This is a genomic window from Microcoleus sp. Pol1C5, from assembly GCF_036701115.1.
In the GTDB taxonomy this organism is placed as follows: domain Bacteria; phylum Cyanobacteriota; class Cyanobacteriia; order Cyanobacteriales; family Microcoleaceae; genus Microcoleus.
In genome coordinates this window covers 1-57,671 of sequence record NZ_JAUBQE010000037.1, presented here as the reverse complement: position 1 = coordinate 57,671, position 57,671 = coordinate 1, and the positions used below count along the sequence as shown (strand labels likewise).

The 57,671-nt window shown below is 46.7% G+C and carries 49 protein-coding genes, 1 tRNA gene and 1 pseudogene (1 of these 51 running past the window's edge); 28 read left to right on the top strand and 23 right to left on the bottom strand.

Translation table 11 applies throughout. The annotated features are described in order from the left end of the window. A protein-coding gene (locus QUA23_RS20240) for a metal ABC transporter substrate-binding protein (RefSeq protein ID WP_445243510.1) crosses the window boundary here: on the bottom strand, positions 1 to 1,017 show its 5' portion. 219 nt of this gene lie to the left of the window's left edge; the window shows 1,017 of its 1,236 coding nt (coding positions 1-1,017); the start codon lies at positions 1,015 to 1,017; its stop codon lies off the left edge, out of view. A gap of 102 nt (positions 1,018 to 1,119) precedes the next feature. On the opposite strand from QUA23_RS20240, the gene QUA23_RS20235 reads away from it, so the two are divergent. The 3 genes from QUA23_RS20235 (at position 1,120) to QUA23_RS20225 (ending at position 3,715) form a co-directional block, all read left to right on the top strand. Beyond that, positions 1,120 to 1,929: a metal ABC transporter ATP-binding protein gene (locus tag QUA23_RS20235; protein WP_333036284.1), complete on the top strand. Its 810-nt coding sequence runs from the start codon at positions 1,120 to 1,122 to the stop codon at positions 1,927 to 1,929. 140 nt (positions 1,930 to 2,069) lie between these two features. Continuing rightward, positions 2,070 to 2,966, top strand: coding sequence for a metal ABC transporter permease (locus tag QUA23_RS20230; RefSeq protein ID WP_333077966.1), 897 nt, complete (start codon positions 2,070 to 2,072; stop codon positions 2,964 to 2,966). A 290-nt stretch (positions 2,967 to 3,256) separates the two neighbouring features. After that, on the top strand, positions 3,257 to 3,715 hold the full coding sequence (locus QUA23_RS20225) for a peroxiredoxin (RefSeq protein WP_333077965.1): 459 nt from the start codon (positions 3,257 to 3,259) through the stop codon (positions 3,713 to 3,715). Positions 3,716 to 3,843: 128 nt separating this feature from the next. Here the strand turns inward: QUA23_RS20225 and QUA23_RS20220 are convergent, their stop codons facing one another. Together QUA23_RS20220 and hpf are read right to left on the bottom strand one after the other, a co-directional pair. Continuing rightward, entirely contained in the window at positions 3,844 to 4,482 is a 639-nt protein-coding gene (locus tag QUA23_RS20220) for a Uma2 family endonuclease (RefSeq protein ID WP_333077964.1), read from the bottom strand. Positions 4,483 to 4,656: 174 nt separating this feature from the next. After that, positions 4,657 to 5,310 carry a ribosome hibernation-promoting factor, HPF/YfiA family gene (gene hpf / locus QUA23_RS20215; RefSeq protein WP_333077963.1) on the bottom strand — a complete coding sequence of 218 codons (654 nt, stop codon included), beginning with the start codon at positions 5,308 to 5,310 and terminating at the stop codon, positions 4,657 to 4,659. A 151-nt stretch (positions 5,311 to 5,461) separates the two neighbouring features. Between hpf and lipB the strand changes: the two genes are divergently transcribed. After that, on the top strand, positions 5,462 to 6,139 hold the full coding sequence (gene lipB, locus QUA23_RS20210; protein ID WP_333077962.1) for a lipoyl(octanoyl) transferase LipB: 678 nt from the start codon (positions 5,462 to 5,464) through the stop codon (positions 6,137 to 6,139). Positions 6,140 to 6,184: 45 nt separating this feature from the next. On the opposite strand, the gene QUA23_RS20205 is transcribed toward lipB, so the two are convergent. Beyond that, entirely contained in the window at positions 6,185 to 6,406 is a 222-nt protein-coding gene (locus QUA23_RS20205) for a helix-turn-helix transcriptional regulator (protein WP_333077961.1), read from the bottom strand. Positions 6,407 to 6,628: 222 nt separating this feature from the next. Here QUA23_RS20205 and QUA23_RS20200 point away from each other — a divergent pair, with 222 nt between their 5' ends. Then, positions 6,629 to 6,862: a hypothetical protein gene (locus QUA23_RS20200; RefSeq protein WP_333077960.1), complete on the top strand. Its 234-nt coding sequence runs from the start codon at positions 6,629 to 6,631 to the stop codon at positions 6,860 to 6,862. Positions 6,863 to 7,225: 363 nt separating this feature from the next. After that, the gene (locus QUA23_RS20195; protein ID WP_333036295.1) at positions 7,226 to 7,573 is read left to right on the top strand and encodes a hypothetical protein; all 348 of its coding nucleotides are present in this window, start codon (positions 7,226 to 7,228) and stop codon (positions 7,571 to 7,573) included. 187 nt (positions 7,574 to 7,760) lie between these two features. Here the strand turns inward: QUA23_RS20195 and QUA23_RS20190 are convergent, their stop codons facing one another. Next, complete coding sequence (locus QUA23_RS20190) at positions 7,761 to 8,318, bottom strand: single-stranded DNA-binding protein (RefSeq protein WP_333077959.1); 558 nt, start codon at positions 8,316 to 8,318, stop codon at positions 7,761 to 7,763. A gap of 28 nt (positions 8,319 to 8,346) precedes the next feature. Between QUA23_RS20190 and QUA23_RS20185 the strand changes: the two genes are divergently transcribed. Then, the gene (locus QUA23_RS20185; protein ID WP_333077958.1) at positions 8,347 to 8,469 is read left to right on the top strand and encodes a hypothetical protein; all 123 of its coding nucleotides are present in this window, start codon (positions 8,347 to 8,349) and stop codon (positions 8,467 to 8,469) included. A gap of 41 nt (positions 8,470 to 8,510) precedes the next feature. On the opposite strand, the gene QUA23_RS20180 is transcribed toward QUA23_RS20185, so the two are convergent. Next, the gene (locus QUA23_RS20180) at positions 8,511 to 11,054 is read right to left on the bottom strand and encodes a mannose-1-phosphate guanyltransferase (RefSeq protein ID WP_333077956.1); all 2,544 of its coding nucleotides are present in this window, start codon (positions 11,052 to 11,054) and stop codon (positions 8,511 to 8,513) included. 577 nt (positions 11,055 to 11,631) lie between these two features. On the opposite strand from QUA23_RS20180, the gene QUA23_RS20175 reads away from it, so the two are divergent. Both QUA23_RS20175 and QUA23_RS20170 read left to right on the top strand, forming a co-directional pair. Next, on the top strand, positions 11,632 to 11,829 hold the full coding sequence (locus tag QUA23_RS20175; RefSeq protein ID WP_333030091.1) for a hypothetical protein: 198 nt from the start codon (positions 11,632 to 11,634) through the stop codon (positions 11,827 to 11,829). A 7-nt stretch (positions 11,830 to 11,836) separates the two neighbouring features. Beyond that, positions 11,837 to 12,574 (top strand): methyltransferase domain-containing protein, encoded by a 738-nt coding sequence (locus tag QUA23_RS20170; RefSeq protein ID WP_333077955.1) that lies wholly within the window; start codon positions 11,837 to 11,839, stop codon positions 12,572 to 12,574. Between the two features lie 240 nt (positions 12,575 to 12,814). Here the strand turns inward: QUA23_RS20170 and QUA23_RS20165 are convergent, their stop codons facing one another. Both QUA23_RS20165 and QUA23_RS20160 read right to left on the bottom strand, forming a co-directional pair. After that, positions 12,815 to 14,551: a hypothetical protein gene (locus QUA23_RS20165; protein ID WP_333077954.1), complete on the bottom strand. Its 1,737-nt coding sequence runs from the start codon at positions 14,549 to 14,551 to the stop codon at positions 12,815 to 12,817. Between the two features lie 565 nt (positions 14,552 to 15,116). Further along, positions 15,117 to 15,596, bottom strand: a complete 480-nt coding sequence (locus QUA23_RS20160; protein ID WP_333077953.1) for an NUDIX domain-containing protein — start codon at positions 15,594 to 15,596, stop codon at positions 15,117 to 15,119. A gap of 152 nt (positions 15,597 to 15,748) precedes the next feature. Here QUA23_RS20160 and QUA23_RS20155 point away from each other — a divergent pair, with 152 nt between their 5' ends. Together QUA23_RS20155 and QUA23_RS20150 are read left to right on the top strand one after the other, a co-directional pair. Then, positions 15,749 to 16,450 (top strand): alpha/beta fold hydrolase, encoded by a 702-nt coding sequence (locus tag QUA23_RS20155; RefSeq protein WP_333077952.1) that lies wholly within the window; start codon positions 15,749 to 15,751, stop codon positions 16,448 to 16,450. Between the two features lie 237 nt (positions 16,451 to 16,687). After that, the gene (locus QUA23_RS20150) at positions 16,688 to 16,963 is read left to right on the top strand and encodes a hypothetical protein (RefSeq protein ID WP_333077951.1); all 276 of its coding nucleotides are present in this window, start codon (positions 16,688 to 16,690) and stop codon (positions 16,961 to 16,963) included. Here the strand turns inward: QUA23_RS20150 and QUA23_RS20145 are convergent. Both QUA23_RS20145 and QUA23_RS20140 read right to left on the bottom strand, forming a co-directional pair. After that, positions 16,955 to 17,299 carry a hypothetical protein gene (locus QUA23_RS20145; RefSeq protein WP_333077950.1) on the bottom strand — a complete coding sequence of 115 codons (345 nt, stop codon included), beginning with the start codon at positions 17,297 to 17,299 and terminating at the stop codon, positions 16,955 to 16,957. The two genes, QUA23_RS20150 and QUA23_RS20145, sit on opposite strands and share 9 nt — an antisense overlap. A 57-nt stretch (positions 17,300 to 17,356) precedes the next feature. Further along, positions 17,357 to 17,947, bottom strand: coding sequence for an RNA polymerase subunit sigma-24 (locus QUA23_RS20140; RefSeq protein WP_333077949.1), 591 nt, complete (start codon positions 17,945 to 17,947; stop codon positions 17,357 to 17,359). A gap of 205 nt (positions 17,948 to 18,152) precedes the next feature. On the opposite strand from QUA23_RS20140, the pseudogene QUA23_RS20135 reads away from it, so the two are divergent. Beyond that, positions 18,153 to 19,547, top strand: a pseudogene (locus QUA23_RS20135) (NB-ARC domain-containing protein). On the opposite strand, the gene QUA23_RS20130 reads toward QUA23_RS20135, so the two are convergent. The 6 genes from QUA23_RS20130 to QUA23_RS20105 all read right to left on the bottom strand — a co-directional run bounded on the left by QUA23_RS20130 (position 19,521) and on the right by QUA23_RS20105 (position 25,028). Further along, on the bottom strand, positions 19,521 to 20,159 hold the full coding sequence (locus tag QUA23_RS20130) for a type I restriction endonuclease (RefSeq protein ID WP_333077948.1): 639 nt from the start codon (positions 20,157 to 20,159) through the stop codon (positions 19,521 to 19,523). The pseudogene QUA23_RS20135 and the gene QUA23_RS20130 sit on opposite strands and share 27 nt — an antisense overlap. A gap of 206 nt (positions 20,160 to 20,365) precedes the next feature. Next, positions 20,366 to 21,445 (bottom strand): class II fructose-bisphosphate aldolase, encoded by a 1,080-nt coding sequence (gene fba / locus QUA23_RS20125; RefSeq protein WP_006633469.1) that lies wholly within the window; start codon positions 21,443 to 21,445, stop codon positions 20,366 to 20,368. 193 nt (positions 21,446 to 21,638) lie between these two features. After that, positions 21,639 to 21,710: transfer RNA gene (locus tag QUA23_RS20120), tRNA-Lys, on the bottom strand. Positions 21,711 to 21,777: 67 nt separating this feature from the next. Beyond that, a complete protein-coding gene (locus QUA23_RS20115; protein WP_445243511.1) occupies positions 21,778 to 22,647 on the bottom strand; it encodes an aldose epimerase family protein in 870 nt (289 codons plus the stop codon). Positions 22,648 to 22,784: 137 nt separating this feature from the next. Continuing rightward, positions 22,785 to 24,860, bottom strand: coding sequence for a CapA family protein (locus tag QUA23_RS20110; RefSeq protein ID WP_333077947.1), 2,076 nt, complete (start codon positions 24,858 to 24,860; stop codon positions 22,785 to 22,787). Between the two features lie 12 nt (positions 24,861 to 24,872). Then, positions 24,873 to 25,028, bottom strand: a complete 156-nt coding sequence (locus QUA23_RS20105) for a hypothetical protein (RefSeq protein ID WP_333077946.1) — start codon at positions 25,026 to 25,028, stop codon at positions 24,873 to 24,875. A 601-nt stretch (positions 25,029 to 25,629) separates the two neighbouring features. On the opposite strand from QUA23_RS20105, the gene QUA23_RS20100 reads away from it, so the two are divergent. Then, a complete protein-coding gene (locus tag QUA23_RS20100) occupies positions 25,630 to 25,941 on the top strand; it encodes a DUF6679 family protein (protein ID WP_006633466.1) in 312 nt (103 codons plus the stop codon). Positions 25,942 to 26,265: 324 nt separating this feature from the next. On the opposite strand, the gene QUA23_RS20095 is transcribed toward QUA23_RS20100, so the two are convergent. Beyond that, complete coding sequence (locus tag QUA23_RS20095; RefSeq protein WP_333077979.1) at positions 26,266 to 27,900, bottom strand: MBL fold metallo-hydrolase; 1,635 nt, start codon at positions 27,898 to 27,900, stop codon at positions 26,266 to 26,268. Positions 27,901 to 27,986: 86 nt separating this feature from the next. Next, positions 27,987 to 28,226, bottom strand: coding sequence for a hypothetical protein (locus tag QUA23_RS20090; RefSeq protein ID WP_333077945.1), 240 nt, complete (start codon positions 28,224 to 28,226; stop codon positions 27,987 to 27,989). Between the two features lie 2,122 nt (positions 28,227 to 30,348). Here QUA23_RS20090 and QUA23_RS20085 point away from each other — a divergent pair. The 9 genes from QUA23_RS20085 (at position 30,349) to QUA23_RS20045 (ending at position 42,874) form a co-directional block, all read left to right on the top strand. Further along, entirely contained in the window at positions 30,349 to 31,551 is a 1,203-nt protein-coding gene (locus QUA23_RS20085; protein ID WP_333110487.1) for a glycosyltransferase, read from the top strand. Positions 31,552 to 31,793: 242 nt separating this feature from the next. Further along, a complete protein-coding gene (locus QUA23_RS20080; protein ID WP_333077943.1) occupies positions 31,794 to 32,036 on the top strand; it encodes a transposase in 243 nt (80 codons plus the stop codon). A gap of 139 nt (positions 32,037 to 32,175) precedes the next feature. Then, the gene (locus QUA23_RS20075; RefSeq protein ID WP_333077942.1) at positions 32,176 to 32,457 is read left to right on the top strand and encodes a hypothetical protein; all 282 of its coding nucleotides are present in this window, start codon (positions 32,176 to 32,178) and stop codon (positions 32,455 to 32,457) included. 768 nt (positions 32,458 to 33,225) lie between these two features. Continuing rightward, entirely contained in the window at positions 33,226 to 34,422 is a 1,197-nt protein-coding gene (locus tag QUA23_RS20070; RefSeq protein WP_333077941.1) for a glycosyltransferase, read from the top strand. Between the two features lie 274 nt (positions 34,423 to 34,696). Next, positions 34,697 to 36,013 (top strand): glycosyltransferase family A protein, encoded by a 1,317-nt coding sequence (locus QUA23_RS20065; protein WP_333077940.1) that lies wholly within the window; start codon positions 34,697 to 34,699, stop codon positions 36,011 to 36,013. Positions 36,014 to 36,269: 256 nt separating this feature from the next. Continuing rightward, positions 36,270 to 37,520, top strand: coding sequence for a glycosyltransferase (locus tag QUA23_RS20060; RefSeq protein WP_333077939.1), 1,251 nt, complete (start codon positions 36,270 to 36,272; stop codon positions 37,518 to 37,520). Next, positions 37,517 to 38,308, top strand: a complete 792-nt coding sequence (locus QUA23_RS20055; protein WP_333071893.1) for an ABC transporter permease — start codon at positions 37,517 to 37,519, stop codon at positions 38,306 to 38,308. Before QUA23_RS20060 ends, QUA23_RS20055 begins: the two co-directional genes overlap by 4 nt. After that, positions 38,309 to 40,381: an ATP-binding cassette domain-containing protein gene (locus tag QUA23_RS20050; RefSeq protein ID WP_333077938.1), complete on the top strand. Its 2,073-nt coding sequence runs from the start codon at positions 38,309 to 38,311 to the stop codon at positions 40,379 to 40,381. 75 nt (positions 40,382 to 40,456) lie between these two features. Beyond that, entirely contained in the window at positions 40,457 to 42,874 is a 2,418-nt protein-coding gene (locus tag QUA23_RS20045) for a sulfotransferase (RefSeq protein WP_333077937.1), read from the top strand. Between the two features lie 60 nt (positions 42,875 to 42,934). Here the strand turns inward: QUA23_RS20045 and QUA23_RS20040 are convergent, their stop codons facing one another. From QUA23_RS20040 to QUA23_RS20030, 3 genes are all read right to left on the bottom strand, one after another. Next, positions 42,935 to 44,155: an NAD(P)/FAD-dependent oxidoreductase gene (locus tag QUA23_RS20040; RefSeq protein WP_333077936.1), complete on the bottom strand. Its 1,221-nt coding sequence runs from the start codon at positions 44,153 to 44,155 to the stop codon at positions 42,935 to 42,937. 217 nt (positions 44,156 to 44,372) lie between these two features. Beyond that, entirely contained in the window at positions 44,373 to 46,280 is a 1,908-nt protein-coding gene (gene dxs / locus QUA23_RS20035; RefSeq protein ID WP_333077935.1) for a 1-deoxy-D-xylulose-5-phosphate synthase, read from the bottom strand. Positions 46,281 to 47,331: 1,051 nt separating this feature from the next. After that, positions 47,332 to 49,527 (bottom strand): protein phosphatase 2C domain-containing protein, encoded by a 2,196-nt coding sequence (locus QUA23_RS20030; protein WP_333077934.1) that lies wholly within the window; start codon positions 49,525 to 49,527, stop codon positions 47,332 to 47,334. Positions 49,528 to 49,861: 334 nt separating this feature from the next. Here QUA23_RS20030 and QUA23_RS20025 point away from each other — a divergent pair, with 334 nt between their 5' ends. Together QUA23_RS20025 and QUA23_RS20020 are read left to right on the top strand one after the other, a co-directional pair. Then, positions 49,862 to 50,293: an NfeD family protein gene (locus QUA23_RS20025; RefSeq protein WP_333077933.1), complete on the top strand. Its 432-nt coding sequence runs from the start codon at positions 49,862 to 49,864 to the stop codon at positions 50,291 to 50,293. 116 nt (positions 50,294 to 50,409) lie between these two features. Next, a complete protein-coding gene (locus tag QUA23_RS20020; RefSeq protein ID WP_333036338.1) occupies positions 50,410 to 51,378 on the top strand; it encodes an SPFH domain-containing protein in 969 nt (322 codons plus the stop codon). A 334-nt stretch (positions 51,379 to 51,712) separates the two neighbouring features. Here the strand turns inward: QUA23_RS20020 and cimA are convergent, their stop codons facing one another. Beyond that, the gene (cimA, locus tag QUA23_RS20015; RefSeq protein WP_333077932.1) at positions 51,713 to 53,329 is read right to left on the bottom strand and encodes a citramalate synthase; all 1,617 of its coding nucleotides are present in this window, start codon (positions 53,327 to 53,329) and stop codon (positions 51,713 to 51,715) included. 117 nt (positions 53,330 to 53,446) lie between these two features. On the opposite strand from cimA, the gene QUA23_RS20010 reads away from it, so the two are divergent. Next, a complete protein-coding gene (locus tag QUA23_RS20010; protein WP_333077931.1) occupies positions 53,447 to 53,785 on the top strand; it encodes a 2Fe-2S iron-sulfur cluster-binding protein in 339 nt (112 codons plus the stop codon). A gap of 151 nt (positions 53,786 to 53,936) precedes the next feature. After that, positions 53,937 to 55,034: a glycine oxidase ThiO gene (thiO, locus tag QUA23_RS20005; RefSeq protein WP_333077929.1), complete on the top strand. Its 1,098-nt coding sequence runs from the start codon at positions 53,937 to 53,939 to the stop codon at positions 55,032 to 55,034. Between the two features lie 73 nt (positions 55,035 to 55,107). Here thiO and QUA23_RS20000 read toward each other — a convergent pair whose 3' ends face one another. After that, a complete protein-coding gene (locus QUA23_RS20000; RefSeq protein ID WP_333036348.1) occupies positions 55,108 to 55,575 on the bottom strand; it encodes a hypothetical protein in 468 nt (155 codons plus the stop codon). Positions 55,576 to 56,197: 622 nt separating this feature from the next. Here QUA23_RS20000 and QUA23_RS19995 point away from each other — a divergent pair. Together QUA23_RS19995 and QUA23_RS19990 are read left to right on the top strand one after the other, a co-directional pair. Further along, positions 56,198 to 56,332: a hypothetical protein gene (locus QUA23_RS19995; RefSeq protein WP_333077928.1), complete on the top strand. Its 135-nt coding sequence runs from the start codon at positions 56,198 to 56,200 to the stop codon at positions 56,330 to 56,332. A 193-nt stretch (positions 56,333 to 56,525) separates the two neighbouring features. Next, positions 56,526 to 57,671: fatty acid desaturase (locus QUA23_RS19990; RefSeq protein WP_333110485.1), on the top strand; the 1,146-nt coding region annotated here is incomplete at its 3' end.

Genomic DNA, 57,671 nt, shown 5'->3' with positions numbered 1-57,671 from the left:
TCCGGCAGCTTTCACCGATTCTACTAACTTTTGCACCGTTTGAGCGCTCGGCTGTTCCTCCGTACTAATCCCGATCAAACTTCCAGCACTTCCCAATCCGTAGGCGCGGCTGTAATATTGAAAAGCATCGTGAGTTGTTACTAATTCGCGCTTATTTTCGGGGATAGTTTTAATCTCTTGTTCGATCCAACTATCTAAACGTTTTAACTCTTCAGTAAGTTTCACAGCATTCTGGGTAAACTTCTCCCGATCTTCGGGCGAGAGTTCGATTAGTGCCTCCCGAATCGCTTCCACCATTTGAACTACATTTTCCACATTTCCCCAAACGTGCGGATCGGGTACGGTATTGCCTTCTTTATTCAATAGCAAAGGCTTGACAACTTCCCCCACTGCTAATTTCCGCGCCTTAATTCCGGCGGCATTCATCATCCTAATTAATCCCGGTTCCAAATTGTAACCGTTATATAAAATTAAGTTAGCTTGTTCTAAAGCTTGAGAATCTTTTGGCACAGGTTCGTAAACGTGAGGATCGGTTCCCGGCTGCAAAATTCCTGTTAGCTGAACTTCGCCTCCCGCTACTCGATCGGTCAAATCCTCAATAATTGTGCTGGTAGCAACTACCTTGGGTTTAGCATCTGCCTCTGGAGATAGGCGATCGCCCTGGGTTGAAGCACAACTAAATAAACCCACAGTCAAAATGCCGCAAGCAATAGTTCTAATCCAAAATGCCTTGGACTTGTCCCATCCAGGGGCGGCGGTTTCAATCCCCGACTCACCGCTAAACTCTCCTTTATCGGATTGCTTCACAATTGCCGTCGGTTTTAACTCACATCTTGCACCATTCTCAATAACCCTTGTCTGGGCGGGCATCTTGCCCACCCCACAGGAAGACTCACTCTTTGTGGAACAGGCATCTTGCCTGTTATTGAGAAGGGTAGAAGATATCAGTTTTAAGCGATTTGAGATTTTCGCCGCCAAACCTATGGTTTGAGGGGTTTCGAGCTGGCACTGTCGCATTATCTACCTCTCCTGCCTTCCAGATTATTCCTATTTACCGATGATTTCATATTCTTTTCATTTTTACAGTAAACTTAATAAAAAGGAGATAGACTCACCCCCATGAATACCGCCGCATTGCCCAACGAGAATCCTTGGTCTAAAATGGTTTGCGACCTCAAAGACAGCGCTACCGACACTGAAATTATCGCTGTTAAGCACTTAGCAGTAAACTACCGCACGGTAGAGGCACTCCGAGATATCAATCTTTCCGTCAAACCGGGAAGGCTGACGGGTATTATTGGCCCCAATGGTGCCGGCAAAAGCACGCTGATCAAAGCAATGTTGGGCTTAATTCCGGCAGCTCGCGGCACTGTTACCTGGGGCCAAGAAGCGATCGCCGATCGACTCGAAACAGTAGCCTACGTGCCCCAGCGATCGCAAATTGACTGGAACTATCCCGCCACGGTTTGGGATGTCGTGATGATGGGAAGAGTCAGAAAAGCCGGATGGTTTCGCCGCTTTTCGGCAGCTAGTCGCCGCACCGCTGCCGATGCCTTAGAAAGAGTAGGCATGAGTGCTTACAAAGACAGACCGATCGGACAACTTTCCGGCGGACAGCAACAGCGAGTATTTCTAGCTAGAGCATTAGCCCAAGAAGCCGCTATTTTCTGCTTTGACGAGCCGTTTGTCGGCGTTGACCAAAAAACTCAAAATATCATTTTTGACATCTTCCACCAGCTAGCAAATGCCGGGAAAATCGTCTTAGTAGTCAACCACGACTTAGGCGAATCAATCACTAATTTTGACGATTTAATTTTGCTAAATACAGAATTGATTGCCGCTGGTTCCCGCCAAGAAGTGCTAACCCAAGAAAATCTTTACCGCGCCTACGGCGGACAAGTAATGTTTTTTGCCGGACAAGCCGCTTAATTAGCTAACAGTCATTAATCTACGAGTTACGGTTTTGAAGCCAGTTTCTTGGGTAATATTGGGTTTGGCAACGATCAATCTCCCATTAAACCCGGTTGCTTTGGTTGTTAGTCATTAGTTAACTGTGATGTTATAATTTTATGCTACAAACCTTAATTGAGCCGTTGCAGTATGGATTCATGCAGCGATCGCTCGTAATTGCCATTCTCGTCGGCATCGTCTGCGCGATCGTCGGCAGCTACCTAATGGTACAGCGGCTGGCCTTGCTCGGAGACGCCATCAGCCACTCGGTTTTGCCCGGATTGGCGATCGCATTTATCCTCGGAGCAAATATCTTTATCGGCGCGTTCATTGCCGGAGTCTTGAGTACAGTAATCATAGCTTGGATCAAAGCTCGATCGACCATCAAAGAAGACGCCGCAATGGGCATCGTATTTTCCGCATTCTTCGCCCTCGGGATCACCCTAATTACGATCGTCCAAAAAGACAACAAAATCGACCTCAACCACTTTCTTTTCGGCAACATCCTGGGCGTGACTGTCGAAGATGCGATCGACACAGCCGTCATTGTCGCCGTAGTCTTATTAGTTGTAGTAGTCTTTTATAAAGAACTGCTATTTTACACCTTCGACCCATTAGGAGCGCAAGCAACAGGTTTGCCAGTAAACCTGCTCAACTTCGGACTGATGGTACTAATCGCCCTCACAATAGTTGCCAGCCTCAAAGCCGTTGGTGTAGTGCTAGTCTTGTCCCTATTAATTACACCCGCAAGTACCGCCTATCTCCTAGTAACTCGCCTGCATCAAGTAATGATTTTAGGCGCAATAATCGGAGTTATTTCCAGCATTAGCGGAATGTATCTCAGCTACTTTTATAACTTGCCATCCGGGCCCGCAATAGTTTTAGTTGCATCGGGATTCTTTGTGTTATCATTGCTGTTCAGTCCCACTCAAGGAATCCTCACCCAGCCCCGCACACACTCCGGCAAAATTCCTCCAATCTGGCGGGAATTAAAAAATTTAACTAAAGGCCGATAACAACTAACTTTGTGGTAACGCTTCAGCGCCGCCCCTGCCATTGTTAATCAGAATCTTCGTTAATTCCCGTGGATGTGCGGTTCAAAAAAGCCTCTCGAATTAATCCGCGTAACTGCGAATCGTCGGAAGCATCTCGATTTGGTAACAACGGTTTTTTCTAGGAGTGCGAGAAAGCAAAAATCGGAGGCTGTCGAATTGGGCGATCGCACCTACGAACTATTCGTCACAAAAGACAGTACAATAACAAAAGTTAAATTTTCACCCAAACAGAGTTACTCAGTTAAAAAAACATGACAGTCAAAGTAGGAGACACCGCACCCGATTTTACTTTACTATCTCAAACTGGCACATCAGTCAGCCTCAAAGATTTTAAAGGTAAAAAAAACGTCATAGTCTACTTTTACCCCAAAGACGACACACCCGGATGCACCACCCAAGCTTGCGCTTTTCGAGATAGCTACGAAGTCTTCAAAGACGCAGGTGCAGAAGTCATAGGAATTAGCGAAGATTCGCAGCAGTCTCACCAGCAATTTTCGGCCAAGTATCAGTTACCTTTTACTTTGTTGAGTGATACTGGCAACAAAGTTCGGCAATTGTACGGGGTTCCAGCTACCCTGTGGATTATGCCCGGTAGAGTAACTTATGTCATTGACAAAGAAGGCGTTGTCAAGCATATTTTTGACTCCATGTTAGACTTCAAAGCACACGTTGCAGAAGCACTCAAAACTTTAGAAACCATCAAAAGTTAGATGATTTGCTTAAATATATTGTTGGTAGTGAGGACGAAAGTCCTCATCCCTCATTGTCTAAAAAACAAGAAAAAACTAAATTCCTGACTGCGAACTAAGGGTTTTTAGTGAAAACGGAAATTCTCAGACTAGAGGTTCTCCCGTACCCAATTTTTAAAAGCTTGAATAGCGGGGGTTCTGCCAGCAACTTGACTCTGCTGAGTGTACTGGTTCACCAGTTGAACAATCGGTATATTGGGGAAAATGGGGCTAACATCAGACTCAATATATTGTTCGGCTTGCAAGACGTTGATTTGTAGCCCTCGCCTTGCGTATCGCCAAAGTTCCGGCACTCCTAGAATTTGATAATTATCCAACTGCGTGCGAGAGGTAAGATCAATTTCTATAGCTAAATCTGGGGGCGGATCAACACTCATATCGAGGCGATTTTTACCGATAACGGCTGCTTGATTTTGAATGTAAAAACAGGTATCCGGTTCGACAGCCTGACTCATGCGTTCATTTTTCAACGTTGTCGAACCTAACGACTCAAATGCTATTTGTCGTGTTTCCAACAAAATTTTTACCATGTCGCCAATAATTTCTTTGGCTTTTTCATGTTCGGGTAGAGGAACCATAATTTCTAACCGTCCGTTACTATAGGAAAGTCGGGAAGCACGACGTTCTCCCAATTCCGCCAAAATACTTTCAAATTGTTGCCAGTTCACATCCTCAACCAGTAATTGCTGACCCGGTTGAATCTTTAATTGTCTTAACTCCAATAGCATAATGGTTTATCCATTTTCTCTAGGAAACATCGCTCAAGTCCTGACTAAGAGTCACTATCTTAAAAAACAAGAAAGGACTAAAGTCCTTACTAAAAACTCGTGGTTCGTAGTAAGGACTTTAATCCTTTTTTGTTAACGGCTTGCAGCCATTAACAATTAGCACTCAGCAATTATCTAGCTTTTCGCAACACTCGATTTTTCAGATGTAGCGCTTTCGGCAGTTTTGCCATTTTTGCTATTACCGTTACCGTTGCTGTGGCGCGGTTGGATAACTCCATAGCCGCCGTGAGTCTTTCGTTCGTAGAGTACGTTAATTTCGCCTGTTTCCGCATTACGGAACATATAGAAATCGTGATCGATAATCTGCAATTGTTCCAAAGCTTGTTGCACAGTCATTGGAGGCATGGCAAAATACTTAGTCCGCACAACCTCAGCAGGAAGTTCGGGAGTTCGATCGCCAATCAGATCTGCTACTACAGGATGTTCCTCAACTACCGTAACCGTTTTGGCACTACTCTGGGTCTTGTTGTCGTGGCGTTTTTCCTTAAATTTCCGCAGTTGACGAGCTATCTTGTCGGCAACCAAATCGATGCTAGCATAAAGGCTTTCCGTGCTTTCTTCAGCCCGAATCACGCTACCGTTAGCATAAATTGTCACCTCAGCAGTCTGCTTAGGATTGATCCTGGGGTTACGAGCCACCGATAGATGTATGTCCACTTCAGTAGTCAAAGTTTGAAAATGGCTAACTGCCTTTTCAACCTTTTGATTGACGTACTCGCGAATCGCATCGGTGATTTCTATATTTTTACCCTGGATAACAAGCTTCATAGAGCTCCCTCCCTTCTGTAACTTGGGTATATTTTATACAGTAGCACTATGTATTCTGGAAAACACTTATCTTCCAAATCTTTTATTATATGTTGACAATTCTTGATTTAAGCTGCGCCAATATTCCGTAAATACACTCTTGATTTTTTTCATGATTTCTCCTCTCATCCGTCAACAACTAAATGCACAACCCTGCTTACTCCTCGATTGGGGACAAGTTCCCTACTCCCAAGCTTGGGAAACCCAGCAAAAACTCGTGCAAGAACGCCGGGAAAACCCAGATTTGCCAGATGTGCTGATTTTGGTGGAACATCCGCCGGTGTACACTTTGGGACAGGGTGCGAAGTTGGAATTTCTGAAATTTGACAGCGAAACTCAGCCGGAATTGCACCGAGTTGAACGGGGTGGTGAGGTGACTTACCATTGTCCGGGCCAATTGGTGGGGTATCCGATTTTAAATTTGCGGCGCCACCAGCCTGATTTGCACTGGTATTTGCGACAGTTGGAGGAAGTGCTGCTGGGGGTGCTGGAAGTTTTGGGGTTGAAGGGTTCGCGGGTTCCCGGTATGACTGGGGTTTGGGTGGATGGGTGCAAGGTAGGTGCGATCGGCATTAAAGTCAGCCGCTGGATTACGATGCACGGTTTTGCCTTAAATGTTTGTCCGGATCTCGCAGGTTTTGGGCAAATTGTACCTTGCGGGATTCCCGATCGACCCGTTGGCAGTTTAGAGCAGTTTATCCCCGGAATTGAGGTCGATCAAGTGCGATCGCTCCTTGTCGCTGAGTTTGCTCGCGTTTTTGCAGTGGAAATTGTGCGATCGAATCTGTAGGGTGCGTCGCTGTCAACCTTACTGCTAACGATCGCAGTCGGTTTTTTAAGTGCGATCGGGATTGTCTTCCTCATACACCATTAAATCTCCCGGTTGGCAGTTTAGTGCTTTGCACAAAGCATCAAGAGTTGTTTCATCAATTCTTGTCAGCCGGCGGCGGGTTTTGATTTTAGAAACAGATGTTGGGTGCATCCCAACTCTAGCCGCCAATTCTTTATTGCTGATATTGCGATCGGCCATCACAACTGCCAATTTCCAACGGATCACTGCGGATACTCAACTACTAGCCAGGACATTGCAAGGTGATGTTAGCATCCTGCAACCTTCACTAACACTTGTTTTGCCGTATCGGCAATATTTTTTGTCGTATCGCTTGACTTGCAGCAGCCAATGAACTATGCTGAGGATGTACAAACGGAAAAGCGATCGCCCCTTTGCCTCGAAAACTCAAGGGCGATCGCTATCCGACTATTTGTGTAGTTAAAACTTATGATATCACAGCCAAAGTCAGTTCCCGAACTCCTGCGCGAAGAAATTCCCGACGCACCCATCGGAAAGCAACCGATCCGATTGTTGATTTGCGGGATTCCCAAAGGAGTGGAAAGCATCATTAATCTGCTGCACGTTTTGGGTTTTGCAGAAGTTGGTGAATGGAGTCCGCCTTTACCGTCCCCTCTAGCAGGTGAAGTAATGCGGATTTTAACCCGTTACTGGAAAGAATAATGTTTAAGGGCGATCGCCTTTTATTGAGCAAAGTGCGATCGCTCTTAAATTATCAGAAATATCAGGCTTGATTCTCCACCCAATCAATTAAAAACTCCAGACTAAGGATGCTCAATATCCAATCGAATTAACGTGGCGGTGTTTGCGAGACTTGGGGGTATTATAGAATAGAAAATTTTAACGGTCTGTACTTAGTGACTCAAGAATTGAGAGTAATTGGTGTATAATGCGCGCTCGCTGGCTTCTATAACCTCAGACAGAAGCAAGACCGATGCAGAAATACGTCCTAAGAGTTTTGCGATCGCCCCTAGCGTCAGGTAAGATTCTTGTTAATTATTGCGCTCAGTTCAGGAGAAAAAATTTATGCCAGATATGTCCGGTCAAGACCCCTCGGAAATTAAAATGGCGACGGTTGATGAAGAAGAAAAAGGCGCAACGTTTAGTGGTACGGTCATCCTTGCTATCGATGCCGAGGAGGGTGGGGAAGTCGTTTTCTTTAGAGACTTTTTGATTGAACATTATAAAGGCGAACTTACCGCTTATCTGGCAACAGATGGCAATATAACGAAAAGTATTGATTTAGGCGAACTTAAGCATAAAAGCGGCAGCTTTAAGCTGCCAATTCCGCTGGGGACGGATACATCACCCTACAATACAGTTGTGCTGCGCGACGAAAAAAGCAAGAAAAAAGTTGTGACGATCGAGCTGTAAAATTTGCAATTTAGCTCGTAGTTCAGCCAAATTCGTTAGCGGAGCCCTCGAAGAGGATCGCCCTTTTTTTCCTGAAGTGCGCGCGTGCGAAGCTATCCCGTAGGGAATCGCCCTTAAATTAAGGTGCGTCACTTTCGATCGAACGGCGAAGTTCTGCAATCGCTCGTAAAGTGACGCACTCTACTTTTTAAAACGGAATCGGATCGTAATCTGGATTTTCCGGTTCGTTAGACGAACCCGACGGGCGATCGGACTCAGAATTTGAAGACTGATGCGAGTTCCAATCCGAACTAGACGTGCGGTTAGCGCCACCTGGAGCGCTGTTAGAACTGCGGTTCCGCGAGCCTAAAGGTACTACATTGCTCGGCACATTAGCCGGGGCGCTGTCGCGAATTTGAGCAGGTTCCGGGGCGGTTCTAGTTGGGGGATCCGAACTCATTGCATCGGCGCCGACACTGTAAATCCTTTGAGCTGTCAGTTCAGCGCGCTTTTCTTTAATACCATCTCTTTCGATCGTATTCATGCTCAGCCGCCCCTCAATAATCACGCGATCGCCCTCGTGATATTTCTCGTGAATTTCTTGAGCAAAATTTCCCCATCCTATCACTTTCAAATGTTCGGGCGGATCTTCGGGTTTTGGACCGGGAAACTGTACCAACATCTCAGCGATTTGAAGTTGACTGTCAGGAGTATAACGGAGTTGCGGTTGTTGAATTATTTCCGCCATCAAAATGCAGCTATTCATCTGTTATCTGTGCGTAATTGGGAATTGGATGTTGAAGGAAGAAGGAAGAAAGAAGAAGGAAGAAGGAAAAAATAGCTATCCGTGTACCGATGACTTGTGCGTCTTGCTTTTGGGAATTGCCAATTGCAAATTGGTAATTGGTGATTACTGATTTTTCGGCGCTATTCGCTATTAGTTGTCACCGATTACGGATTACACGTTACCAAATTTATCTTGGAGAACTGCAGCCTCGGCTTGACTGACAAAATCGTGAACGAGGGCGCGGTACTCCTTCAACGTTTCAGATACCCAATCTCGATCCTCACTGTTGGCGAAGATATGAACCGTCGGTTCACTAGCATCGGGTAAAACTAATACCCAATTGTCGTCGCTGTAGTTAAAAATCTTCACTCCATCTAATAATTCTAAACGATCGGGCGAATGAGTTTCTACTAAATGTCGCATTAGCGAACCCTTGATAGTCCAAGGACAGCGGACGCTGTAACTGCGGTGGGTGATGCGGGGAAGTTCCGCCTTGATCTGTCCGAGCGATCGCTCCTGAATCGTCATCATTTCTATCACTTTAGCAATGCAGAACATTCCGTCAAATCCGGGATGCAACTGCGGGAAAATAAAACCCATAAGGCCGCTGCCACCCAAAACCACATTCGGGTTCCTGTTAGCGGCTTCCATCAAAGCAGTTGGGTTCGCCTTCGTGCGGATTACCTTGCTTTGATAGCGTCGGGCGATCGCCTCCACCGCAGAAGACGCATGCACCGGCACTACTACTGTACCTTTGGGATGAGAAGTCAGCATCAAATTTACCATCAACGCCGTCAGCATTTCCCCACGAATCGCTATCCCAGACTCATCTACCAAAATGAGCTGTTCGCCGTTAGCCGATACCTGCACTCCGAAATTAGCGCTGAGTGCTTTCACCACCCGGCCGAGTTGGTCGAGTAAATATTCCCGTTCCCCGTTGCTTAGAGAAGTCTGCTTGAGACTAGCATTGAGCACCACCGCATCGCAGCCGAACTTAGCAAGCATTTGGGGCAAAATTGCTCCAGAAACCGCGTAAACGTAATCGATTACCACCTTAGAATTGCTGTAGCGTATTGCCTCAACATTCATCTGCCGCTCAAAAATGCGGTTGTAAACTTCGAGAGCTTGGTTAAAGTACGTCATCTCTCCAATTTCGGGAATTAGAGCTCGCCGCAAATCTTCCTTAAAATAAGCCCCCTCGATTTTTTTCTCAGCTCCTTTAGTAATATTGATGCCTTTGATATCGAAGAATTCAATTAAAATGTGGTCGGAGCGATCGGGCGAAATGCGAACGTGAATGCCGCCAGCAATCGACAGCGTAGACGAAACCGTGCGCGCGATCGGAATTGCCGTCGATTCCAAATTGATCACATTAATTCCCACCGACATCAAACCAGCAATCAAAGACCTCGAAACCATCCGCGAAATGCTCCGCTGGTCACGAGAAACCGATACCGCAGTCCCCGGTTTCAAAGTCGAGCCATAAGCCGCGCCCAATTTCACCGCAAATTCCGGGGTAACATCCACATTTGCCAGTCCTTGAACCCCACGCTGACCGAACAAATTCCGCTTAGCTTGTTCTCCCCAAATTAAATTTTGATTTAACAGAGCGCCGGATTCAATATTTTTGCTCGGCCATACGCGCACGCTTGGCCCCACTTGTGCTTCTTCTCCCACGATGGACATTGAACCGACGACAGCACCTTCGAGGACGTGAGCGCGCCTGTCTACGCGGGTGCTCCGGCAAATCACGCAGGCCCTAAGATGAGCGTCTTCGCCGACAATTGCTCCGTTCCACACGATGGGACGTTTGAGATTAGCGTCCGCCCCGACAGTCACGTTATCTCCGAGCACCGTACCGGCATCGATTTTAACTCGGGCTCCAATCCGACAATTGTTGCCGATCATGACCGGTACTTCGATGATCGCGCTATCGTCAATAAAAGTATTCTGACCTACCCAAAGTCCCGATCGAACTTCGTTGTAGTAGCTCAAATCCAGTTTGACCTTTCCCCGCAGCGCGTCGTACTGAGATTCCCGGTAAACATCTAGCTGGCCGACATCGCACCAGTAACCCTCGGCGATGTAGCCGTACATCGGCTCGTTTTTTTCCAGTAGCAGGGGAAACAAGTCTTTTGAGAAGTCGCACTCCTGATTTACCGGCAGGTAATCCAAGACCTCTGGTTCTAAAATGTAGGTGCCGGTATTGACAGTATCGGAGAAAATTTCGCTGCTAGAAGGCTTTTCCAGAAAGCGACTGATGCGGTAATTTTCCTCCGTAATCACGACCCCGAATTCCATCGGGTTGGGAACGCGAGTTAAAATTAACGTGGCTTTGGATTGCTTGCTGCGGTGAAATTCGATCGCTGCCGTTAAGTCGAAGTCTGTAATGCTGTCGCCGCTTATGACCAGAAAAGTGCGATCGAGCAGTTCAGCAATATTTTTCACGCAACCAGCCGTACCCAGCGGTTGGTCTTCCTCCACAGCGTAAGTCATTTGAACGCCAAACTCTGCCCCGTCAGTAAAATATTCGCGCATGACATCGGGAAGGTAGTGCAGCGTTGCAATAATTTCCGTGATCTGATGCCTTTTTAGCAAATTAATAATGTGTTCTGCGATCGGGCGATTGAGAATCGGCACCATCGGTTTGGGCAAATCGCACGTCAGGGGTCTGAGCCTCGTTCCCGACCCCCCAGCCATCAGCACTGCACGCATAAAATCCTCCTTGCTTAGAAAGCTCTCTACCGCTATTGTCCGCTAGAAAAAGTTTGCCTGCTGTAATTCGTTGGCCACCAGGAATCAGTTCTTAGTAAAATATTTTCGAGTAGTTACACATCTGGGCAATCCCGTTTTGCCACGCTGTCCCCCAGCAGCAACCGATTTCAACCGAATTAGAACTTCCGGCATCACACCAATCCCCCGGTCGAACTCGGATTTGTAGGGGATGTTGGGTGATACCAGTTAAAAAACAGAATGCAACTGTATGCCCGTACTCGAAACCCTTCTGTCATCAGTCATTACCAATGCTTTAATTCTTCAATTCTTCCATCTAAAATGGTATAAGTCCTCAGAATCCTCGACTTTTGACAGAAGTCCCTTCTTGCTTACTCGGTGAAAGCTATTTCGGGGGTGTTATTTTTAAGTTTGTGGCCAACGGGGATTTTTAAGTCTCTTTCTGAAGGTGGAATTGTTACGGCTATCGGTGCGCTTTGGCATCTGATAAATGATAGATTAAGGGTAAGGCTTTGACTAGCTGACCCAAAATCCTATCCATTGCTTAGGGGTTTTTTAAATGAGTACATTAATTAGCTTGGCATTGCTGATCGCTTACGGCGGCGGTATTTGGAAATTTTGGAATGGTTTCGATCGCACTAACTTCGACAGAAGTTTTGCAAATCGCCTGAAGCTGTCGCTGCTCTGGCCAGCGTTAATTTTTAATAAGCCTTACCGCCAAAACTTTACAAAAGCTCTCAAAGCTTCTAAAAGGTAATTCAAGAATGTCTAAAAAGTCCGAGCGCCCAGTAGCGGGTCAGGAGCAGACTTGGTTTGCTAAAGGAAAATCAGATAGCTGGCAAGTTTTACTGTCGCAAGTCGCTTCTCGATTCGATCGCGAATACCGGGGAGAAGCTTTCGCTTTACCCGAAGAAGTCGAAGCAATGCCGATTTTCCTAGAATCAGTTGCAGGAACTCTCCAAGCAAAAACAGTTTCTCCCTTCTGGAAAATTGCCAAACCTCAAAAAAATCAGCGTTGTTTAGACATTGGCTGCGGAGTCAGCTTTCTGATCTACCCTTGGCGGGATTGGGAGGCATATTTTTACGGTCAAGAAATCAGCAGCGCCGCGCGAGACGCCTTAAACGCTCGCGGCCCTCAGCTCAATTCTAAGCTGTTCAAAGGGGTAGAATGGGCTCCCGCTCACCAGTTAAATTACGAGGAGGCTCAGTTCGATTTATGCCTTGCTACAGGCTTTAGCTGTTACTATCCCATAGACTATTGGAGTATTGTCATGGGAGAAGTAAAGCGGGTACTAAAACCGGGCGGTCATTTTGTTTTTGATGTCCTCAACCCCGATGCTCCTTTAGCAGAAGATTGGGCAATTTTGGAAACTTACCGAGCCGGCGAAGTATTTTTAGAGACAATAGAAGATTGGGAAAAAATGATTAAAGCTGCGGGCGCTAAGGTAATAAAAAAGCAAAGCGGCGACTTATTTCAAATGTATAAAGTTCAATACAATTGAGTGGTTAAGGGGAATAGGTAATTAGCTTGCTCGTCATAAATTCAATCGTCCAAAGTCTGGTATGGCCGACGAAAAACAACTTAATTCTTAGTGGATAAAGTAGGGTGCGTCAGCAAGTAGAACTTAGTTTGAGAAGCAACAAATATTCAAGCTGATTCACCCTACTAACTACTAACTCACAATAGTGAAGCAAGCAGATTGGATATTACCCATTCCCGATTGCCTCTTACTGATGCCCAATTAATTTTCGGTAGCTGCAGGAGATGGCGCAGCTTCGGGCGACGGCGACACTTCCGGGGTCGGAGATGGCGACACTTCAGAGGCAGGAGATGGCGCTGCTTCAGGTAACGGCGACACTTCAGCGGCAGGAGATGGCGCTGCTTCAGGTGAGGGCGACACTTCTGGGGCCGGAGATGGCGACACTTGCGGCTGCGGGGACTCTTCGGCGGCCGGAGATGGCGACACTTGCGGCTGCGGGGACTCTTCGGGGGGTTGGGGTTGAGGAGAAGGTGACTGTTCCGCGGCTGGTTTTGGTTCAGGCGAGGGCGACGGTTGAGCTGCAGGCTTGGGTGCCGACGGCGACGGTTGGGCCCCGGGCTGCGGTTTGGTGGATGGGGCCGGCGGCTTCTCAAACTGCGGCTTCACTTCTGTAGGCGCTGGGGAGGGCGACTGGCCTGTTGGTCTGCTGGGCGCTATCGGGGCGGGCGCTGGCTGCTGCTGGCCTGGTGGGTTGGGCCTGGTTGGGGTGAGAGGAATGCCACTGCAAACTTTTTCGTCGTACTTAAAATCGACAGCCAGTTGGTAAAGCTTGTGCGTGCTGGCTGCAGAAAATGTTAGAGAAGGGCTAATAATCGCAATTTTAGCCGCATTATCGAGAATACCGTAACCCGTGGGCATGATCGGCTGAGGCTCTGCCCTGAGCAAGCCTTGAGGGCTGACAACTGCTCCAAAAACAGCTCTTCCTTGGAGTTTTTGCGAGCAAGCTGTTACGGGATAAGGGACAATCACAGGAGTCGGACTCGTCATTTCCAAGTCAGGATAAGCCTTTTTGAATTTCTCAAACAAAGCAACATAGGTATTTGCAGCCGCAAGCAGTGTCTCTCTGTCGGTGGGTAAGTTTGAAGCTGGTTGGCCAGACTGTCCTAGCTGTCGCTGTCCCTCTTCAAATTGTTGTCTCCTGATTCTTTCTTCGGGAGTTTCTGCGATGAGATTCCTTTTATTGGGATCTTTTTGAGTCAATTTTGGTACTCCATCGGGTCCCACATTCCTGCCAATTGGGAATTCCGGGGTAAAGACTGGAGCTCCGTCTGGAAATAGTGGGAGTCCGCCTCTACTGGCTATAATCCTTTTGAGCGTCTCTGCTTCGTCTTCTGAAGGGTCGGCAGGAAGCTGGGGCGCGGATGGCAGCGATGGTGGCGGCGGGATATTGCGATCGAAATTACCAGGTAAGGGCGGGAAAAGAAAACCGCTGGGAGGTACGGGTGGGATGATAGTGGGTGTTGTTGGCTGGGAGGGGGTTCTGACTGTTGGGGATGGAGTTTTGGGAGGTGGCGGGGCTGTCGGGGCCGTTAACGGCGGGAGAGAGGGATAAGGCAGAGGGGAAAAGAATCCAGGAGGGGGCATTCCCGGCGGCATGGCGGGCAAGTTGATGGTGTCAGGTGGGGGGGGCAAGGGCGGGGCTAACTTTGGCGCGGGTCGAAGGGGAACTGGTGCGATCGAAAATGGCGTAAACGGCTTATTTGACGCGCGCGGTGGTATGCTTTGTGGCAGGCGACCGGCTTCTGCGGGAGTTAGTTCTACCAAGCCTACAGAACCGGGAATATTTTTTGAAGAATTTCCACCATAAATTATGTTTGAGAGCGTCGGGGCACTTACTCCGAGCACTCCGTGAAGGCTGACAGAAGCTAGGGCTGCCCACCAATAAGGCTGGCGCAGCGGTTCGGAAAGGGTGTTGGCTAGGGAGGAAGAGTCAGTCATTTAAATTTTAGATTTTAGATTTAGATTTTAGATTGGGGGATTGGGGGATTGGGAGATTGTTAGATTTTAGATTGGGAGATTGGGAGATTGTTAGATTTTAGATTGGGGGATTGGGAGATTGGGGGATTGAGTGATTGGGAGATTGGTAATTTATATTGTTGTGGTTGTGATTGAGTGTGAATTCGTTTTAATGAGGAGAGGTTGGGAATTCAAAGGTATAATTTTAGCACGATCGCCCTCGAAGTTGCCCGATCGACCTTGATGAAAATTCATGGGTCCGAAACTGAACCAAATTTATTAAACACGATCGAGAAGTTCGATGGATCGGCGTTTCCAATTCGGTTACGCCATCAAAAAACTGATCGAGTGGCTGTCAGCCCAGCCCGCAGCCCCTCGGTGGCCCCGCCCCAAAATGAGTACAAGCCCGCGAGACTAGCGTCAGGGTCGATTCTAAAAATTGTAAATTAAAGTTCCTGCTCCCTGATTCACTGCGCTGCAAGTAAATCTAAAATCGTAAGGGCGAGATCGCACTCACGCCGAAGTCTAAAATCTAAAATCGACAGATTCACCAGCGATAGCGGTAATTTTTAAAAGGAGCTCCCTCGATGGTGAGCAAGTCGATGGGATAAATTGGAGCGCCGCTTGCCATATATTGAAACATTTCTCGAACTTCCTCTCCCCGCAACGACAACTGGTCTAATTCCTTGAGAGAATACCAGCCCGCGCACAAAGTATGCTCATCCGGCTTGCTTTTGGGTGGCGTCTTATCTTGTGGACGAGCCACAAAAATGACTCGGAGGCGTACATTGCCCCTAGGCATCACTGTGTGTTCTACCCTGAGAATTCCCTCAACGATGATGGAAATACCCGCTTCCTCGCGGGTATTACGCATAGCAGCTTCCAGCAAAGTTTCCCCTTTTTCCACTCGCCCTGCAGGGAGATACCACTGCTGCTCGTACTTGCGCTCTTGTACCAGTAGAAAACGGTCTTCTAAGTGAACGACAACTAGGGTAAAATACCATGTTTGAATCGGCTCGCGAGCCATAGAAGTAGATATTCCCTAAGCAAAAGGTTTAACGAGCGGCAGATGTTAGCAATCCAAAGGATGCTTCGGCAAGCGTCTTTGAACTTGAAAAACAGATCGTAGCACTCCGGCCGCAAAATCTAAAATCTAAAATCTAAAATCTAAAATTGACAATGCCATTACCAACCGTGATTTTACCAGGATATTTTGCTGCTGCTTCCGACTATCGCGAATTAGAAAAGTCTCTGGTCGATCGAGGTTTCCCAACAGTAACAGTGCCTCTGCGGAAGGGAGATTGGTTGCCGACTTTTGGCGGGCGGTCGATGGTGCCAATTTTGCGACAGCTCGATCGCACGGTCAAACAAATGTTACAGCAATACGGCGTTCCCCAGATCAATCTCGTCGGTCATTCGGCCGGCGGCTGGATTTCTCGCATCTATTTGGGCGAAAAGCCTTACACGATTCACGGCGACGTGATCGAGGACGCGGGTTTGTGGGAAGCTCACCCTTATGTGAATACTTTAATCACTTTAGGCACGCCGCACGTCTCTCAAGAGCGCTGGACGCGCAAAAATCTAGATTTTGTCAAAATTCACTATCCGGGGGCTTTTCACCCGCAGGTGCGCTACGTGTGCGCTGCTGGGAAGGCTGTTTTTGGCAAGCGAGGTTTTGGAACTTGGCTGGCGTATAAAAGTTACGAGTTGACTGTGGGGAAAGGTGAAACTTGGGGAGATGGAATTACGCCGGTGGAAGCTGCTGTTTTGGACGGGGCAGAAAATTTGGTGTTGGAGGGAGTTTGGCATTCGCCTCGTTCTCCGGGGAAGTGGTACGGTTCGCCGGAGGTTTTGCCGGCTTGGATTGAATATTTGCGTTAGAAACGAACCGCGAAGACGCGAAGGACGCGAAGGAAGAAGCAGAAGGTTTAAGGGGCGGGTTTAGTTAAAATTTGATATTAGGAGCGAGTTTAGTGCGGCAAAAGTCGCCCATGCGATGCTATGTTTACTTGAATTTTTATGGCTAACTGAATAGATTGAAAAAATATTTTATGTCGCATTATCGGTAAGATTCAGAAGTCACGGCTAACCACACAATTAACTTAGAGGTTAGCTAGGGTGGAATTGGGCGAGAATGCTACTGTGCGCTTGGATGCAGATAACGAATTTCAGCCGGATGCTTTGTGGAGAATTGATGCGGGAGGTCGATCGCAAATTAGTGATGATGATTATGTGCGATCGCACTCTGTACAATCATCGCACTTTGAAATGGTGGAAATGGATAAGATAGTAAGTAGACAAAGAGGCTGGGTGACACCAGCGTCAACCCAACCTACAAAAAAAGGTGATCGCAGTAATGGAGAGCAGCAATCACACTTATTCCTTTTATACTAGGCGGACATATTCAAGTAGTTGGGAACGTAGACCTTGAGTAATCATTGGAAAATTATTGATTTCTTGAATGATAGAACTCTGCGATCTGCCACTCTCCTTAAGCTTCTGAACTACAGCCTTTGCTAGAGTCTCAACCCCAACCTTTGCAATCATGCTTGAAACGCCTGCAATCAGGGTGAGAGCAACTGCGCCGCCAATCATGCCAAAAGGACCACCTAAAAAAGCTAACGATGTTGTAATTGCTACAGCTCCTGCATAAGAAGAGGTTGCAACAAGCCCAACTAAGACTAAACCAGCAACTCCTAGACCAGCTAACTTATTGACTATCTCATCCATCTTAATTAAGTGCTCCGCTAAACTTCAGATTAATTAAACCTTCAAAGTCAAACTCAACTAACTATCTTTCCCTTTACCTCCAAAAAGTTTATATATTCCGTATCCAACAGCAGCCGCCGCAGCAACAGGTGCAGCAGCAACTATGGCAGTACCCGCAATTGCACCTCCCCCGACAACGCCACCGATACCCGCAAGAGTGCCCATAATTGCAGCACCAGAAGCACCGCCAGCTACCGTTACAGCACCAGCACCAACTAGACCAGCAGCAGCCCCAATATTTGTAGCTGTTCTTGCCGCTGCACGAGCATCATTCTCTTCGTCAGACAAGTTCGATTGCTCTTTGAACAAAGTTTCATTCATTATTTTTGCCCCAAGATAAGCTGGCCCCGCTGCTAATACCGCAGGATCCGCCGCCATGCCACCACCAACCACACCACCTGCCGCAGCTAAACCAGAAGTAATTCCTGCTCCTGAAGTTGCTGCAACAGTCAACCCTGTAGCAGCACTGGCAGCCACACCTACCGCAGCACCAGTTTCTGCAACCGCTTTGACTATTTTGACTGTATTTCCATTAATTCCCATAGTTTTTTCTACAACATTTTCTACAACTTCTTCACCTGCTTTACTGGCAAAATCTTCCCAATTCATAAATCAATTTATCCTTTTAATACTTGTGCCATTATTCTTAATAAATTCAAAGTTTGTCTAGCCCAGAAAAGTTCTATTTTGCCGCCAAGTCTCCCTCGCTTTTACTTTAACTTTAATCTAACTTTGTACAACAATGTACGAAAATGTACGAAAATGTTGGCAGTTGTGAGCTACAATACACAAAACTCTCGCATCTCCCTGCCAGATGAATCTTAAAGAAATGTTAAATGTCGCCGATCAGTTTTGGATAAAACAGGTCAGCACCTTGACGATTTACAGGAAGCGGTACTGCGGGGAACTCTACAACGCGAGACATACAAAGAAATAGCTAAAGATTTTAACTGTTCTGAAAGTCGCATCAGGGAAATCGGCTCGGAATTATGGCAGATACTTTCAGAGGAGTTAGGAGAAAATGTCAGTAAATTGAATTTTCGCTCAACAATGGAGAGGTTGCGAAACTCTCTCTAATGCTTTAAACTTTGCAAACAACGTGAGCAGTATTTTCAACATCTGTGCAGAAGGAAGACACCCACCAAATATCCCAAACTCACACCCACTAAATCAAGAAACATCTAACAGAAAACAATCTCAAATCTCACATCAAGATTTAAGCGAAATGCCAGATTTGGGCGATTTCTTCGATCGCCCCCTCGAACTCCAAACCCTCACCACATGGATTCTACAACAACACAGCCGCCTCATCACCCTCACCGGCATCAGCGGTATCGGCAAAACCACCCTAGCAGTCCAACTCGTACAACAAATCAAAGACGAGTTTGAGTACGCAGTTTGGTACACACTAGACGAATTCCCCACCATAGATAAATTTTAATCTAACCTAATACAGCTTTTTTCAAATTCAGAAAAACAAGATTCATCCCCAACCAACCAGAAACGCTTGCCACTGATTAAGTATTTACAGAACTATCGCTTTTTAATAGTCTTAGATGACGTTCACAACCTTTTCTGTAGCGGCGAATTGGCAGGAAAATATAAACCTGAATGCGAAGAATATCGCTCTTTATTCAAACAAATATAAAAATTATCCCATCAAAGCTGCTTGATGTTAATCGGTTGGGAACAGCCGAGAGAAGTGACTCAATTTAAAAACCAAAATACTGCCATTCGTACCTTACAACTCAAAGGTTTAGAGAGCGCAGCCGCAGGGGAAATTCTGAGAGATTATGGGTTAGAAGAAAGCGACAACAGTGAAACACTCATTCATCGCTACCAAGGCAACCCCCTATGGTTAAAAAGCGTGGCAACTCTGATTCAAGACTTGGGAGGAGGCGTGACAGAGTTATTACCAAATGATACCATATTGTTGCCGGAAGATTTGAAAGATGTTTTACAGCAGCAGTTCGATCGCCTATCCGAACTAGAAAAACAAGTAATCTCCTTGTTAGCGAAAGAAAGCCAGCCAATCAACCAGGCAAAGTTGCTAGAAAATGAGATAATTCCGGCTTCAGATTTGCTAAATGCCTTGCAATTTCTATCGCGGCGCTGCTTGATAGAACAACAAGCAAATTTTTACACGATTTCACCTGTACTGAGGCAATACCTTCACCGTAACTTAGATGGCAGTGATGCCTTGCCCTAAATGCTTCAAGACTTGAAAAGCCGATCGCAATTCACTTCGCACAGTATAAATCGAAAATGCCCGCGATAAGCCGTATTCGGCTGTAGGTTGAGCCTTGAGTTTCACAAACAACACATCATCGCCATTCGTCAACATACCAAATCTCGGTTTATCCAAATCAGGACTTGCCATCATGTATGCTAATGCTTGGGGTAATGCCGATCGCGTCGAAATCGTAGTCTTCTTACACTCCAAAACCATTACCCAAAGCTGATTCTGCAAAATCAAGATATCAATTCGTTCCCGCAGGGTTTCTTCCCCATCATCGATCGCAATTTCGATCGCAGCTTCAGCCTTCATCCTAAACGGTGGATCGTAGAATCCCGCCAATTCTAACAAAGGTGATGCCACCAGCAATGTCACTGCCCCTTCTAACAACTCTCCATCGGCTCTATGATACAGCAATCTACGTCGTAGCGTATCCAAAGCAGTCTGTTCAGAATCGCTGGGACTTGGCAATTGGGCTTGCCACTCTGTAAAAAAATCCTCATCCTCAGTTCGGCTCAAATTCAACCTTGATTCAGCCTCAGCAAGGCTTTTAATAGCTTCTGTAACTGCAATAACCTTTGCCATTCGTTCACCTTTGATTCAAACGGTTGAATTTCCAAGGAAAATTAGCTTCATTGTAATCAAAAATAGGGAAACTGCTATAGCGCTCGCAGTTTTCAATATCACTTCTATTGGTTTGTGTCCAGAAACAAAAACCGGGCAACTCCACAGTTACCCGGCAATCCTAACTTTAGACTTCAGACAAATCTAAAATCTAAAACCTAAAATTCTTAAACAGCCACAGTCTTCTTAGCAGAAGAGCTCAATTCGCCCTTAGCATACTTAGCTGCAAAATCGTCCAAAGACACTTGCTTAATCTTTGTACCGTGACCAGCGCAACCGAAAGAGTTATAACGATCGCTACAAACCTTCTGCATATACTTGATCGACGGCTTCAAGAAGTGGCGGGGATCAAACTCATCGGGCTTGGCAAACAAAGCTTCGCGCACCGCAGCGGTAATCGCCAAACGGTTGTCAGTATCGATATTGATCTTACGAACGCCACACTTGATGCCTTTTTGAATTTCTTCCACAGGTACGCCGTAGGTTTCGCGGATTTTGCCGCCGTTGCTGTTGATAATTTCCAGCAATTCTTGGGGTACAGAAGAAGAACCGTGCATCACTAAGTGAGTATTCGGCAAGCGGCGGTGAATTTCTTCAATGCGGCTGATTGCCAAAATTTCGCCAGTCGGCTTGCGAGTGAACTTGTAAGCGCCGTGAGAAGTGCCGATCGCGACTGCTAGAGCATCAACGCCGGTTTGCTCGACGAAATCCACAGCTTGTTCAGGATCTGTCAGCAACTGATCGTGAGAAAGCGCACCTTCAAAGCCGTGGCCGTCTTCTGCTTCGCCCATCCCTGTTTCCAGAGAACCCAAACAACCGAGTTCGCCTTCAACGCTAACGCCGATCGAATGAGCAACATTCACCACATCGCGAGTAACTTGAACGTTGTACTCGTAGCTGGCGGGAGTCTTAGCATCTGCTTCCAGAGAACCGTCCATCATCACGCTGGTGAAACCTTGGCGCATGGCAGAATAGCAAGTGCCGGGGGCATTGCCGTGGTCTTGGTGCATGGAAATGGGAATGTGAGGATAGGTTTCAACTGCTGCCAAAATCAAGTGGCGCAGGAAATTTTCGCCAGCGTAGGAGCGAGCGCCGCGAGAAGCTTGCAGAATCACAGGGCTGTTGGTTTCGTCAGCAGCGCGCATGATCGCTTGGATTTGCTCCATGTTGTTGACGTTGTAAGCCGGTAGGCCGTAACCATTTTCAGCCGCGTGGTCGAGCAGCAATCGCATAGGTACAAGCGCCATAGATATTCCTCCTAATTATTTGTGATTTTTGGGCAGTGAATTTTGGACAAGCTCAATTCTTACGATAATATTAAGACAATTTGCCACCGATCGCGCACTATCTTTCCAGATTTACTTAAAAGTTCAAAAAACAAAATTTTGAGTTCCGAGCATTCCACTCAAAACTCAAAATTTTTAACTCACAAATTTTTTATGGGTCGCCCGGGATTTGAACCCGAGACCAATCGGTTAAAAGCCGAATGCTCTACCGCTGAGCTAGCGACCCGCGAAAACATTGTTACCGCACACAATTTCTAATAGTAGCACCCCTCATTTGAAATAGCAAGTGTTTTTTAAATAAAATTTGCAGTCATGCGAACCAGCATCTCGCAAGTCGCTCCCGGCTGCAAATAAATCAAGTGTTCGCCAGTGTTGAGGGCATTTCGAGGAGCAGTCCAAGGTTCCAAACAGTAAAAATCCTTGCCCTTTACCATCCAGAAAACCAACTTCCCATAGCTGGAGTTGTAACTGAGGGTGAGCCGCAAGCCACTCGCCGCGTCAGTGACAGTAGCAGCAAGACCAGTGAGTTCGTCAAAGGAAACATCAATTTCATCCAACGTCGGGTCAAAAACTCCAGTGAAGTAACCCTTTTCATGGGTGTTCTGATCTCTGTACTGCATCCCTGGAATATCAAAGCGCAGCTTAGATTTGTCCGTCGCCAAAAAGTAGGGGTGCAAACCACTAGAAAACGGCATGGGTTCAGCAGACAGATTGGTATATCGCTGAAAAATTTCCAAAGAATTGCCTTTAATCTGATAAGTGAAGGCTAGTTGGAAATCAAAGGGATAAACAGCCAGCGTCTTGTCGCTGCTGTCGAGAATCAGCGTAATAGCAGCGCAACCCTCCGTAACTTGTTCGCCTATTGTCCAAGGCAAGTCTCGAGCAAAGCCGTGCTGTTTGAGCTGACGCTCCACTCCCTTGTGCGTGTAAGTATTATCGGGGAGATTGCTGCAGATGGGAAACAGGATGGGAATCCCGCCACGTACAGTTAGATCGGGATTGGCGAACCGTTCCGCGTCCAAATAGAAGATTTCTTTGCCTTCAACCAGCCAGCTAGTGGCAATACCGCCCCGTTCCGGCACAACTTCTAGAGTAGAGTTAGCGGCTTCGTCGGAGAGGATATAGGTTTTGTACTGCTTTTGCTTGAGCGCGATCGCAAACACATTTGTCATCGGTAGTAGGTCATTGATCATTGGTTGTCAGTAAATCAGTCGTTAATAATTGGTCGCTAGTATCTTGATGTTCACCCATTACCGCCCTTATCCTCCCCCTGCCTCCTCGTTGTTCCGACCCCCATCGGCTAACCAATTCTCCCAGCTATAGGAGGCAGGGCTATCCGGTGCGTAGAGCGTTTGCTGCTGTTAGCTGGAACGATCGCGGAGGCCGGCTGCTTTTTGAGTGCGACTTCAAAAGATACAGCCCGATTGGGGGGAAGATAGCTTTGGGGACTCGGCACTCCTCCTTGACTAGGAGATGGGGGCGAAATAAACGGTTCTTTGATGAATGGCTCTTTTGTAAACGGCTCTGGTTCCCCGCTGGGGTTTTGAGGTTGAGTGGGGTAGATGCGCGGTGGCAAATTTTGATTCGGAGGCGGATTTGACTCAATTGCAGGCCCTGTCCCGTTCGGGAAAAATGAGGAGTTGTCCGGCTGTTGGGGCGCAGCCGGCAAAGCCGGCAAAATCAAAGTAGGTTTGGGTTGTCCGGGCCCTTGCTGAGTGCTTTCACCGGAGGTTCCCCCGGAACCTCGCCCGGGCTGGTATGTACCGCTCTTTGCTGCTCCTGGCGGAGAATTTGGAGTTTTTGATGCCGCTCCTGGCTGGACTAGGGCATCGAGAACTACAGAAGATTGCATCGGTCGATCGAAAATACTAGAAATTTGCTCGACACGTTTGAGGATACGATCGGCTGCAGCTCCCTTCACCACATTCGGCTGAAACTTTTTCACCTCCACAGGCACAAACTCTACCTTCATATTCCTGTCTTTGAGCGATACTTTCAGGACTGCGGTATCGTAATCCCTGCGAGCATTCCCGCCGAATATAAAATTACCCAGCGAGTAAACTATCGGACGGCCCTTGTAAATTTCTGCACCTTGCAATACCTGGGGATGGTGTCCCACTACCAAATCAGCTCCTTGGTCGATCGTGAACCGAGCCAAATCAATCTGCCAGTCCCCCGGATAATCTGCCAATTCGACTCCCCAGTGGTAATTCACAATAATCCAGTCTACCTGACCCCTAAGAGCTTTAATATCCTCGGCCACGCGATTGTTACGGCGGGGGTTAGTGCCCGCTTTCCCTTGGTCAGCGACGTTAAGCTCGGCATCGTAATAACCGAGGTAGGCAATCCGCTGACCCTTAACTTCAATAATATCTGGACGCCTCGCTTCTTTAATATCTCTGCCGGCTCCCAGGTGTTGAATCCCACTATTATCTAGAGTATTCATCGTCTCCACCAGCCCCGGTTCCTCGTAATCCATAGCGCGGCTATTTGCCAGATTGACAATATCCACTCCTCCGGCTGTTAATACTTTCACCGATTCTGGATCGGCTTTAAAATTTAATTGTTTTTTGCCAGACCCCAATGTAGAGCGAGTCAGGGAGTTTTCTAGGTTAACCATCGCCACATCTGCTTGCCGGTACTCCTCCATATTGGCGAAAGCCCATTGGTGATCGTTGGCAGCAGATGCTCCGAGCGCATCCGATAGATTCACATTTCCTCCGAACATCAGCGTTACTGTTGGGTCGTAAGGATTAGCAACTTGCTTTTGCTGTACTACTGGTACCACTTCTAAGGCCGCTTGCACCGTATCTGCACGTTTTGGAGGCGGCCCCGACATTACCGCAGTTTGCTGGTACCCGGATACTGGGGATACTGACCGCAGGGTCAGAGCTTCGTGGTAGCTGACCCAACACCCTAAAATAAATGAGGCCAGTGCCGATCCCACTAGCAGCAGAGAACGATACGTTTTAAATTTAACCCAATCGACGGCCGGTAGGGAACGGTAACGCCGCCGCTGGCGGTTTGCCGGAGTGACAATTCGCACTGACTGTTTCCAGAGAATGTCTGCATCCCCAGCCAAGCGCGCGTGAATTCGCACTCCTTCTACTGCTGGCGAGTTGAGTCTCCAGAGTTGGTGGCAAATAAATTTGACTAAGCCTTCGCGGAGAGTGCTCCCGAGTAATGTAGTATCTGGCGCAAATTCGCGCTGGAATTCTACGAGGATTTGGACGCAGCCGGCCTGAGCCTGTTCGACGCGGGCATAAATCCCTTCGGGTCGCAGCAAGCTGTCAATCCAGTAATTGAGGGCTTGAAAGTTGCCGGATCGCGCTAGCTCCAAGATAGACGGCTGCGACCAATTTTCTGCGTACACCATCAATTAGCCTCCTTAATACGCACGAGCAATGACTCCAATTTGTTTTGAACAGAACCGCAATTCTTTTAGCTTAACCGCCACAGGTTCCGCTGCCCGTTTTGAAGCTAGTTGTTGGCCGCCACCATTTTCTACATTTAGGGGCTGCTTGCTGTCAGTGATTTTTATCACACTCAGGTCGGTAGATTTTAGATTTTAGATTTTAGATTTTAGATTGAGGTCACAGAGGGTAATCGGGGCCAGAACCAACGTCGAAACAAGAGGTTTCTGGGGAAATTGAGGCACAAGAGAGGGAGATTTATGAGGCAGAGTCTGTTTTTATTGTCGCTGTTTGAGTGTCGCTTTAGAGCTTTCGCTTTGAGATTTGAGATTTGAGATTGAGCCAAGAGGCGTTAGTGGGCGATAAAACAAACGTCGAAACAATAGATTTCTGGGGGACTTGAGGCAAAAGAGAGGGAGATTTATGAGGCAGAGTCTGTTTTTATTGTCGCTGTTAATCGCGTGCCTTTGTCAAGTCCTAATGCTTCGATCTATGCTGGCAAATGCCTCTCACGAGGGATGCCACTGGCTGCAGAACCTGTAATTGGATAAATGGCGTACTAGATAGATTTGGTGGTAAAATCAAATTTGGTAACTCCCATCGGTACAAAAGTTGCGGAAAACGTGAAACTGGCCAGTCCATACGGCTGTGCCTTCCGATGTAAAACCCAAAGTACGTTACGGTAAACAGACCATATTTTAAGCAAGTTACACTGCGCAGGAGAACTGACAAATGCTACAGCGCAAAATCTATCAACTCTGTTGTGATGGTCGTGAGGTTTCTATTTTTCTTCGAGATCAGCAACGTTGGATAGAGCGCGCTCGTATCCTAGATATTGAAGGGGATCTAGTCACGCTGCGCTACGAAACCGACGAAGAAGACGAAATCAGCTCTTGGGAAGAAATGGTGCGTCTCGAAAGTATTGGAGCTGTGTCCCAGAAGTTGGCTTCGGTGTCCCGAACTAACTGCGAACCCCTAGTTTCTGACGATTGTCCCGAAGCCGAACAAATTCGCAATCACTACCCGGACTCGAATTTGGAATAGTTTTGAGCTCGCGCTTGAGGCACAAGGAAAACTTGGGGGAAAAGAAAACTACTTTTCTCCCTTTTTTGTGGAGAAATTATTATGCAAAAAACCCGGTTGAGGCCAAACATATTCTGGGTTGTGACCACATAAGCTATTTTGCCTTTAAATTTAAGCTTGATGGCGGGATCTGCTGCCCACGGGACAACAGCGTAAATACACAGTAGTTTAAAAATTCAATGCGCGACACCCTAGCTCTGCTGAAACAGGGTTTTTTGTCTGGTTGCGTCTAGGACTGTTTTTTGTTTTCTGGGCCGGCAGGCTGGTTTTTAGGTGTCCGAGAGCTTATTCGCCGTCTGTTTCGCCATCTAGGAAAAGTTCCGACTCCGGTATCGCTTTAAATACGGGACAGTAACCGTCGGGGGTAACTTTAAAGCCAAACAAAGCACTGGACTGGTTCCAACAGCGCTGGCTGCGGTAGTGCTGACAATTGCCGCAGCATTCGAGGTTTGCCTGAACGGCGCTGCCTTGAAAAAGCAGTTCCCGCTGGGAGATGCCGCGCAGTACCAGTTCTTCGCCTTGCCAGCGGGCTTCTACTAAACCGGTATCGGCAAAATTGGCCCACCGAGGATCGGCTGTAATCGGACTCGGCAAGCTAATTGCTACCTCTGTCCCCAATTCGCTGAGTTCTCCCTCATAGTTGGTTTCTGGGATAGCGGGCTGTAAAAACATTTCCCCGATCGGCAGTTCGACAAGTGTTCCGGCCGCCGGAGTGTGCAACTGGTAGCGGTTTCGCAGCTCGTCCAAGTTAGCCAAGTCAGCCAAATATGCAGGGGAACCGTGGAGTAAAATTACGTGCTGGGGACGCAAATTGTGGATGAGTTGGGTCGTCCCGGGCCCGTCGCAGTGTTCGGCTAGCAGATAAGTTTCGACACTTGTGACTCCAGATTCGGGCCTGTTGCCCAGCCAGTCGCTGACGGGATATCCTGGTTTTTGAGGGGCGAGCAAAATCCAAGGATGTGTGCCATCGGCAACATACAAAGCCAAATCAGCTATTTGGTCAGTAATCACAATACAGGGCGTGGCTCCCAATCCGGGGCGCTGTTCGGCAGACAGCCGGCGGACGCGGGGTTTCACCCTTTCGTCCCAAAACAAAGGTTGGTGCAGAGCAAAATTTTGGACGGCGGTGGGAAATTGGGGTAACAGTTCCAGATAAGCGTCGCACCCGTCGGCGACAGTGCCGTCCACCCAAATATCCAAGTCGCGGCCAGTAAAGTAGTGGTGACTGCGGAGCAGCATCAGCATTTCTTGGCCCAAACCAAGGGCCGGGGCGGGCAGCAGTACCGAGTAACCGTCGGCGATGGCGCGGTGGATGCGATCGGCTAACTGATTTTCTAGTTGTCGGCGGTGAGGGTGGCGCGCCGTGCCGTAACTGCCTTCCAAAATTAACACATCAGGCTTCATGCCCCTGAGTTCTCCCAGGGGCAAACCTTCCACCAAACGAGAATTGGACAGGAAAAAGTCGCCGGTGTAAACCACTGTGTAGGTGCGTTGCGGGGCTGCATAAGTCAGCAGCACAGTCGCCGCTCCGGGCAAATGGCCCGACGGGAACAACTGCACGCTCAGTCCTGGGCGCACTTCGAGCGGCGACTGCCAGGGCAGTCCCTGACAGAACCTGGACTCTGGCTGATGAACCACTTCTGGCCAGTTGAGCGGTAGCAGTCGCGCTGTCACTTCGCTGGCGTAAATTGGCAAGTGGGGGAAAGATTGATGGAGTGCTAGCAAACCTCTGGCATGGTCAGAGTGGGCGTGGGTACACACCACAAAATCGGCTGGCAGCGATCGATTTAGTGTCGCTGATAGCGGTGCAATATCCTCTATACCGCAGTCGAGTAAAATGCGGTGCGGGCCCATTCGGACTAGCAGACAGACCCCTTCCTGTGCGTGGCCTGCGCCGTAAGGTAAACAATCGAGATCCATCACTGCGGTTAGCTCCCTGCTTTGCACGCAACTTGCAGTATCGCCACATTTAAACATTGGTTGCGACTGCATTCATTCGATCGAGTTCAGTCTCGGACGCTGAAACCGGGTTTGATGAACGAAAACACTTTGTTGCCGCCCTCGCTTCCGGTTAAAAAACCCGGTTTATCAAAGTTCTGGTGCGTAAGCCATAGAGCTAAATGTTTGCTCCAAGGCTCCGGCTCTCGTGCAAGGAAAGTAATTGCACTTAAGATTTGATGCACACCAAGAAGGTGATTTTCCGAAGGCATTTGCCTGAGCGGCATTGGGCCTTCGACAAAGTTCATGCTACTGGTTCTTGCATCAAAAGTTACATTTTATTGCACCATATAAGAGCAACGAGCTCGATCTCATATTCTGAGTTTTAAACCTTTTTCCACAATTTGCGCTTGGTAAAAGCTCGTCTTTTTTATGAGAAGATTTTAATTCAGATGCCCAAACATCTTGATAAAACTTTACAATTCTTCATTTTTAGGGTTGTCAGCGCCGTGTATTGTCCAATCTGAAAAACGGAGAACCAGCATCGTGCTAGCTAACTGCTTTTGTCAGGGCAGAGAACGACTTGATGAGTTTGATCGGTTTCTTTGTAAAAGTTTGATACATTCTTCTAAGCAAACCTTCTGGCTATCCAAGAGAGAGTTTAAATGGCTTTTTGACCGCAAGCATCCACGATACAAGCCCCCGGATTCATCCCTGGAGAAATAAAAAACCTGTATCTGATGAAACTTGCCCCCCGAATTTATCCGTGGGGTCTATGCTTCAATTCTTTAATCTAAAATCTAAAATCTAAAATCTAAAATCGATTGACCCCGCCCAAAAATGGATATAAGTTTCCGACAGGAATCGCCCGCAGCCCAAAGTTTTAGACTCTTGTTCAAGCTCCAGATTCATCTGTGGAGTAAAAAATTTCAAATCTTTCGACTCAGCGCGACTCGACAGCTCGCCCAAGGTCTGAGCGCGGCGAGACTGAGCGGGGTTCGACGGCTCGCCCAACGTCTCGCCGAAGTCTCAAAACTCAAATCTAAAATCGACTGACTGCCCCATAATAGGTTTGTTTACTCCGCTCTTTGACTAGGGGACAAAACGATGTGTTTTTTTTGTTTTACCCCAAACATAGCCAGGTACATCCCCCGACAAGGGAGGATATTTATCCTCTACAAATCCCAGTAACTTGCCAGAAATAATCTCAGGTCTATGAGTCTCCAACCAGTCTGTAATCTTCGGCTTTTTTTATCATTTGGGTATTGTTTGGGGTGGAGTTTTTGAGCTGTTTGTCAGCTAACCCGTGGCCGCTTAAACAGAGTGTAATAGCTTGGTTTTAAGTCAGACATCACCTCGTATTTCTCGAAGAGAATCGTTGAATTTGTGCTAAATTCCAGTTTTTTGAATGCCGTCAGGCAATGACTGCTGCGCTTTGCACCGATTCTAGATAACTGACCAAGAATTTCTTGATGGTACAAGCCCCCGGATTTATCCGTGGAATCAATCGAAAATCGAAAATCCTCAAACCCCCGCATTTATCCGTGGGGTCAATCTAAAATCTAAAATCGCGAATCGATTGACTGAGACTCGTCGTTCTGCCAATTTTAACCTAGAGATACCAGTAGTTTTTAGAGTTTGGTTTAAGAACAAATGAAGTCGTAAATGACTTATTTAACCTGCTAACTCTCGGTATTAATAGCCTTAAGCAAACATTTAAATCAAATAATACTGCTTTAAGTAATGGTGTATGGATTGGACTAGCTCAACTCATTTATGTCGCTTAAATAAGTAGCTATAAATATAGCTAGTGTGGGTATAGTGTTGAACTCATACAGTGTTTTGTATAGGACGCATTCTTATATAAAACGACCAATGCAAGACATACATGGTATTTGTCTTGGGGCAATTTGTTAGGTTTTAGCTTAAAAAAATTAAGGGGTGCTCTCATTATTATAACAACTGGATTGGGATTATAGAATAATTACTACTGGCGAAAGTTTTAATTGCGAGAGGGTTTAATTGTTTGGTATGTTTTAGAGAATAGTACCCGATCGCAATTAAAGCTGAAATGAGGGGCGATCGCACAAACTGGGTTTTATCAAAAAATCTGGTTTTTAGATTTGGTATGAATGGGGAGGCTGGGGAGGGCGCCGATGGCCAATAACGGCTGCAATTGACACGTGCATCGAGGTGCGAAGGTTTTGGATAAAAAATATTATGTAGGAAAAAACTTGACATCAGCAGGTCATCGAAAGTAAAAATAAATAATAGGCATAACGAAATGAGGCTTTATCTTTGATTCGCAATCGGCGATCGGCAAGTATGGCATTGAGAAGTTGCTATCCCTAAAACAATTTCTGCTGAAATACATCCGCTAATATACGGAGTATCTAGGATTTTTTCGCAATCTAAAATCTAAAATCTAAAATGGCAACAGCTATTCTTGAGCTGGAAATCTCCAAACTCCCGCCAGAAATTACGGTTGAGGAGCGTTACAGCAAAGCCTTGATTTTAATTCGACTGCACGGAAAACCGATCGGTCAAGCTCTTTTGCCCGTAGTCGGAGGCCGCCTTGGCGGTGACGAATTACGGGAAACACTGATGAATGCTGCTGGTGACAACCTGTGGAAAAACTGGCTCTACGACACTCTAGAATGGGATGAGCGGGGACCAGTGGAGGCATTGCCGCTCGCCACAGTAGCAGTTTGCACGCGCGATCGACCGGAAGATTTGCGGCGCTGTCTAGACGCGCTGATGCTGCTGCCAGATGAGGGTCAGGAATACCTGGTAATTGACAATTGTCCAGCCACGGATGCCAGCAGTGAATTGGTCAAAAATTACCCAAAAATCCGCTATGTGCGCGAAGATGTAGCGGGCGAGAGCGCTGCCCGCAACCGAGCTTTACGCGAAGCTAAACACGAATTCGTAGCGTTTACAGATGACGATGCTGCCCCCGATCCGAACTGGCTGCGATCGCTCTTGTGGAATTTTAGCGATCCGCGAGTGATGTGCGTCACGGGGCTGGTGATGCCCTTGGAACTGGAAACCGAAGCGCAAGAATGGTTTGAGTGCTACAGCCCTCACGGGCGGGGATTTGAGCGCCGAGTAGTTGACGGGGCGCACTGCAATCCTCTGATTGTGCATCTTGTGGGAGTTTCAGCGAGTATGGCTGTGCGGAAAAGTTTGATCGACTACATTGGTCTGTTTGACGAAGCTTTGGGGGCGGGAACACCTACGGTGGGCGGCGAAGACTGTGAACTATTTGCCCGCATTTTGCGCGCGGGTTACTGCATTGTCTACGAGCCGAGAGCATTGAGCTGGCACCGCCATCGGCGCACTTGGGAAGAATTGCAAAAAACGCTCCAAGGCTACGGAATCGGAGTCTATGCTTTCTGGACGCGGCTGTTTGTAATCAACAGAGAATTCAGTGTACCTCTATTAGCTTGGGGATGGCTGCGGTATAAGCAAATTCCTGAATTAATTGCTTCTTGGAGAAAGCAACCGGGCTGTATACCTAGTGATTTACTTTTGGCTCAACTGCGGGGGTGCATTAGCGGGCCGAGGGCTTATTTTTATTCTCGCAAGCGGTTGCAGGAACTTAAAGGGGAAGTCAATCGATTTGAGATTTGAGATTTGAGATTTGAGATTTACTCCACAGATGAATCTGGGAAATGAAACTAAGGTCTAAGCTTTTTGGATTAGTCATTAGTCAGGAGGAACAGGGAAGTCCAGCAATGGATGGTGTAATGGATTTAAGGGATTTAACAGATGGAAATTGAGGGACCAGGGAAGAAGTAAGAATGTTTAAAAAAAATTAATCACTACTTATAACTTCCCAAATACCAAATACTAAATATCAAGTGTGCCTCTCAGTGAAAGCAAATACATCAAGCGGAAAGTTGATTATTGAGATAAGCACCGGGCCGAAAATGGATAAAGGAAATACCCTCGACATTCCAGGCTCTCTCGATATTTTTACCCTTATTAAAGGACAAGTGGTGCTGAGGGATAAGGCCACGTTTCATCAAGGCGGTCGAATTGAAGAATTAATTCAAAGTGCAGGAGATAGACTGTTATATTTACCAACTTTCTCTCCGGATTTCAACTTGCATTGACCAATGGTGGTCTTTGCCGGGCAGTTTAATTCGTAAACTAAAGAATCAGTTTGATTCTTTAGCAGATGCGTTCGAGGTTGTTTTACGCATTGCGTCCTAACCGCTTTGGCGAGTGTTATATCTTTTGGTTTAGCGCAGGATGCTGTGGGCTATCATTACGAAAACGAAACAAACAATCTCGATCGCTCTTTCTGCGGCTCTCGTCAGGAAGGGCGCTCGAATGGTTTTGAGCGGCGGCCGACACCCGGAACTGAGACCGACGCTGCACATCAAAGACTACGAAAGTCCTTATTGTTTGGTAGACAAGATTGTGGTGCCACTGACGTTTTTCTTCCCAGCGGTTGTGGATTGGCTGGCTGTGGGAGTCAGGAAATCTCTGGATTTGCTTGAAAGCTTGGGGATGTGGGAAACTTGGCGGTGATTGCGGGCAAAATTGCGCGGTTATTGGTATTTGCGAGGTGTGATTGATGAACTCAAAACTAGATCGGCAATTTTTAGTTTTATGCACGGAGACCCGGCACGTGCTGATTTGGACAATCGCGAAAATGTGGGTCGGGCTGGTGAGAACACTCATCAAGTGGGTTGTATAGGAGTGATTTTTAGCTCAATGGGTTCCTACAAGACTCTATAATATATTATGGTTTTTGTGCCGTTATACTTAACATTGGGCTTTATTGTCAAAAAAAGTATTTTCTGGGCTGCGTCTCTATTTTGACAACTGGCTTGGGATTGCTATAGAACTACTACTTGCGAAAGTTGGAATTGCGAGAGTCCTTAATTGTTTGGTATATTGCCCTTGAATAGTACCCGATCGCAATTAAAACTGAAATGAGGAGCTATCGCACAAACTGGGTTTTGTCAAAGAATCGGGTTTTTACAGGTTGCATTAATGGCGAGCCTTGGTGGCGGTCTGCTGCCAATAGCACCTGCAATTGACATAAGCCTCGACGAGGGATCGTTGCTGGTGGTAAAAGTTGTGTTGGGAAAAAACTTGACATCAGTGAGTAATTGAAAGTAAAAATAAATAAAAGCAATAAAAACAATGAGGCTTTATCTTTGATTCGCGATAGGCAATCGGCAAGTATGGCATTGAGAAGTTGCTATCCCCTAAAACAATTTCTGCTAAAATACATCGGGTAATATAGGGAGTATCTAGGATGTTTTCGCAATCTAAAATCTAAAATCTAAAATGGCAACAGCTATTCTTGACCTGGAAATCTCCAAACTCCCGCCAGAAATCACGGTTGAGGAGCGTTACAGCAAAGCCTTGATTTTAATTCGACTGCACGGAAAACCGATCGGTCAAGCTCTTTTGCCCGTAGTCGGAGGCCGCCTTGGCGGTGACGAATTACGGGAAACACTGATGAATGCTGCTGGTGACAACCTGTGGAAAAACTGGCTCTACGACACTCTAGAATGGGATGAGCGGGGACCAGTGGAGGCATTGCCGCTCGCCACAGTAGCAGTTTGCACGCGCGATCGACCGGAAGATTTGCGGCGCTGTCTAGACGCGCTGATGCTGCTGCCAGATGAGGGTCAGGAATACCTGGTAATTGACAATTGTCCAGCCACGGATGCCAGCAGTGAATTGGTCAAAAATTACCCAAAAATCCGCTATGTGCGCGAAGATGTAGCGGGCGAGAGCGCTGCCCGCAACCGAGCTTTACGCGAAGCTAAACACGAATTCGTAGCGTTTACAGATGACGATGCTGCCCCCGATCCGAACTGGCTGCGATCGCTCTTGTGGAATTTTAGCGATCCGCGAGTGATGTGCGTCACGGGGCTGGTGATGCCCTTGGAACTGGAAACCGAAGCGCAAGAATGGTTTGAGCGCTACAGCCCCCACGGACGGGGCTACGATCGCCGAGTGGTTGACGGGGCCCAATGCAATCCGCTGATTATAGCTCCAGTGGGGGTTTCGGCGAGTATGGCTGTGCGGAAAAGTTTGATCGACTACATCGGTCTGTTTGACGAAGCTTTGGGCGTGGGCACGCCCGCTAAGTGCGGTTCAGACAGCGAACTGTTTGCCCGCATTTTGCGATCGGGCTACCGCATCGTCTACGAACCGAGGGCTTTGAGTTGGCACCGCCACCGACGCACCTGGGAAGAACTGCGCAACTTGCTCCGATGCTACGGAATCGGAGTCTATGCTTTCTGGACGCGGATGTTTGTAATCAACAAAGAATTTAGTGTACCTCTATTAGCTTGGGGATGGCTATATTACAAGCAAATTCCTGAATTAATTGCTTCTTTGCGAAAGCAACCGGGCTGTATTCCTAGTGATTTACTTTTGGCTCAAATGCGGGGGTGCATTAGCGGGCCGAGGGCTTATTTTTATTCTCGCAAGCGGTTGCAGGAAGTTAAAGGGGAAGTTAATCGATTTTAGATTTTAGATTTTAGATTTTAGATTTACTCACAAATGAATCTGGGAAATGAAACTAAGGTCTAAGCTTTTGGGATTAGTCATTAGTCAGGAGGAACAGGGAAGTCCGGCAACGGATGGTGTAATGGATTTAAGGGATTTAACAGATGGATATTGAGGGTACAGGGAAGAAGTAAAAGTGTTTGAAATTGTCATCAGCACTTATAAACTCCCAAATACCAAATCCCAAATACCAAATCCCAAATAACAATTACTAATTACCAATTACCAATCTAATATGAATAGGGAAAATCCAACAATTAGCATAATTATTCCGAGCCACAATCGAAGTTCTTCGCTGCGGCGCGCTCTTGATGCTTTGCACTCGCAGACTTATCCGATCGACCTGCTCGAAGTTATTGTAGTGGCAGATAGCTGCATTGACGATACTTTGGCAATGCTACAAGACTACAAAGCTCAGTTTAAACTGCAGGTGATCGAGGTAAATTGCCGGAGCGCTGCCATCGCCCGCAATACAGGAGCGGCTTCGGCTACCGGGCAATTGCTGCTGTTTCTCGACGACGACATCGAAGCGCTGCCACCTTTGGTGGAAAGCCACGCACGGGTTCACCGAGAGCGTCCAGGAGCGGCTGTCATGGGGCCCTATCCGCCTAAGTTGCACGGAGCAACTAGGTTTTTTGACGTGGAAGTGCGCTCGTGGTGGGAAGAGAAGTTTTATCAGATGAGCCAACCTGGTCACCGATTTACTTATCAAGATTTGCTCAGCGGCAACCTTTCTTTGGATGCAGAACTGTTTGCTCGTCTCGAAGGCTTTGATTCGGCTTTCGGGAACTGCGGGGGGGAAGATTACGAGTTTGGGCTGCGTTTGCTGAAAGCTGATGTACCTTTTGCTTTAGCGCAGGATGCTGTGGGCTATCATTACGAACACGAAACAAACAATCTCGATCGCTCTTTCCGCCGCTCTCGTCAGGAAGGGCGCTCGGATGTTTTGATCGGCGGCCGACACCCGGAACTGAGACCGATGCTGCACATCAAAGACTACGAAACTCCTTATTTTTTGGTAGACAAGATTGTGGTGGCGCTCACGTTTTTCTGGCCGGCGGTTATGGATTGGCTGGCTGTGGGAGTCAGGAAATCTCTGGATTTTCTAGAAAGCGTGGGGATGCGGGAAACTTGGCGGTGGTTGCGGGCAAAATTGCGCGGTTATTGGTATTTGCGGGGTGTGATCGATCAGCTAAAAAGTCGCTCTGCTATTTCTAGTTTTATGCAAGGGGGCCCGGCCCGTGCTGATTTGGGCGGACATGAAATTAACATTGATTTGCAGCAAGGTTGGGAAGCGGCAGAAAGTCTGCTGGATGCGGAACGACCGGCTGGGGTTTACCTGTATTACGGCCAACTGGCAGTCGGCCATATTTTTCCGCAAGCGGGCGCGGAACCGCTGCGGGGCGCTCACTTGCGATCGATTCTGGCGCTTCACTTTGCTCAATCGCTGGCTGGGGCGATCGCGGTTAACGGTTTGCCCCACAGTGCTGAAATGCTTGAAGAAAAACCTTTAGTTGCCTTTGAAACTTACGAGTTAGCAATTAATAGCTAAGTAAATAGGTGCAACTAAAGATTACATGATTCGGGCAGGTGAGTGCCTTCATCTTCTCGCTTATATCTCGTTATGCTTAGCTAAACTAGCCCCTAGAAGATATTTTTTTCGTGCATATCTACTGAATTCGGGGAAGCTAAACCAAAAACTCAAACCTCAAAAGTTGGGAAATTGGAAATTTACAACCCCAAAGTTAAAAGTCCCAAGTCAAAACTTTTCTATCTAGTGCCCGCTGCAAAATTTTCAGGAGCAAGTTATGGCAATAAAAGTGATGGAGATTGAGTTTGCCGGACAGATTAATCCGATTAGGCAACTCGAACAATACGAAGGAGTTCGCATTTTAGTTCGCTACCGGGGACGGCCTCTGGGCTGGGCTTATGTTAGTAACAATCCCTGGGAACAAACAATTTCCGCTGAGCGAGTGCGACAAACAATTGTGGATCAGTTAGGAAAAGAGTTGGTGCGATCGACTTTAGGAGAGCAATTCGGCGCGGTTTCTGAAGCAGTGCCGGATCGCCACCTACCGCCAATTAGCGTTGTCATCTGCACGCGCGATCGTACAGATTTGCTCAAAGGCGCTCTGGAAGCTCTGCTCGCCCTCGACTATCCCGACTGCGAAATTATCGTTATAGACAACGCTCCTGCAAGCAGCAGTACCGCTGAATTCGTCGCGCGATTGCCGGTACGCTACGTCAAGGAAGAACGGCCAGGATTGGACTGGGCGCGCAATCGCGGGATCGCGGAAGCGCGACATGAGATTATTGCTTTTACTGACGACGACGTGCGGCCCGATCGCGGTTGGCTGCGGGGTATTGCTTCGGCGTTTGCTGACCCAGAAATTATGGCCGTGAGCGGTTTAGTGGCGGCAGCCGAACTGGAAACCTTGCCGCAACAGCAATTTGAACTGATATATGGCGGAATGCTGCAACACCTCGACCGCCACAAAACCAACGGTAGCAAGCTTTCTGTGCGGGAGTTGCTGTGGGCGAGCAAATACGGCGTGGGGGCGAATATGGCTTTCCGGCGGCAAGTTTTCCAGGCTGTGGGCAATTTTGACGTTGCTCTCGATGTGGGGACTGCGACTCGCGGTGGTGGGGATATTGAGATGTTTCATCGGATTTTGGCTAAGGGATACTCGACTTTTTATGAGCCGAGAGCTTTTGTGTGGCACTTGCACCGACGCAGCGCCGAGGCTTTGAGCCGGCAGTTGCAGGATAACGGGCGCGGTTTTGGGGCTTATGTACTCACGTGCTATCGCAACCGCACTGTGCCGCGCTGGGAAATTTGGAAATTTGCTATGTTTCAGTGGTTTGGTTGGTGGCTGGTGCGCCGCTTGGGAGATCCGGGTTTGCTGCCGCGCAAGTTGGTAGTCAGCGAGTTGCTAGGAGCTCTCGACAGTCCTTTTGCTTACAGAAAAGCGCAGTTGCAGGCGCAGCAGTTAGGTGAGATTGAGCCGCAAGAGCAGCTACAGTCTGAACCGCAGGAAGTTGCCGGAGGTGTGCGATGAGAAGTGTTCCAAGGCTGGGTTACAGGCGCAAAATCGCTCATTTCTTCGATTTGCTGCGGGTGTTGGTCGATCGCGATATGAAATTACTATACAAGCGATCGGCTTTGGGAATTGCTTGGACTTTAATCAATCCGCTGTTGCAGTTAGCTGTATTTTCCTTTGTATTTCGCTCTGTTATACCGATTAACATTCCGCAATTTTCTTCCTTTGCTTTCAGCGGTTTGTTAATCTGGAGTTGGTCTCAAACCGCATTATTTCAAGCAACGGGATTAATTACCAACAATAAAGCGCTAATCAGACAGCCTAATTTTCCCACGGCAATTTTGCCGGTAGTCACGACTATGACGGGGCTAATTCACTTTCTGTTAGCTTTGCCGGTGTTAATTATCTTTCTGGCAATTGATGGCGTTCAGCCGAGTGCAGTGCTGTTTGTGTTGCCGCTGCTGATGGTTATTCAGTTTATTTTGACAGTCAGTTTGGCTTATCCCCTCGCCGCTTTGAATGTCACTTTTCGCGATACTCAGCACACTTTGGGCGTAGTTTTGCAGATGCTGTTTTACCTGACTCCGATTTTCTACGACCTCAACAGCGTCCCGAAAGAATTTCAGCCTTTTTATCAGTTAAATCCAATGGTGCCACTGCTTGGAGCCTACCGCGCCATACTGCTCAAGGGTACGCAGCCAGATTGGCTGGCACTGTTAATTGTTAGCTTGGTTGTGGCTGCTCTTTTGCCGATCGGACTGGGAATTTTTAGACGGCAAAGCAATACTTTTGTGGAGGAATTGTAAATGCGTCAAGCTATTGTTGTCAAGGGTTTGGGAAAACGTTTTAACCGCTACTCTGCCGATCGACCTTATACGATTATGGCGGCCGCTTTGGCGGGTTTTCGGCAGATGAAACCGCAGGCGCGTTTTTGGGCACTGCGGGATATCAATTTCACCGTTTCTCCCGGAGAAATGCTAGGAATTCTCGGCAAGAATGGCGCGGGAAAATCGACGCTGCTGCAACTTGTTGGCGGTATCGGCCACGCTCAAGAAGGAACTATTGAAGTTAATGGCAGAATTGGGGGTTTGTTGGATTTGGGTGCGGGTTTTCACTCGGATTTAACGGGCAGAGAAAATGTGTTTGTGGGTGCGGTGGTGGCCGGTTTGACTCGTCGGGAAGCGGCGCGCCGATTTGATGATATTGTTGAATTTGCGGAATTGCAACAGTTTATTGATAGCCCGATGCGGACTTACAGTACCGGGATGCAAATGCGGCTGGCTTTTTCGGTGGCGGTGCACACCGATCCAGAAGTGCTGTTAGTTGATGAACATTTGTCGGTTGGTGATGTGGCTTTTCAAACTAAATGTTTGAACAGAATCGCGGAGTTTAAAAGTCAAGGATGTGCGATTGTTTTGATTTCTCACAACGCGACGCAAATTCAGAAAATGTGCGATCGGGCTTTGTGGCTGAAATCAGGTGAAATCGTGGCTTACGGGGAACCAGAAGTGGTAGTCGGCCAGTATTTGTCGGAAATGCGCCCACCAACCGAAAAACGCACTATTATGCGTCCTCCTGAAGTGACGAGTATGGGTTCGCAACTGCGAATTAATGACAATCGCTTCGGTTCTTTAGAAGTAGAAATTACAGATGTTAAAGTGTTGCCGGATGATGAGATAAACAGTGGCGATTCTATTACGGTGGAACTTCATTATTCTGTGCCAAAGCCTATTTCGGCTGCCATTTTTGGCGTGACAATCAGCCGGGAAGACGGTCAAAGTTGTTTTGAGACTAATACTAATCAAATGGGCAGATTGCTGCCGCTGGCGGAAGGTAAAGGCACAATCCGCCTGCACGTAGACAGGCTGGATTTAGGAAACGGTCAGTATTACGTGAATCCTGGGGTTTACGAGAAGAGTTTGGCTTACGCCTACGATTACCATTGGCACACTTATCCGCTGTACGTGCGATCGACTGTAAACCAAAAAACGATTCTTGCTCCGCCCTACCGCTGGGAATTTGATGGCAAAATGCAGGTTGCGGATTTACCAGAACCAGCCGATAAAGTTCACGCCTTGAATAAGGATAATCCCGCCTATGCCAAGATTTCGACTCAGTTGAAAAATAAGCAGGAACCAGACTTTTTAATTATTGGCGCTCAAAAGTGTGGTACGGAACCTCTATCCGGCTATCTCGCAAATCACTTGCAAATTATCAAAGATGGTTCCCGCAACATTCACTTTTTTGATTTGAATTTTGAGCGGGGCGTTGATTGGTACAGCAAGCAGTTGACTCGCAGTGTGGCGGATGAAAATGTGTTGCTGTGGGAAATGACTCCTTACTATATTTATCATCCGTTGGTGGCAGAGCGGGTTTACAAGTGTTTCCCGGATGTTAAGCTGATTGTAATGCTGCGAAACCCGGTCAAACGAGCTTGGCTGCACTATCATTTAGAAGTGGCGATCGGCTGCGAAAAGCTGGATTTTGAAAAGGCGATCGCTTCCGAGCCCGATCGCCTAAAAGGTGAAATTGAAAAAATCAAAGCCGATAAAGATTATTACAGTTTCAACCACCAACATTATTCTTATTTGTCGCGAGGAATTTATGTTGAACAAATCAGAAATTGGCTCGATTATTTTCCTAGGGAACAGTTGCTAATTCTCAAAAGTGAAGATTTTGAGGCAAATACCGACAAAGTTTTTTCGGAAGTCTTAGATTTCTTGGATATTAGTGCGATGGCAAGTAAAGAATATGAGATGAATACGATCGAGGAGTACAGCAAAATACCAGCAGCAATCGAACAACAATTAACAGATTATTTCAAACCTTACAATCAGGAACTTTCGGATTTGTTAAAGCAGGATTTTAGTTGGAGTTAGAATTGGCAGGTTGGGTTCCGAGAACGAAACCCAACCTACCTCAAAATATACCGTTAATTATAAGAGCAAAATGTTATGAAACGCATATTTCTCGTAGGCGCGCCTCGCAGTGGCACAACAATTCTTCAAAGCTTATTAGCTGCTCATCCCGAAGTTATTTCTTTTCCGGAATCTAAGTTTTTTCACTATTTGCTATACGATCAGTTTGCAGGCAAGTTGCCAGGTAGAATGGAAGCTTTTTTTAAGGATGAGATTAAACGTCATGAACTTTTGCAAGATTTTGATGACAGCCAAACTCTGGAAGCTAAAGCTAGTTGGTTTGTGAGAGTTTTGGATGGTTTGGCTGCTGAACAAAAAAAAAGCATTTGGTTGGAAAAAACGCCGGAACACATATATTTTATTGATGACATAGAGCGCTTTTTACCGGATGCGAAATTCATACATATTTTGCGAAATGGTATGGATACAATAGCTTCTATGTATGAGGCTACTAGGAGTTTTAACGAATTGTGGGGCGCTGGTTGGGATTTAAACCACTGTATCGATCGCTGGGAACACGCGATGTTAACTAGCCACAAATATATTAATAAATCCAATCATATATTAGTTAAATATGAGGAGCTTTTAGATAACAAAACACTAATTCTAGGAGAAATTTGTAATTTCATGGGCATTGAATATGACGGTACAATGCTCGTCAACTATCAAGAAAAAGCCGCGAATCTCAGTTTAAATTTACCTTGGCACAAAGGAATTGAGAGAGATGTCAAAAGTAGTAATGTTCACAAATATCATAAAATTTTTACTAGAAATGAAATCAGATATATTTTAGATAAAATTCAGCGAGTCAAGGGGGAAATTGCTTGGAAAGTGGCGGTGGAAGTGAGCGAACCAATTTCGGATATTTACGCTTTGCCAATATGCGATCGCCTGTCCTGTACGATCAAACTAGAAGGAATTAAACTCGGTATTATTGAATTGCCGATTTGCGATGGCATGGTGGCGGCTGCGGTTTTGGCGGATGCGGTTGCAGCTCAGTTTGCTTGGCAAATTCTCGATCGCTTCTTTCAACGCAATCGCTGCGAAAAAGGCAATAAATTGTGGGAAACTTTGCTGGAACCATTGCACCCTAAACATGACTGGACGCTATTTATGCAAGAATTATGGGGGCGTCCGCATTGGCATTTGGAGGATTTCTACAAGCCTGAAATAGATGAGGCAGTCCCAACAATTACCCTCGAAAAAGATTTGATTGTCTTAGAAATTAGCGAGGAATTTGCTAATATAAAAGTTGAGCTTCCTGAAATAGACGTGCTGGTGAAAGTAGGCGGCGTTGCTGTCGGTATTGTCACTGTTGCGGTGAAAAACAATTTTGTTTCGGCTCAAAAATTGCGATCGACAATTACTCGAAATATGGGTTTTGAGTTGTGCGTCGCCGCCGTGCGAGAAGCTTTGCTGGGAAAACCACTCAACGGCAAGCAGTGGCTGCGATCGCGCTTAGCCTCTTGTGCTCAACAAAGGTCGAATTTGCCCGACTCGTTGAATGCACCGGGTGCTGGTGGCATTTATCCCCAAAATGCGGTGATATTCGGCAGGCGATCGGGTGCGATCGGGACGAGTGTCAGCCGTCGCGCCTCACTCCCGGCGGCGGCGCTGCAGGAAATCGAGTCAGCCGCGGCAATCGCTGGGGAACCGACAATGCAAATTCCCCAAGAAAACGAGTTTCCAAAGCAAGTATTTTACGCACCGGAAATCATTGGCTCAAAATCTTCTTATCGGGAAGTTTCTCACTCGGTGAAACCTCAAGTTGTGCACAATCATAGCCTTACAGAAAAACTCCCGATTCTCTCGTACCGCCGCATTTCTCCTGACGGTTTAGACGCAGTTACTCCCCAGATTTTTGAACAACAGTTACACAAGCTCAAAAATCAGGGTTATTACAGTGTGAGTTGGGAAAATTGGCGAAGCGCAAAACAGGCTAAAACTCCTTTACCCGGTAAAGCTGTATTGATGACATTTGACGGCGGCTATCTCGACTTTATCCAATATGCTTGGCCTGTGCTAAAACGCTTTGATTTTACAGGAACTGTTTTTCTTGTAGCGGAGTCAATAGGCAAGACAAATAGTTGGGAAAAAGCCGAATTTGAAGAAGTGCCGTTAATGGGATGGTCGGAAATTTGGCAATTGCGGGATGCAGGGATTGAATTCGGTTCTATGTCTGCTACTCATCAACCTTTGACTGCATTGTCGCCGACAGAAATTGTGCGAGAGGCGGTCAAATCCCGTGCTATCTTGGAACAGGGATTAGAGAAATCTGTTAAATGCTTTGCCTATCCTTACGGGGATTTCGATCCCATTGTAGCGCATTTAATTGGAGCTAATGGATATACTTTTGGTGTATCATATCAATTGAATTTTAGCAATTTTGACGATTCTTTATTGTCGCTGCCGCGCATTCAAGTCACCGCCGAAAATGCCTTAAAATTAGCTTAGTAAGGTGCGTCTCAATCAGCGAGATTTTTCCTCAATCAACAATCTCTCAAGGGACGCACCTTACAAGTGAAATTTATTAATCAATTCCTTGATTTTTCGCTGCAAATAACCGCCAAACCCTCGGTAAATTTTCTCAAAGTTATAATAAAATAAAATCTCCATAACATCTTCAGTGTTCATATACTTTAAATAAGAAATTATTTTATCGGTCAGTTCATCATTAACATCATCGATATACTTTCTCACCGCCAATCTTTCCGAAATATTCCATTTCCGATCAAACTTGCGGTGCATTTCCATCTCATAATCCCGAAAATCTGAGATTTTCCCCTCCAAATACCTTTGAATATATTTCCCGGCGATTTGGGCACCATCCATCCCGTGTCTAATTCCTTCGCCACCCAAAAAATTTACTGTCGAAACACTATCGCCGATCGCAATTATATTATCCTTGCAATAAATATCATTCAAACCACGACTGTACTTCAGCATTGAACCGTGTTTGTCAAGAATTTTATAATTTTTAGACTTCAGATATTCATCAATCAGTAAATCAATATATTTTTTCAGCGGTGGCAAATGCCTCAGCGTTTTCTGCTCTAAAAAAATTCGGGCAGCACCAACTTTCAGCCTGTTTGGTTCCATTGGAAATATCCAAGAATAACCTTTAGGCATCCATTTATCGCCCACAAAGAAGATTAAATCGCCGCTGTATTTATTGTAAATTTCTGGCTCTACTTCAATTAAATATTCGATTCCGGTTCCCGACAAAAAATCGGGTTTATCATTCTCTTTTTCGTACATAATCGCCCTAGCAAAGCCAGTAGCATCAACCAATACTTTAGTGCTAACTTTGATAAGTTTACCGTCGGATAACTGTTTAAATTCGACTGTTGTTTCGCCCTTGCTTTGTGAATGTCCGGTGTAGCGATAACCCAGCCAAACTTCACCGCCAAATCGCTCAACTTCGCTGGCCAAAAATGCTCTAAATTTAGCAAAGTTGAGAACAACTCCCAAGCTTTCGGGAGACTCCCAAGTTTGACTGGCTTTGCTAGTTTGAATAGTAAGTTTGTGCCAAAAACTGCCGATAACGGATTCAGGTAAATCGAATTTAGAGAGGGTTTCTAGAGGTGTAGCGGCGCTAGAAAAGTCATTTTTATTAAAATTGTCGTTTTGCTCTGCCAGCAAGACTTTGTGGCCGGATTTGGCTAGGATTCTCGCGCAGTGTCCGCCTGCGGGACCTGCTCCTACTATTACTATGTCAAAACTTTTTACAGTCATCTTGCTTTTAACTCGCTTCTAATGTCAAAACAGCCGCACACATATCAACTACTAATCGCCGAGTTTTCAGCCACTGGCGCACGATTAAAACTTAAGGTACGATTTGGTTTCACGTTAGTCATTGTTTTTTCTGCCTTATCCTCAAGTCTTCCTTCAATCCTGCTGCTCGGAACTCGAATGGTAAGGTGCGCTAGGCGCACCCTACAATTCTAGCTATTTACACGCTAAGAGGAGACTGTTTGCGGCTGAATGTTGCTAAGATGCGATCGCACATTTGCGACGGATTTAATCCCAAACTGGCAAATGATTGTTCAGGCGTTGCATGATCTACCAATGTATCGGGTACACCCAACCGCATCACTGGAACAACAACATTATTGTCCAACAAAGCTTCGGCTACTGCTGAACCAAAGCCTCCCATCAAACATCCTTCTTCCATTGTGACAACTTTGCCGATTCGCTGTGCTAAAGGCAAGATTAATTCGGTGTCCAAAGGCTTGACAAAACGCGCATTGATGACAGTTGCTTCAATACCGTGTTCGCTTAGAATCTGGGCGGTTTGCATTGCCGGATAAACCATTGAACCGTAACCCAAGATCAGCAAATCGTCGCCGTTGCGGAGAATTTCGGCTTTGCCGATCGGCAACTCTTCCCAACCTTCTTCCATCAGAGGCACGCCGTAACCGTTGCCGCGTGGGTAACGCATGGTGATCGGGCCGCTGGTGTGGTTGATTCCGGTGACTATCATCCGCTGCAATTCTGCCTCATCTTTTGGCGCCATAATTGTCATATTTGGCAGACACCGCAAGAAGGCAATGTCGTACATTCCTTGGTGAGTTGGCCCGTCAGCCCCGACAATGCCGGCGCGATCCAAACAGAAGAAAACTGGCAAATTTTGGATGCAGACATCGTGAATTATTTGGTCGTATCCCCGCTGCACAAATGTCGAGTAAATTGCCACAACCGGGCGCATTCCTTCGCAGGCTAAACCAGCGGATAAAGTCACAGCGTGCTGTTCGGCAATCCCGACATCAATGTACTGTTTCGGCAGTTTTTCATGAAGTTTATCCAGACCTGTTCCGGTTGCCATCGCAGCGGTAATGCCGACAATTTTAGGATTATCTTCTGCTAGCTTGACCAGGGCGTGGGCAAAGACTTTCGAGTAAGCTGGAGGCTTGGGTTTAGTGGAGGGAATGCCTTTGCCGGTAGCTAAGTTAAAGGGATTTTGCGCGTGATATCCTACTTGGTCTTTTTCGGCGATCGCATATCCTTTGCCTTTCACCGTCACAACGTGAACCAACACCGGCCCTTGGATAGTATGAGCTTGTTTGAAAGTAGCAATTAACTCTTCCAAATTGTGTCCATCTACCGGGCCCATGTAAGTAAAGCCCAATTCTTCAATTACTGCTCCAACTTTCGAGACAGCCAAGCGTTTCATCCCTTCTTTAAGGCGTTCCATTTCGGGAGTAAAAGTTTCGCCGACAAAGGGAATGTGTTTGAATTGTTCCTCTAAGTTATCTTTGAGAAACTGCACCGGTGGCGACAATCGCATCTTGTTCAGATAGCGGGTAATTGCGCCGACGTTGGGCGAGATTGACATCTCGTTGTCGTTGAGCACAACTAACAAATTGGTTTTCGGCATATGGCCCGCGTGGTTGATGGCTTCGAGTGCCATGCCGCCCGTCAATGCGCCGTCGCCGATGACTGCTACAGTTTTAAAGTTTTCCCCCTTGAGGTCGCGCGCCATTGCCATTCCTAATGCTGCGGAAATGCTTGTGGAAGCGTGACCTGCGCCGAAGTGGTCAAATTTGCTCTCGCAGCGCTTGAGATAGCCTGCAACGCCGTCTTTTTGGCGCAGGGTGTGAAAGTGGTTGTAGCGACCGGTTATCAATTTGTGAGGATAAGCTTGGTGGCCGACATCCCAAGTAACTTTGTCGCGATCGAGGTCGAGTGTTTGGTAGAGTGCTAAGGTCAGTTCGACTACACCCAATCCTGGGCCGAGGTGGCCGCCGCTAGCGGCTACAGTTTCTAAATGCTTTTCTCGAATTTGTCGGGCAATTTGTTCGAGTTGATGAATCGAGAGGCCGTGTAATTGGTTTGGGTGAGTCAGTTCGCTCAGATGCATATTTTAAAATCTTGCTCCTGTGAATCAGGACGAATCCTTAACAGATATAGGTTGTGCCTGCGAGGTTGGCTACGCGCAAACGTTAGAATAGTTTAACGGTTATTTGAGAAAAACTGTTAGGCGTAAGATTTTTGTTATTTTTGGCCTGGTAATTATAGTTAATAAATTGTGCGCCGTCAATATAAAAAAAGCTTATGTTGTTAGTTCCTAATCGCTAATTGTTAGCTGCCTGGAGATTATTAAGCATTTTTAACTACTTTTTTTAGTGATGGGTGACTTTTTAGCCCTCTTATTTCTGCAAGCAGACTATGATACCAAATCATTAACTGTGATGGAGCATCTCATATTTGTAAAAACACTTCTTCTGGCTCCTGCCTTCTGCCTTCTGCCTCCTGCCTCAAAACTCCAATTTCTAGCTTGGCTGCTTTCCTTGAGATGATCCCACTGTGATTTATATAGCATAGCTGATGTTAAGTCATTGGTAACAAGTTAGAAATGAGTAGATTTTGTCAACACTTCTAAGTAGAGAAAAAATTAACTAATAATGATAATTAAAAAAGCGGAAAGGTTGGACTAACCCAATTAAGGCGATTATCAATAAATTGTCAAATAGTTTTCACACGCCCGCGAGAAAATTATCTAATACCAAATCCGGGTTAATTACCTCTAATTTATGACGACCGGGGCCAAAAGCAGCCATACGATCGCGGGAGGGACCCCCAAGCTAGGCAAAATATTCACTTGTTTACCAACTGTCAAGCGAGCTGTATTTATTGAAGTTGGTGACAATTTTTCTTAAATATTTGCCTCAAAGGTTCTATTTTTTAAGATCGCACAAGCGAGTGAAGTTTCGGCAGGGTCATCATCAGGATTGAGCGATTGTGTAGATAAGCTCAAAAGACTCGAAGATTTACCACAATGGCCGTTGGTCGGAAAGAAAGAACACGGGGACTCAAGTCCCCCGCGTCGCTTCTCTCTGGGGTCTGAAGACGCGATCGTTTCCCGCATCCCATATTACTTTTATGAAAAATTCTGCTTAATTCAATCTCCCTTACTCCCGTGATGGCGAAGGAGTTCCCCCTTCTTCGGGCAGCGGAATTTCCGAAGGACTTGATTCGGGCGACGGCGAGGGACTCTCGCTATCGGGCGACGGAATTTCCGCAGGAGTCGATTCGGGCGACGGCGAGGGACTCTCACTATCGGGCGGCGGAATTTCCGCAGGAGTCGATTCGGGCGACGGCGACAGACTCTCAGCCCCGGGCGAGGGACTCTCCGAAGGACTTGGGGCGGTAGTTTCCGGCGGTGGCGGAAGTGGTGCGGGCTCTGGCTGGCGGCTTTGGAGGCTTTGCACCCACAAACCTAAACCGCCGCCGGCTAATATCAGCCCCAACACCCCCAGTAGGGACAGCGGAAGCTTGGATCGCCGTTTTTGAACGGGTTCCGGGGCGGGGGAAGTTTCGGGGTACAACAACTGTTTGGACGATTCTGAAAGCTGAGATTCAGGAATCCTCCCGGACTTCTGGAGGGACCGCGGCAGGGACGGCGGCAGCGACACCGAGGCTGACGCTGGCGCTGCCGCCGGCGCTGACGCCACCGCCGGATCGAACAGTACCAATCTCTCCGGCGACATCCGACAGTGAGTGGCCACCACGGATGTGTTGTCATAACCGTTTTTCTCGTTGGCGAGACGAATCCAAGACTGAACCGCGACTTCCAAAGACATTTTGCCCTCAAGCACCTCTGGGCCGTAATTTTCCCAAGAGCGCTCTACCCAGTCGTTGTCGCTCAAACCGTCGGAACACAGCAGCAGTAAGCCTTCCTCTTCGACAATAAATCGCTGAATCGTCGGGCGCAGGAAATCGGCGTCCCGCGTGCCCAAAGCTTGAGTCAGGGCTCCTGCATCGGCTCGCAGTTGAGTTTCCCAGTACAAACAGTGTCCTAGCTGGACTTCCCTTGAAGCTACGTCGTCGTCCACAGTCAGGCGGTGACAGTAATTTTTGCCAATCCAATAAGCCCGGCTGTCTCCAACATTGACTAAATAAAGTTCGTGACTGTTATTCGAGGGCAAATCCTCGGAAATTTTCACTTTTTGAGGCAACTGGAGGGCCATCACCAAAGTCGTCCCCATCCGCTGCCGCAACTCTTTTCCCTGCTCGTTATTTTGAGCGGAAATGACATTATTCACAACTCTCACTATTTCTTCGAGTTGCTTGATAACCATTGCTGGCGTCATCAACTCTTCTTGTTCAGCAATTTCTGCGAGCAAATTTTGGATTAAAGCTTTCAGGGACTGCACGGCTAATTGACTGGCAACTTCTCCTCCTTCGTGGCCTCCAACCCCGTCGCAAACCATTGTCAAGTAAGGAATTAGTTTGTCGTTCCCTGAAGTTTTGCTAGATTGAAAATCAGCAGCAACCGGATAACAACTGTCTTCATTTTGGGAGCGCTGCGGCCCGGTATCGGTCATGCCGACTACTTCTAAGTGCAGAGGCAATTTAGCGGCTTGTTCTAATAGTAAATCGTTGAGTTCCAGGGCGATCGCGTCGAAATTCATGCTGCTGCGGCGCATAAACTGACAAATCTCTCCGAGTTTCGACTGCACCTCGGGTTGCGCGGATTCCACCAAACCAGACCACACATCTCCCAAATCCCGCAGCGTCGGTACAAAATTGCCCCGGTGCAGTTCCAGCAGGCGTACCCGCCAACCTTCCACCCGCAAATTTTCCGGTACCAGCAAACTCGAAGCTACTCCTTGTTCCGACAGCGGCGCCCACAGTTGGAGCATTTGCCACAGCCAGTAAACTTGGCGCGCGGCGCTTGTCCCCGACCAAGATTCTAAAATAGAAGGATACAGGCGACCGAAATTATTGATGGGCACATTTTCCAACAAGAGCACCTCTGTCGCTTCCGGTGCTTCCCCCAGAGAACAATAACCGTATACTTCCGGCGTATGCAGCCGTTGGGGATACAAATGCAGGTAAGGCATAATCGTATCTGGCAGTTGTTCCGGGACGCTGGGAGGCAGAACTGGACGGCTGTCGAGCCAGATTTGGGGTGCAATGACAAAGTATCGATCGGCTATTACCTTACCCGCCGGCACTTCCTCGGCTGCTTGTCCCACCACCCACACATAGCGATAAATTAAATCCGTTTCGCACGCTGCACAGTGCTGGCGGCCAAAGGTATTGCGGGGATCTGGACAGCTAAGATTCGGGCAATAAATGGGTTCGGAGAAACTGCTGATCATATCGAAATAGTTTGTGTAAAAACATTCTGAAGATATATGATTCGCCAGCCCAAATTCATGAGCTTGAGAATAAACTGATTTTAGCCCCTATCAATTTCTTAACTGCCTTTGGGCCCCTAGAAATTGTAGTTTCTGCCAGCCTGCATCGGCTTAAATTGTAATTTAAGTTACTAAACTCAGACTTGGACTACGATGGAAGCCTCAACCTGGTACCGCTGCGCGAAAAAGCGCTCTGAGGGCTTGCAAGTGGCAAACCCTTGCAGAGTCAGTTGTTGGCATTTCTTAAATCTTAAATTTCCAATCTAAGATCTAAATAGTATCACCTATTCTTTTTATGATCTTGACTCCGACGCTTCTTTGGTTGCTAGCTGGGTCTTTGCTGTGTTTGGCAGAGCTATTTCTCCCGACTGCTTTTGTCGCTTTTGTGATGGGACTGAGCGCCTTCGCCGTAGCTGGATGCTCTCTAGTTCTACCTTACGTTAATTTACAAATATTCCTGTGGATGGTATTTTCGACAGTTTTTGTGCTGCTGTCTCGGCGGTTGATACCAAAAGGCAAGCCAAGGGCGATCGCAGATTCTCAGGAAGCAAAAACTTTAACAGAAATTTCCCCTGGAGAAGCCGGCCGAGTCATTTATGAGGGGAATTCTTGGCAAGCTCGCTGCGAAGACACGAACGCCACCATCCCCCCCAACCAAAACGTAATTGTCGTCGGACGGAAAGGCACTACTCTGATAGTTGTGCCAGAAAATCTCTTGCATTCTTAAACAAAATGCGTAATTAATCACAGACAATTAGTAGTTAATAATTAGTGATTAGGCATCATTCATTAGTCAGTGGTCAACAGTCAACATTTAAGAGTCAACATTTATAGGAGGCGACCGTGGAACAAATTTTTTTACTCGTATTTTTAGCTTTAGGCGGCTCAGCCCTCGCAGGTTCCGTCAAAATTATCAATCAGGGAAATGAAGCATTGGTGGAAACTTTAGGTAAATACAACGGCAAGAAACTGGAACCCGGTTTGAATTTTGTCACGCCATTTCTCGATCGCGTCGTGTACGAGCAAACAATTCGGGAAAAAGTCTTAGATATTCCTCCGCAAGCTTGTATCACCCGCGACAACGTTTCCTTCACGGTTGATGCTGTGGTTTACTGGCGCATTGTAGATTTGGAAAAAGCTTGTTACAAAGTAGAAAATCTCCAGTCAGCAATGGTAAATATGGTGCTGACTCAAATTCGCGCCGAAATGGGTCAACTGGATCTCGAACAAACCTTTACTGCTCGTTCTCAAATTAATGAAATATTGCTCAGAGATTTAGATATTGTTACCGATCCTTGGGGAGTGAAAGTAACGCGGGTAGAATTGCGCGATATTATCCCTTCTAAAACTGTACAGGAATCGATGGAATTGCAGATGGCAGCCGATCGACGCAAGCGGGCGGCAATTCTGACCTCCGAGGGCGAACGCGAGTCAGCAGTTAACAGCGCCAAAGGTAAAGCTGAAGCGCAAGTTTTGGATGCAGAAGCGCGCCAAAAAGCGACTATTTTGGAAGCGGAAGCTCAACAAAAGGCGATCGTCCTAAAAGCTCAAGCAGAACGCCAAAGTCAGGTTTTGAAAGCTCAAGCTACTTCTGAGGCCTTGCAAATAATCGCCAAAACTCTGCAAAATGACCCCACTGCCCGGGAAGCTTTACAATTTTTGTTAGCTCAAAACTATCTGGATATGGGTCTAAAAATTGGCACCAGCGACAGCAGCAAGGTGATGTTTATGGACCCGCGCAGCATTCCCGCGACGCTCGAAGGAATGCGATCGATCGTTGGGGAAGGTAATAATAATGAGGTGAAAAAGTAGGGAGCATCTCATATTTGTAAAAACACTTCTTCTGGCTCCTTCCTTCAGACTCTTTCCTCCTGCCTCGCAACAAGAGAGCCTCCTGCCTCAAAACTCCAATTTCTAGCTTGGCTGCTTTCATTGAGATGCTCCCAAAAGTAGGGGAGCATCTCATATTTGTAAAAACACTTCTTCTGGCTCCTTCCTTCAGACTCTTTCCTCCTGCCTCGTAGCAAGAGAGTCTCCTGCCTCAAAACTCCAATTTTGGGCTTGGCTGCTTTCATTGAGATGCTCCCCTTGGTATTTGGTATCTATTTAAACATCGATATTCAGGCAACTTCTCTTCGCCGTCAACCTAATAACTCGACACAGTTAAAACGATCGCCTCCCTATCTCCCAACACCAAACCATACTCCAAACCCTCAACAACCGCTTGATAAGAAGCATCCAAAATATTACCAGAAACCCCCACAGTCGTCCAGCGGTCTTGACCGTTACTAAACTCGGCCAACACGCGAGTTTTAGCAGAAGTTCCGGCACATCCGTCCAAAATTCGCACCTTATAATCTGTTAAGTTAAAATCAGTAATTGCCGGATAAAAATTCCGCAAAGCCTTCCGCAAAGCCGCATCAAGTGCCGAAACAGGCCCGTTTCCTTCCGCGCATTCCAGAATATCTTGACCGTTAACAGTCACTTTAACGGTTGCTAAAGAATTAACTGTTTCCTCCTTACCTTTATCGCAGTGAACTTGAAAACCTTTGATTTCAAATAAATGCTTGCGCTTTCCCAATGCCTCCCGCATTAACAATTCAAAAGAAGCCTCAGCACCCTCAAATTGATATCCCTGACTTTCCAAATTTTTCAATTTTTCCAAAATTTGGCGGCAAGCAGGATTTTTGCGATCGAGATCCATGCCAAAAGTGCGCGCCTTCGCCAAAACATTGCTCAAACCCGCTTGATCCGAAATCACAATTCGCCGCCTGTTGCCAATTTTTTCCGGTTCCAAATGTTCGTAAGTTAACGGATTTTTCTCAACAGCCGAGACGTGAATTCCCCCTTTGTGAGCAAAAGCAGAAAGGCCGACAAAAGGAGCACGATCGTCTGGAGCAAGATTGACAATTTCACTAATCGATCGACTTACTTGAGTTAATCTAACTAATTGCTCGCCTTCAATGCAATTATGACCCAACTTTAGCTGAAAATTAGGAATTAAGGAACATAAATCGGCATTGCCACAGCGTTCGCCGTAACCGTTAATAGTTCCCTGTACCATAGTCACTCCTTCCCGCACGGCAGCCAAAGCATTAGCAACCGCAACTCCCGAATCGTTGTGAGTGTGAATTCCTAATTGTAAAGATTTTTCGCGATTAGTGCCTAAAGATTCTAAAACATCGCCAACAACCTGACTGACTTCGTGAGGCAAAGTACCCCCGTTAGTATCGCAAAGCACTAGCCATTCTGCACCGGCGCCCGCCGCCACTTCTAAAGTTTTAATAGCATAATCTCGATTGTGTTTGTAGCCGTCAAACCAGTGTTCGGCATCGTAAATAACGCGCCTTCCCTGACTCCGCAAATATTCAATTGTATCTCGAATCATCGCGAGATTTTCTTCTAGCGTCGTCTTCAAACTTTCAATAACGTGCAAATCCCACGACTTGCCAAACAGCGTCACCCAGCGAGTACCGGCGGACAAAATAGCCTGCAACATTTCATCATTAGCTGCTGTAGTTCCCGGCCGCCTAGTCGAACAAAAAGCTACAACTTCTGCTTGAGTTAGGGGCTGTTCTTTGAGTCGCCAAAAAAATTGTACGTCTTTAGGATTCGCCCCCGGCCAGCCGCCTTCAATAAAGGGAATTCCTAAACTGTCTAACTGCCGAGCAATTCGCAGTTTGTCTTCGAGAGATAAGGAGAGTCCCTCACACTGAGCACCGTCTCGCAGCGTGGTATCGTAGATCCAGAGCCGATTTGTCATGGGAAATTGCGATCGAGAAATTGGTAATATATCACTTACTATATTAGATGAATATATTTGAATTTAATGCGATAATATATAGGAAAATTAACATAAATCTAACTGGGGTAAATTGCTGTGGTCAAGGTACAAGCGCAAGGCAAAACATTTGAGTGCGATCGCGGAGCGAATCTCCGTGAAGTTTTGCTCAAAAACGGCATCGATCTCTACAACGGCAACGCCAAAGTCATCAACTGCCACGGCCTCGGCACTTGCGGCACCTGCGCTGTCACCGTCGAGGGCGAAGTTTCCGAGACCCAGTGGCGCGAAAAAGCCCGACTTTCGGTTCCTCCCCATTCTCCCGCCTCCAACCGCCGTTTGTCCTGCCAAACCAAGGTTTTAGGCGATATTAAGGTGACAAAATATGACGGTTTCTGGGGTCAAGGTTCTGAAACTGTCTGGAACCCCCAAGCATAGATTTTTTGTTAAGGAAGGCCGATAGGACGATCGCCTTGCCAGATAATCTGTAAGACTTGCATAATAATTCTAACTGTAAGGTGTGCTTAGCGCACCTTACCCTAAAGAAAGCCGAGAGGTCAAAAAAGCCAGAAAGTCCATATAAAAGTTAATGAATTCATCTACAGATATTCTGATTATTGGCGGCGGAATAATTGGCCTTTCGCTAGCAGTAGAACTCAAATTGCGAGGGGCATCTGTCGCGGTTCTCACAGCCGATTCTAAACAACCGACGGCGCGGGCTGCCGCGGGAATGCTTGCCCCGCAAGCAGAACGAATTCCCCCCAGTCCGATGCTGGATTTGTGCTTGCAAAGCCGCGCACTGTATCCTGCCTGGGTGGAACAGCTAGAAGATATTACCGGATTGAAAACGGGATATTGGCGATCGGGAATTCTCGCACCAGTTTGTCAAAATGAGCCTCAAGAAAAGCCGCTTTTGTCAAACCTTAATTATCAATGGTTGGACAGAGATACTGTTCGCCAGCACCAGTTTGGATTAGGTCAAGAAGTAATTGGCGGTTGGTGGTATCCTGACGACGCTCAAGTAGACAACCGCGCTTTATTTCGGACGCTTCAATTTGCAAGCAAAGAATTAAAAATTGATATTATTCAAGGCACCGCAGAGGAAATTATTCGGCAGAAAAACCGAGTTTTTGGAGTGGAAACAACGGCAGGAAAATTACAAGCTGACCGTTATGTTTTGGCTGCTGGTCCTTGGTCTGAGAAATTATTGGATATTCCTGTTTTTCCAAGAAAGGGACAAATGCTGTCAGTATGTGTACCAGAAGATTGTGGAGTTATCCAGCCCCTGCAAACTGTTCTATTCGGGACTGGCATTTATATTGTGCCACGTCAAGATGGCAGAATTATTATTGGTGCAACTAGCGAAAATGTCGATTTCACGCCGGGAAATACGCCTGCAGGAATCCAAAGTTTGTTAGCAGGAGCGATTAAGTTATATCCCGAATTACAAAATTATCCGATTCTGGAGTTTTGGTGGGGATTTCGGCCGGCTACTCCTGATGAATTGCCGATTTTGGGTGCTAGTGCTTGGGAGAATTTGACATGGGCTACGGGGCATTACCGCAACGGCATTTTGTTGGCTCCGGTGACGGCTAAATTGTTGGCTGATTTTATTGGGAATCAGAAATTAGATCCGTTATTGGCTGCTTTTCATTATTCGAGGTTTGGAGCTTCAGCAGTTACTTGAACCTCTCTACGTAGGGTCAGCGTACCTTACTGCTATAAGAGGCGCATCCAACCATTTTTTGGTAACTCCTAAATTAGTTCGCATCCTGTTTTTTGGGTTGGTTTAATTCCCTGCATTTAGCGGCAGCCAAATCGTAAGCATTTTGGTAATCGCTACCGCCTAACATCAAATCGCCGTAATATTCATAAGGTTGATTGCCATAAATCGGCAGCGGGTCGTCTTCGGGATAATCTTCTTTTGATTCTTCTAGGATTGCTTTGAGTTTCTTGACGCTGAAGCGCTGGACTGGGAAGTAATGAATGTCTTGAGCGATGAAACCGAGATGGGGAAATGTTGGGTCAACAATTCGCTCTTCGAGTTCAATCCAGCTATATTCGATGGGTTTATATGGCACTCCCGGCACGGCTAAAAAGCCTTGAACATAAATCGCGCCCTCGGTGGCTAACGCTGCTTTACAAGCGTTGTCAAAGCAGTTTTTACGGTTGCTTTTGATGCGAGCGGCCATTTCAATAGAAAGCGTCTCATCTAATAGTTCGGTCATAATCCATTCCTAATCGCGTGTGCGATTAGATTGTAGCAAATCAGAGCTATCTCCGAGCACAAAAAACGCAGGCAATTGCGATCGCTCCTCAAATTCTCTTCTCAAGGAATTGAGCCAAAATCCTCTGCGCTTCTGGATGTTGTGTCAGCTTTGGTTTCCGAGATTGGCGGTTTGTCGATCGCCCCTATCGCCCGCCAATAAAAAGTTTTCGCCAGGAGGCCAACTTTTGAACCTGCGATCGAGTTGGGCTAGAACCCGGTACAGTAAAGTGTGGCACAGACGATGCAAACAAAAATAGTGGCATAAATTACTAAATGGCGTGCAACCAACCAATGATATTCATGCCTTCCGGTGCAGCGATTTGTTCGGCTGTTGACAGGCTTCACAGTTTTTTCTGTAAACAAAGCAGAGTTGTGATAACCTCATAAATGTGCAAAAATCGGTTCCAACAAAAAAACCTTTGGAAGAAACGGGGAAAGTCCGGCGTAAATCCGCCCCTGTCTCGCAAATGTGATGAGATTATACAGTCTCTACGGTTCCGCATCACTTGCAATTCCTAACTGAATTATCGCTAACAGATTATCTGTAACGACTGTCAAGAGAGCCATCCGCCATCTCAATTTTGCTTCAAATCATTGCGACATACCATCCCACCCTAGAAATTATTCTGCTAACAAATGACGGTCAAATAGAAATCGATTTTCTGCAACAATTAGAAATTACTCTTGCCGTTTGTCATGAGCAAGTACGTCAATGATGGGATTAATTTCAGCTTGGCGAAACCATCCAAAGGAGGATCTAATGAACTAAATCTTATCAGCAATTTTGTAAAGTATGGGCAAATTTTTAACCGCAATTAACCCAATTACCTGCAATAAAACAATGCCAAAAATACCCATCCTATCCTGATGGTAAGCTAAGCACTTATCCACACACCATAGACATACTGAATGAAAAACGCGATCAAAAAGTCGGATTTTGTGCTAGCTCCTTATATGAAGAGCAACAACTTGAAAGCTAGTTGCCAAATACTCAATACAGTGATTCCTTATACATTTTTATGGTTTTTAGCCTTTAAAGCTGCTGCCATTTCTGTATTCCTGCTGCCGCCGATAATGGTGTTGATGACACTTTTTTCAGGACGTTGTTTCTCTTTGATGCACGATTGCGGACACTATTCTCTTTTTAGTTCTAAAAAAGTCAATCGTATGATGGGTTTTCTGCTAGGTATCATCAATGCGATTCCTCAGTACCCCTGGTCGAGGGGACACGCTTATCACCACAAACATAATGGTAATTGGGATATGTACCGAGGCCCTTCGGCGTTGATATCCACCGAAAAATTTGCGGCGCTTAGCCCCTTTAGTCAAAAGATGTATCAGTTACTCAGACACCCATTGATGCTGTTTCCCGGTGGTTTTTTCTATCTAATTATTAAGCCACGACTCGCGCTAATCTTGGGAATAACGGGTTTTATCGGACATATTTTTGCTTGTCTAAAGCAAGATTTTGGCATGGGTTTATCTGCAATCATTGCTTCTTATAAATCCAAACATTGGTATACGACGGCTGAATTTTGGGATTTACTGTTCAACAATATTTGTGTTGTTGCTAGCTGGATTTATCTGAGCAACTTACTGGGAGTAGGCTTTTTCTGGAGTGTTTACTCAATTGTCATGACCTGTTCAGCAGCGATATTTATCTGTATTTTCTTTGTTCAGCATAATTTTGACGGTTCCTACGCTCATAAAGCCGAGGGTTGGGACTATCTTCTAGGCGCAATTGAAGGCAGTAGTTACCTAAAATTACCGACTATTCTCAATTGGTTTTCTGCTGATATTGCCTACCACAATATTCATCATCTCTCTGAGCGAATACCTAACTATAATCTTCGGGCTTGTCACAATGCTAATATTCACCTGCTGGGTAATTCAAAAGCCCTGACAATTCGCGATATTCCTAACTGCTTCCAATTCATTCTTTGGGATGCTGCTTCAGATAGTCTGCAATCGATTAAATTATTAGACATCTCCCAAAACTCGCAAAGCTTATCTGGCAAAGGCTTTGCGAATTATAACTCTTCTCAAAAATCTCTG

Bases quoted from the DNA above. Each gene is read 5' to 3' on its own strand.
- QUA23_RS20235 (WP_333036284.1), top strand. From the start codon at position 1,120: ATGAATACCGCCGCATTGCCCAACGAGAATCCTTGGTCTAAAATGGTT.
- QUA23_RS20230 (WP_333077966.1), top strand. From the start codon at position 2,070: ATGCTACAAACCTTAATTGAGCCGTTGCAGTATGGATTCATGCAGCGA.
- QUA23_RS20225 (WP_333077965.1), top strand. From the start codon at position 3,257: ATGACAGTCAAAGTAGGAGACACCGCACCCGATTTTACTTTACTATCT.
- QUA23_RS20220 (WP_333077964.1), bottom strand. From the start codon at position 4,482: ATGCTATTGGAGTTAAGACAATTAAAGATTCAACCGGGTCAGCAATTA.
- hpf (WP_333077963.1), bottom strand. From the start codon at position 5,310: ATGAAGCTTGTTATCCAGGGTAAAAATATAGAAATCACCGATGCGATT.
- lipB (WP_333077962.1), top strand. From the start codon at position 5,462: ATGATTTCTCCTCTCATCCGTCAACAACTAAATGCACAACCCTGCTTA.
- QUA23_RS20200 (WP_333077960.1), top strand. From the start codon at position 6,629: ATGATATCACAGCCAAAGTCAGTTCCCGAACTCCTGCGCGAAGAAATT.
- QUA23_RS20195 (WP_333036295.1), top strand. From the start codon at position 7,226: ATGCCAGATATGTCCGGTCAAGACCCCTCGGAAATTAAAATGGCGACG.
- QUA23_RS20190 (WP_333077959.1), bottom strand. From the start codon at position 8,318: ATGAATAGCTGCATTTTGATGGCGGAAATAATTCAACAACCGCAACTC.
- QUA23_RS20185 (WP_333077958.1), top strand. From the start codon at position 8,347: ATGTTGAAGGAAGAAGGAAGAAAGAAGAAGGAAGAAGGAAAAAATAGC.
- QUA23_RS20180 (WP_333077956.1), bottom strand. From the start codon at position 11,054: ATGCGTGCAGTGCTGATGGCTGGGGGGTCGGGAACGAGGCTCAGACCC.
- QUA23_RS20175 (WP_333030091.1), top strand. From the start codon at position 11,632: ATGAGTACATTAATTAGCTTGGCATTGCTGATCGCTTACGGCGGCGGT.
- QUA23_RS20170 (WP_333077955.1), top strand. From the start codon at position 11,837: ATGTCTAAAAAGTCCGAGCGCCCAGTAGCGGGTCAGGAGCAGACTTGG.
- QUA23_RS20165 (WP_333077954.1), bottom strand. From the start codon at position 14,551: ATGACTGACTCTTCCTCCCTAGCCAACACCCTTTCCGAACCGCTGCGC.
- QUA23_RS20160 (WP_333077953.1), bottom strand. From the start codon at position 15,596: ATGGCTCGCGAGCCGATTCAAACATGGTATTTTACCCTAGTTGTCGTT.
- QUA23_RS20155 (WP_333077952.1), top strand. From the start codon at position 15,749: ATGCCATTACCAACCGTGATTTTACCAGGATATTTTGCTGCTGCTTCC.
- QUA23_RS20145 (WP_333077950.1), bottom strand. From the start codon at position 17,299: ATGGATGAGATAGTCAATAAGTTAGCTGGTCTAGGAGTTGCTGGTTTA.
- QUA23_RS20140 (WP_333077949.1), bottom strand. From the start codon at position 17,947: ATGAATTGGGAAGATTTTGCCAGTAAAGCAGGTGAAGAAGTTGTAGAA.
- QUA23_RS20130 (WP_333077948.1), bottom strand. From the start codon at position 20,159: ATGGCAAAGGTTATTGCAGTTACAGAAGCTATTAAAAGCCTTGCTGAG.
- fba (WP_006633469.1), bottom strand. From the start codon at position 21,445: ATGGCGCTTGTACCTATGCGATTGCTGCTCGACCACGCGGCTGAAAAT.
- QUA23_RS20110 (WP_333077947.1), bottom strand. From the start codon at position 24,860: ATGGTGTACGCAGAAAATTGGTCGCAGCCGTCTATCTTGGAGCTAGCG.
- QUA23_RS20100 (WP_006633466.1), top strand. From the start codon at position 25,630: ATGCTACAGCGCAAAATCTATCAACTCTGTTGTGATGGTCGTGAGGTT.
- QUA23_RS20095 (WP_333077979.1), bottom strand. From the start codon at position 27,900: ATGGATCTCGATTGTTTACCTTACGGCGCAGGCCACGCACAGGAAGGG.
- QUA23_RS20090 (WP_333077945.1), bottom strand. From the start codon at position 28,226: ATGAACTTTGTCGAAGGCCCAATGCCGCTCAGGCAAATGCCTTCGGAA.
- QUA23_RS20085 (WP_333110487.1), top strand. From the start codon at position 30,349: ATGGCAACAGCTATTCTTGAGCTGGAAATCTCCAAACTCCCGCCAGAA.
- QUA23_RS20075 (WP_333077942.1), top strand. From the start codon at position 32,176: ATGCTGTGGGCTATCATTACGAAAACGAAACAAACAATCTCGATCGCT.
- QUA23_RS20070 (WP_333077941.1), top strand. From the start codon at position 33,226: ATGGCAACAGCTATTCTTGACCTGGAAATCTCCAAACTCCCGCCAGAA.
- QUA23_RS20065 (WP_333077940.1), top strand. From the start codon at position 34,697: ATGAATAGGGAAAATCCAACAATTAGCATAATTATTCCGAGCCACAAT.
- QUA23_RS20060 (WP_333077939.1), top strand. From the start codon at position 36,270: ATGGCAATAAAAGTGATGGAGATTGAGTTTGCCGGACAGATTAATCCG.
- QUA23_RS20055 (WP_333071893.1), top strand. From the start codon at position 37,517: ATGAGAAGTGTTCCAAGGCTGGGTTACAGGCGCAAAATCGCTCATTTC.
- QUA23_RS20050 (WP_333077938.1), top strand. From the start codon at position 38,309: ATGCGTCAAGCTATTGTTGTCAAGGGTTTGGGAAAACGTTTTAACCGC.
- QUA23_RS20045 (WP_333077937.1), top strand. From the start codon at position 40,457: ATGAAACGCATATTTCTCGTAGGCGCGCCTCGCAGTGGCACAACAATT.
- QUA23_RS20040 (WP_333077936.1), bottom strand. From the start codon at position 44,155: ATGACTGTAAAAAGTTTTGACATAGTAATAGTAGGAGCAGGTCCCGCA.
- dxs (WP_333077935.1), bottom strand. From the start codon at position 46,280: ATGCATCTGAGCGAACTGACTCACCCAAACCAATTACACGGCCTCTCG.
- QUA23_RS20030 (WP_333077934.1), bottom strand. From the start codon at position 49,527: ATGATCAGCAGTTTCTCCGAACCCATTTATTGCCCGAATCTTAGCTGT.
- QUA23_RS20025 (WP_333077933.1), top strand. From the start codon at position 49,862: ATGATCTTGACTCCGACGCTTCTTTGGTTGCTAGCTGGGTCTTTGCTG.
- cimA (WP_333077932.1), bottom strand. From the start codon at position 53,329: ATGACAAATCGGCTCTGGATCTACGATACCACGCTGCGAGACGGTGCT.
- thiO (WP_333077929.1), top strand. From the start codon at position 53,937: ATGAATTCATCTACAGATATTCTGATTATTGGCGGCGGAATAATTGGC.
- QUA23_RS20000 (WP_333036348.1), bottom strand. From the start codon at position 55,575: ATGACCGAACTATTAGATGAGACGCTTTCTATTGAAATGGCCGCTCGC.